The sequence below is a fragment of the Streptomyces sp. M2CJ-2 genome (genome assembly GCF_016757295.1).
Classification (GTDB): Bacteria; Actinomycetota; Actinomycetes; order Streptomycetales; family Streptomycetaceae; genus Streptomyces.
In genome coordinates, this window is the sequence record NZ_JAESIF010000007.1 from 56588 (window position 1) to 113363 (window position 56776).

General features: G+C 72.3%; 52 protein-coding genes and 2 pseudogenes (1 of these 54 only partly in view). 33 read left to right on the forward strand and 21 right to left on the reverse strand.

Annotated features, from left to right (window positions below; all coding sequences use genetic code 11):
* Positions 1-15 precede the first annotated feature (15 nt).
* The 5 genes and pseudogenes from JL475_RS08900 to JL475_RS08920 form a co-directional block, all read right to left on the reverse strand.
* A complete protein-coding gene (locus JL475_RS08900; RefSeq protein WP_202276897.1) occupies positions 16-393 on the reverse strand; it encodes a hypothetical protein in 378 nt (125 codons plus the stop codon).
* 327 nt (positions 394-720) lie between these two features.
* Entirely contained in the window at positions 721-1638 is a 918-nt protein-coding gene (locus JL475_RS08905) for a MurR/RpiR family transcriptional regulator (RefSeq protein ID WP_202276898.1), read from the reverse strand.
* A 152-nt stretch (positions 1639-1790) separates the two neighbouring features.
* Positions 1791-3384: pseudogene (locus JL475_RS08910) on the reverse strand (ArnT family glycosyltransferase).
* A 230-nt stretch (positions 3385-3614) separates the two neighbouring features.
* On the reverse strand, positions 3615-4118 hold the full coding sequence (locus tag JL475_RS08915; protein ID WP_202276899.1) for a GNAT family N-acetyltransferase: 504 nt from the start codon (positions 4116-4118) through the stop codon (positions 3615-3617).
* A 135-nt stretch (positions 4119-4253) separates the two neighbouring features.
* A complete protein-coding gene (locus JL475_RS08920) occupies positions 4254-4916 on the reverse strand; it encodes a nucleoside/nucleotide kinase family protein (protein WP_202276900.1) in 663 nt (220 codons plus the stop codon).
* Between the two features lie 60 nt (positions 4917-4976).
* Between JL475_RS08920 and JL475_RS08925 the strand changes: the two genes are divergently transcribed.
* From JL475_RS08925 to JL475_RS08935, 3 genes are all read left to right on the forward strand, one after another.
* Entirely contained in the window at positions 4977-5747 is a 771-nt protein-coding gene (locus tag JL475_RS08925; protein ID WP_202276901.1) for a beta-phosphoglucomutase family hydrolase, read from the forward strand.
* Positions 5748-5887: 140 nt separating this feature from the next.
* Entirely contained in the window at positions 5888-7399 is a 1512-nt protein-coding gene (locus tag JL475_RS08930) for a hypothetical protein (protein WP_202276902.1), read from the forward strand.
* Between the two features lie 124 nt (positions 7400-7523).
* Positions 7524-7988 carry a DUF5709 domain-containing protein gene (locus JL475_RS08935; RefSeq protein ID WP_202276903.1) on the forward strand — a complete coding sequence of 155 codons (465 nt, stop codon included), beginning with the start codon at positions 7524-7526 and terminating at the stop codon, positions 7986-7988.
* Positions 7989-8094: 106 nt separating this feature from the next.
* On the opposite strand, the gene JL475_RS08940 is transcribed toward JL475_RS08935, so the two are convergent.
* The 3 genes from JL475_RS08940 to JL475_RS08950 all read right to left on the reverse strand — a co-directional run bounded on the left by JL475_RS08940 (position 8095) and on the right by JL475_RS08950 (position 10868).
* Positions 8095-8301 (reverse strand): hypothetical protein, encoded by a 207-nt coding sequence (locus JL475_RS08940; RefSeq protein ID WP_202276904.1) that lies wholly within the window; start codon positions 8299-8301, stop codon positions 8095-8097.
* 193 nt (positions 8302-8494) lie between these two features.
* Positions 8495-9700 (reverse strand): glycoside hydrolase family 64 protein, encoded by a 1206-nt coding sequence (locus tag JL475_RS08945; protein ID WP_202276905.1) that lies wholly within the window; start codon positions 9698-9700, stop codon positions 8495-8497.
* A 265-nt stretch (positions 9701-9965) separates the two neighbouring features.
* Positions 9966-10868 carry a Gfo/Idh/MocA family protein gene (locus tag JL475_RS08950; RefSeq protein ID WP_202276906.1) on the reverse strand — a complete coding sequence of 301 codons (903 nt, stop codon included), beginning with the start codon at positions 10866-10868 and terminating at the stop codon, positions 9966-9968.
* Between the two features lie 197 nt (positions 10869-11065).
* Between JL475_RS08950 and JL475_RS08955 the strand changes: the two genes are divergently transcribed.
* Positions 11066-11326 carry a DUF5133 domain-containing protein gene (locus JL475_RS08955; protein WP_202276907.1) on the forward strand — a complete coding sequence of 87 codons (261 nt, stop codon included), beginning with the start codon at positions 11066-11068 and terminating at the stop codon, positions 11324-11326.
* Positions 11327-11384: 58 nt separating this feature from the next.
* Here JL475_RS08955 and JL475_RS08960 read toward each other — a convergent pair.
* Positions 11385-12355 (reverse strand): annotated as a pseudogene (locus JL475_RS08960) (GlxA family transcriptional regulator).
* Positions 12356-12554: 199 nt separating this feature from the next.
* On the opposite strand from JL475_RS08960, the gene JL475_RS08965 reads away from it, so the two are divergent.
* Both JL475_RS08965 and JL475_RS08970 read left to right on the forward strand, forming a co-directional pair.
* Positions 12555-13025, forward strand: a complete 471-nt coding sequence (locus tag JL475_RS08965; RefSeq protein WP_202276908.1) for a hypothetical protein — start codon at positions 12555-12557, stop codon at positions 13023-13025.
* Between the two features lie 162 nt (positions 13026-13187).
* Entirely contained in the window at positions 13188-13403 is a 216-nt protein-coding gene (locus JL475_RS08970; RefSeq protein ID WP_202276909.1) for a hypothetical protein, read from the forward strand.
* A 48-nt stretch (positions 13404-13451) separates the two neighbouring features.
* Here JL475_RS08970 and tgmB read toward each other — a convergent pair whose 3' ends face one another.
* The 4 genes from tgmB to JL475_RS08990 form a co-directional block, all read right to left on the reverse strand.
* Positions 13452-14435, reverse strand: a complete 984-nt coding sequence (tgmB, locus tag JL475_RS08975; RefSeq protein WP_202276910.1) for an ATP-grasp ribosomal peptide maturase — start codon at positions 14433-14435, stop codon at positions 13452-13454.
* 16 nt (positions 14436-14451) lie between these two features.
* A complete protein-coding gene (gene tgmA, locus JL475_RS08980) occupies positions 14452-14643 on the reverse strand; it encodes a putative ATP-grasp-modified RiPP (protein ID WP_202276911.1) in 192 nt (63 codons plus the stop codon).
* Between the two features lie 119 nt (positions 14644-14762).
* Positions 14763-15083: a YkvA family protein gene (locus JL475_RS08985; RefSeq protein ID WP_202276912.1), complete on the reverse strand. Its 321-nt coding sequence runs from the start codon at positions 15081-15083 to the stop codon at positions 14763-14765.
* 146 nt (positions 15084-15229) lie between these two features.
* On the reverse strand, positions 15230-15448 hold the full coding sequence (locus JL475_RS08990; protein WP_202276913.1) for a hypothetical protein: 219 nt from the start codon (positions 15446-15448) through the stop codon (positions 15230-15232).
* Between JL475_RS08990 and JL475_RS08995 the strand changes: the two genes are divergently transcribed.
* Positions 15414-16667: a hypothetical protein gene (locus JL475_RS08995; RefSeq protein WP_202276914.1), complete on the forward strand. Its 1254-nt coding sequence runs from the start codon at positions 15414-15416 to the stop codon at positions 16665-16667. The two genes, JL475_RS08990 and JL475_RS08995, sit on opposite strands and share 35 nt — an antisense overlap.
* 55 nt (positions 16668-16722) lie before the next feature.
* Here JL475_RS08995 and JL475_RS09000 read toward each other — a convergent pair whose 3' ends face one another.
* The gene (locus tag JL475_RS09000) at positions 16723-17940 is read right to left on the reverse strand and encodes a hypothetical protein (protein WP_202276915.1); all 1218 of its coding nucleotides are present in this window, start codon (positions 17938-17940) and stop codon (positions 16723-16725) included.
* A 447-nt stretch (positions 17941-18387) separates the two neighbouring features.
* Between JL475_RS09000 and JL475_RS09005 the strand changes: the two genes are divergently transcribed.
* From JL475_RS09005 to JL475_RS09020, 4 genes are all read left to right on the forward strand, one after another.
* Positions 18388-18801 (forward strand): hypothetical protein, encoded by a 414-nt coding sequence (locus tag JL475_RS09005; RefSeq protein ID WP_202276916.1) that lies wholly within the window; start codon positions 18388-18390, stop codon positions 18799-18801.
* The gene (locus tag JL475_RS09010) at positions 18798-19604 is read left to right on the forward strand and encodes a hypothetical protein (RefSeq protein WP_202276917.1); all 807 of its coding nucleotides are present in this window, start codon (positions 18798-18800) and stop codon (positions 19602-19604) included. Before JL475_RS09005 ends, JL475_RS09010 begins: the two co-directional genes overlap by 4 nt.
* Before the next feature lie 38 nt (positions 19605-19642).
* On the forward strand, positions 19643-20161 hold the full coding sequence (locus tag JL475_RS09015) for a roadblock/LC7 domain-containing protein (RefSeq protein WP_202276918.1): 519 nt from the start codon (positions 19643-19645) through the stop codon (positions 20159-20161).
* Positions 20162-20246: 85 nt separating this feature from the next.
* Complete coding sequence (locus JL475_RS09020; RefSeq protein WP_202276919.1) at positions 20247-20621, forward strand: hypothetical protein; 375 nt, start codon at positions 20247-20249, stop codon at positions 20619-20621.
* Positions 20622-20726: 105 nt separating this feature from the next.
* Here the strand turns inward: JL475_RS09020 and JL475_RS09025 are convergent, their stop codons facing one another.
* Positions 20727-21929: a globin domain-containing protein gene (locus JL475_RS09025; RefSeq protein ID WP_202276920.1), complete on the reverse strand. Its 1203-nt coding sequence runs from the start codon at positions 21927-21929 to the stop codon at positions 20727-20729.
* Positions 21930-22145: 216 nt separating this feature from the next.
* A complete protein-coding gene (locus tag JL475_RS09030) occupies positions 22146-22529 on the reverse strand; it encodes an STAS domain-containing protein (RefSeq protein WP_202276921.1) in 384 nt (127 codons plus the stop codon).
* Positions 22530-22974: 445 nt separating this feature from the next.
* Between JL475_RS09030 and JL475_RS09035 the strand changes: the two genes are divergently transcribed.
* The 3 genes from JL475_RS09035 to JL475_RS09045 all read left to right on the forward strand — a co-directional run bounded on the left by JL475_RS09035 (position 22975) and on the right by JL475_RS09045 (position 27963).
* On the forward strand, positions 22975-23670 hold the full coding sequence (locus JL475_RS09035; protein ID WP_202276922.1) for a response regulator transcription factor: 696 nt from the start codon (positions 22975-22977) through the stop codon (positions 23668-23670).
* Between the two features lie 103 nt (positions 23671-23773).
* On the forward strand, positions 23774-25498 hold the full coding sequence (locus JL475_RS09040; protein WP_202276923.1) for a GAF domain-containing sensor histidine kinase: 1725 nt from the start codon (positions 23774-23776) through the stop codon (positions 25496-25498).
* Positions 25499-25593: 95 nt separating this feature from the next.
* On the forward strand, positions 25594-27963 hold the full coding sequence (locus tag JL475_RS09045; RefSeq protein WP_202276924.1) for a glycoside hydrolase family 65 protein: 2370 nt from the start codon (positions 25594-25596) through the stop codon (positions 27961-27963).
* A 55-nt stretch (positions 27964-28018) separates the two neighbouring features.
* On the opposite strand, the gene JL475_RS09050 is transcribed toward JL475_RS09045, so the two are convergent.
* The 3 genes from JL475_RS09050 to JL475_RS09060 all read right to left on the reverse strand — a co-directional run bounded on the left by JL475_RS09050 (position 28019) and on the right by JL475_RS09060 (position 33029).
* Positions 28019-29383, reverse strand: a complete 1365-nt coding sequence (locus JL475_RS09050) for an FAD-dependent oxidoreductase (protein ID WP_202276925.1) — start codon at positions 29381-29383, stop codon at positions 28019-28021.
* Positions 29384-29533: 150 nt separating this feature from the next.
* On the reverse strand, positions 29534-32272 hold the full coding sequence (locus JL475_RS09055) for a SpoIIE family protein phosphatase/ATP-binding protein (protein ID WP_202276926.1): 2739 nt from the start codon (positions 32270-32272) through the stop codon (positions 29534-29536).
* A gap of 211 nt (positions 32273-32483) precedes the next feature.
* Entirely contained in the window at positions 32484-33029 is a 546-nt protein-coding gene (locus tag JL475_RS09060; protein WP_202276927.1) for a hypothetical protein, read from the reverse strand.
* 343 nt (positions 33030-33372) lie between these two features.
* Here JL475_RS09060 and JL475_RS09065 point away from each other — a divergent pair, with 343 nt between their 5' ends.
* The gene (locus JL475_RS09065; protein WP_202276928.1) at positions 33373-33633 is read left to right on the forward strand and encodes a DUF397 domain-containing protein; all 261 of its coding nucleotides are present in this window, start codon (positions 33373-33375) and stop codon (positions 33631-33633) included.
* Positions 33634-33741: 108 nt separating this feature from the next.
* Entirely contained in the window at positions 33742-34686 is a 945-nt protein-coding gene (locus JL475_RS09070; RefSeq protein WP_202276929.1) for a helix-turn-helix transcriptional regulator, read from the forward strand.
* A gap of 94 nt (positions 34687-34780) precedes the next feature.
* Here the strand turns inward: JL475_RS09070 and JL475_RS09075 are convergent, their stop codons facing one another.
* A complete protein-coding gene (locus JL475_RS09075) occupies positions 34781-35602 on the reverse strand; it encodes an SAM-dependent methyltransferase (protein ID WP_202276930.1) in 822 nt (273 codons plus the stop codon).
* 312 nt (positions 35603-35914) lie between these two features.
* Here JL475_RS09075 and JL475_RS09080 point away from each other — a divergent pair, with 312 nt between their 5' ends.
* From JL475_RS09080 to JL475_RS09140, 13 genes are all read left to right on the forward strand, one after another.
* The gene (locus tag JL475_RS09080) at positions 35915-37087 is read left to right on the forward strand and encodes a cytochrome P450 (RefSeq protein WP_202276931.1); all 1173 of its coding nucleotides are present in this window, start codon (positions 35915-35917) and stop codon (positions 37085-37087) included.
* Entirely contained in the window at positions 37084-37272 is a 189-nt protein-coding gene (locus tag JL475_RS09085) for a ferredoxin (RefSeq protein WP_202276932.1), read from the forward strand. The genes JL475_RS09080 and JL475_RS09085 overlap by 4 nt, the downstream gene beginning before the upstream one ends.
* A complete protein-coding gene (locus JL475_RS09090) occupies positions 37269-38411 on the forward strand; it encodes an NAD(P)/FAD-dependent oxidoreductase (RefSeq protein WP_202276933.1) in 1143 nt (380 codons plus the stop codon). The genes JL475_RS09085 and JL475_RS09090 overlap by 4 nt, the downstream gene beginning before the upstream one ends.
* 9 nt (positions 38412-38420) lie before the next feature.
* A complete protein-coding gene (locus JL475_RS09095; protein ID WP_202276934.1) occupies positions 38421-39338 on the forward strand; it encodes a LysR family transcriptional regulator in 918 nt (305 codons plus the stop codon).
* Positions 39339-39584: 246 nt separating this feature from the next.
* The gene (locus JL475_RS09100; protein ID WP_202276935.1) at positions 39585-40559 is read left to right on the forward strand and encodes a phosphotriesterase; all 975 of its coding nucleotides are present in this window, start codon (positions 39585-39587) and stop codon (positions 40557-40559) included.
* 49 nt (positions 40560-40608) lie between these two features.
* The gene (locus JL475_RS09105; RefSeq protein ID WP_202276936.1) at positions 40609-41568 is read left to right on the forward strand and encodes a phosphotriesterase; all 960 of its coding nucleotides are present in this window, start codon (positions 40609-40611) and stop codon (positions 41566-41568) included.
* 44 nt (positions 41569-41612) lie between these two features.
* Positions 41613-42728: an NAD(P)/FAD-dependent oxidoreductase gene (locus JL475_RS09110; protein ID WP_202276937.1), complete on the forward strand. Its 1116-nt coding sequence runs from the start codon at positions 41613-41615 to the stop codon at positions 42726-42728.
* A 4-nt stretch (positions 42729-42732) separates the two neighbouring features.
* Positions 42733-43656, forward strand: a complete 924-nt coding sequence (locus JL475_RS09115; protein WP_202276938.1) for an alpha/beta hydrolase — start codon at positions 42733-42735, stop codon at positions 43654-43656.
* 35 nt (positions 43657-43691) lie between these two features.
* Positions 43692-44633, forward strand: coding sequence for an MBL fold metallo-hydrolase (locus tag JL475_RS09120; RefSeq protein ID WP_202276939.1), 942 nt, complete (start codon positions 43692-43694; stop codon positions 44631-44633).
* A gap of 18 nt (positions 44634-44651) precedes the next feature.
* Positions 44652-46388, forward strand: coding sequence for a CocE/NonD family hydrolase (locus JL475_RS09125; RefSeq protein WP_202276940.1), 1737 nt, complete (start codon positions 44652-44654; stop codon positions 46386-46388).
* A 658-nt stretch (positions 46389-47046) separates the two neighbouring features.
* Positions 47047-47985, forward strand: a complete 939-nt coding sequence (locus JL475_RS09130; RefSeq protein ID WP_202276941.1) for a dienelactone hydrolase family protein — start codon at positions 47047-47049, stop codon at positions 47983-47985.
* A gap of 220 nt (positions 47986-48205) precedes the next feature.
* Entirely contained in the window at positions 48206-51064 is a 2859-nt protein-coding gene (locus JL475_RS09135; RefSeq protein WP_202276942.1) for a helix-turn-helix transcriptional regulator, read from the forward strand.
* A 141-nt stretch (positions 51065-51205) separates the two neighbouring features.
* Positions 51206-52513 (forward strand): helix-turn-helix domain-containing protein, encoded by a 1308-nt coding sequence (locus JL475_RS09140; protein ID WP_202276943.1) that lies wholly within the window; start codon positions 51206-51208, stop codon positions 52511-52513.
* Here the strand turns inward: JL475_RS09140 and JL475_RS09145 are convergent.
* Complete coding sequence (locus JL475_RS09145; protein ID WP_202276944.1) at positions 52488-53696, reverse strand: erythromycin esterase family protein; 1209 nt, start codon at positions 53694-53696, stop codon at positions 52488-52490. The genes JL475_RS09140 and JL475_RS09145 overlap by 26 nt on opposite strands.
* Before the next feature lie 58 nt (positions 53697-53754).
* Between JL475_RS09145 and JL475_RS09150 the strand changes: the two genes are divergently transcribed.
* The 4 genes from JL475_RS09150 to JL475_RS09165 form a co-directional block, all read left to right on the forward strand.
* Positions 53755-54489 (forward strand): TioE family transcriptional regulator, encoded by a 735-nt coding sequence (locus JL475_RS09150; RefSeq protein ID WP_202276945.1) that lies wholly within the window; start codon positions 53755-53757, stop codon positions 54487-54489.
* Between the two features lie 160 nt (positions 54490-54649).
* Complete coding sequence (locus JL475_RS09155) at positions 54650-55432, forward strand: ABC transporter ATP-binding protein (RefSeq protein ID WP_202276946.1); 783 nt, start codon at positions 54650-54652, stop codon at positions 55430-55432.
* Complete coding sequence (locus JL475_RS09160; protein ID WP_202276947.1) at positions 55429-56241, forward strand: ABC transporter ATP-binding protein; 813 nt, start codon at positions 55429-55431, stop codon at positions 56239-56241. Before JL475_RS09155 ends, JL475_RS09160 begins: the two co-directional genes overlap by 4 nt.
* Positions 56238-56776: the 5' portion of a branched-chain amino acid ABC transporter permease gene (locus tag JL475_RS09165; protein ID WP_202276948.1), read on the forward strand. Its footprint extends 358 nt past the window's final position; only the first 539 of its 897 coding nucleotides appear in the window; it begins with the start codon at positions 56238-56240; its stop codon lies off the right edge, out of view. Before JL475_RS09160 ends, JL475_RS09165 begins: the two co-directional genes overlap by 4 nt.

Sequence of the window (56776 nt, forward strand, 5' to 3'; positions counted from 1 at the left end):
CACGCCCCGTCGTGGTCAGCGACCCGATTCCAGCAGGGCCCGGGTGACCGCGCGCACGCTGCGCGCGATGTGCTGCAACTGCGTGACCTCGGCCGCGTACAGCTTGATCGTGTGCTCGATGACACCTTCGTGCAGGCCCAGCCGGGGCAGATCGGCCCGTGCGGTCTGCAGGGCGGTGCGTGCCACCCGGATCTCGTGCTCGACCTGGATCTGGGCGTGCCGGGCCAGCAGGACGGGATGCCGGATGAACGCGGGATAGCTCGCGTAGCGCGCGGGCACCAGCTCGCGCAACCACTTGGCCGCCGAGCGTTCCCAGTCGTAGCTGCCGGGTGCCTTGACCTGGCAGGGCCAGTCCGGACTGCTGAGGCGCGTGGACGTCACAGTCATGATCATCGCTTCCGGGTGTGCGGCGTCGTAGGGGTGCACGACGGGGTGGGGCGGCCCCGAGCCAGGGGAAGGCCGGGGGCTGCCGCGGGCGGCCGGGCAGGGGCTGCCCGGCGGGCCCCCTGGCCGTCGGAGCGGGTAGGGCCCTGCGGCCGCGGGCGTTCGGGGCGTGGATCGCGGTCCGGAGTGGACGCGTTGCGACCCGGGAGCAGTATTTATATATGCCATCTGCTTTGCAAGGAGTATGAAAACATTCATGCGTGCTTCAAAGGGGAGGTGCGCTTGCCGCCCGCGCACGTCCGTGGCCCGCGGTGAGGGTCGGCGACCGGCCGCCGCTCAGTCCCTGAGGAAGAACTGGTGTCGGTCGGCTACCTGTTCGTACTCCTCGAGCCGGGCCTGGGTCCGCTCCGGGTCCGCGTCCGTCATGGCCTGGAGCAGCGCCGCGCACATCACGCCCGGAGCGGCGTAGGAGTCGAACACCAGGCGTGACCCGGTGCCGGTGGCGAAGGTGACGTCGGCTTCGTCGGCGAGGGGGCCCAGCGCCAGATCGGTGATCAGCGCGACCTTCAGCCCGGCACCCCGGGCGACCCGCATCGCCGTCAGGGTCTCCTGGGCGTGCCGGGGCATGGAGAACGCCAGCACCCAGGTGCCGCCGGCCTCCCGTGACTGCAGGAGCGCGTCGTAGGCGACACTGCCGCCCCGGGTCACCAGCCGGACGTCCGGGTGGATACGGCGGGCGGCGTAGGCGAAGTACTCGGCCAGCGAGACGGAGATGCGCAGTCCGAGCACGGTCAGCGGGGCGGACGCCGACAGCGTGCGGCCGATCTCGATGACCCGGTCGGCGTCGGCGAGGTCCCGCCGCAGGTTCTCCAGGTTCTCGAGCTCGACGTCCACCGCCGCCTGCAACTCGTTGCCCCGGTGCTCCTCCGCGGGTCCGCCGGGGAGCGTGCCGAGGGCGATCGCCTGGAGCTTCTCCCGCAGCGCGGGGTACCCGCTGAACCCGACGGCCGAGGCGAAGCGGGTCACCGAGGGCTGGCTCACCCCGACCCGCTCGGCGAGGTCCGTGATCGACAGGAACGCCGCCTCGGTGATGTGCTCGATCAGGTACTGGGCGATGCGCCGCTGCCCCGGGGACAGCCGGGGCCGGTCGAACAGCGTGCGGAGTTGGGACGTCGGGGACACCTCCGTGTTCCGGACCGCCTTCCCCGAGGTGATCGCGGATGCCTGGGCGCGTGCCTGCTGCGGCGATGGCACCGGGGCGCCTCCTTCGTCTCCCACGAATGTTCAATTTAGCTCACACACGGTGGCGACCAGGCTTGAGCGATACCGGGCAACACCGAGCGGCACAGGGCGATACCGAGCGATACCGAGGGCTGCCGGGCGGCCGGTGTTCGCACGGGCCCGCGTCACCGCCGGTAGAGGGTGATGGAGTGGCCGACGTCGTCGACCGGGCGGCTGCCGTCGAGCAACTCGGCCAGTCTGCCGGTCGCCTTGGCCGCCGCCGAGTCCGACACGGCCAGCACCCCGTGCACCCGGCCCGATGGCACCCGCAGCGGATCGGCGGCCCGGATGCCGTAGTACGACGGCACCCCGCTGCCCTTGTACACCAGCCAGATCCGCTCCCCCCGGTACCGCTCGCGCAGTCGGTCGGCGAGTCGGCCGAGATCCTGGCCCCAGTCCACATTGGAGTCGTGCAGCCGCAGCCGCGTCTTCGCCGGGCCGCCGAAGGCCTCGTTGGAGTACGGCAGACAGTACGGATACGCCCGCAGCGAGCCGACCGCGACGAACACCACCAGCACCGCGGTGACCACCGGCACCCACCGCCACCGCAGGACGAGCACGCACCCCGCCGCCACCGCGAGGAACATCGGAAGGAACAGGGCGTACCGCGTGCCGAAGTCCCGGCTGCCGTACATGGCGGCGGTCAGCAGCACCGCCGGAGCCGCCGTCAGGTAGGGCGCCGCGGGCCGCAGCCGCCGTCAGGTAGGGCGCCGCGGGCCGCAGCCGCCGCACCGCCGTCACCGCGACGGTTCCGGCGGTCCACAGCGCGAGCGCGCCGAGCGGCGTTTTCACCAGCAGCGCGGCCGGCAGGTAGTACCAGAGGGAGCCGGTGTAGAGCCGGCCGAAGAGGAATCCCTTCCAGGGGCGGTTCTCGAGGGCGAACTGGATGCGCATGCCGTCCCGGTAGGGCTCGGGGAACGGCAGCAACTCCACGACCAGACCCCGCAGTCCGTGCACCACGGGCACCTGCTGCGGGTCCCAGCGCAGCCGCGGATCGACGACCAGATAAGTGGCCCAGACGACGGTGACCGCGACCAGCCCGACGACGGACGCCCCGGCGAGCGCCCGCAGCAGTCTGCGCCCCGTCGCCTCCCTGGACGCGTACCGGACCGACACCGCGGCGAGTGCGAGCAGCACCGGAACCACGGGCAGCGTGCTCATCTTCGTCGCCAGCGCCGCCCCCGATGCCGCACCGGCGAGCGGCAGATGGAGCCGGGGCCGCAGCCGGGCCCGCCACAGCAGCCACACCGAGGTCAGGACGAACCCGGCGGCCGCTACGTCGAGCGTCGCCAGTGAACCGTGGGCGATCACGTCGGAGGAGAGGCAGTACAGCGCGAGCGCGACCAACGCGCCCGCATCACCGGTGAGTTCGCGGGCGAAGGCGAACGCCACGAGCCCGAACAGCAACGTCAGCGCGATCACCGGAAGACGGGCCCACAGCATCAACCGCCATGGGTCGTTGCCCGACTCGTACAGCAGCTGCCGACCCAACTCGCCCTGGTTCCCGCGGAAGCCGGGATCGAGGTGCGGATCCGCGACCGTGACCCCGGTGGCGACCACCAGCTTCCCGAGCGGTGGATGCTCGGGGTTGTACCGCAGGCTGTGCTCCTCCAGATACACGGCGGCCGTGCCCACGTACACCGGCTCGTCGATCGTCGGAGTCTGCCGCACGGCGGCGGTCACCATCGCGGCGGCCATCTGCCCGAGCAGCAGCACCATCACCACGGCCACCGGCCACCGCCGCCCCGGGCCGACCGGGCGGACCACGGCCGGCACCGCCGGCCCGGAGCCACGCTCCCCCTCACCGGGCGACACCCGCTGCTGCCCGCGCCCCACCGGAAGACGGCTCATACCGCTCCACTCTCGCACCGCCGCACCCCGGCCGGGCGCCAAGCGGCCGGTGAGGCGCGCCGCTCCTTCGGGCAGACCCGGGGCACGCCCGGTGCGTGTCAGCCGGCGCGCCCCACGAGGACCGGCGCGTGAGCGGCGAGGTCCGCCAGCGGGGCGCCGCTCAGCCGACACACCGTCCAGTCGTTCAGGAACTCCGCCCCGAGTGACCGGTAGAAGCCGATCGCCGGCTCGTTCCAGTCCAGCACCACCCACTCGAAGCGCTCGAAACCGTTCTCCCGGCAGATCGCCGCGAGGGCGGCCAGCAGTGCCTTGCCGTGCCCGGCGCCCCGGGTGTGCGGGCGTACGAAGAGGTCCTCCAGATGCATCCCCCGGGTGCCGGTCCAGGTGGAGAAACGCGGGAACCACAGGGCGAAGCCCACGATCCGGCCATCGGCGTCGTCCTCGGCGATCAGGGCGGACGCGGCGGGGTGCGCGCCGAACAGCGCCTCGCGCAGCTGCTCCTCGGTGGCGCGGGACTGCTCGGCGGCCTTCTCGTAGGTTGCGAGTTCGTGGATCATCGCACGGATCTCGGGGACGTCGTGCTCGGTGGCGGTTCGGATCATGGACCGGAGCATGAATCACCGGACCGCGCCGTGTCCATCGGGAAAGCCCGGTGGACGGCCCGAGCCGTTCGGGCCGCCGCACGCTTCGAGGACCTCAGCCGGTCGCGTCACCGGCCGTGCCGGGCAGCAGCACACTCATGCCGCGGTGTCCGTGCGGGGCACCGCGGACGTCGGGACCACGAGGTCGGCGCGGTGCCGGGTCGGGGCGATCAGTTCGGCGTTGGGCTGGTCCGAGCGAAGGGCCCAGGCCACCGCCTCGTCATGGCGCTTGCCGAACTCCTCGTGGCGGGCCACCAGCCGGCGCAGCCGCTCCTTCTCGTCCAGCTCGCAGAACCACACCTCGTCGAGCTGCGGCCGGACCCGGGCCCAGGCACCGGTGTCCAGCAACAGGTAGTTCCCCTCCGTGACCACCAGCCGGGCCGTCGGCGGCACCGGCACGGCACCCGCGATCGGCTGCTCCAGCACCCGTTCGAAGCCGGGCGCGTACACGACGTCGTCGTACGTCTCCTCACGCAGGCGTCGCAGCAGCTCCGCGTACCCGGCGGCGTCGAAGGTGTCCGGGGCGCCCTTGCGGTGCCGGCGGCCGAGCCGGTCCAGTTCGGCGTCGGCGAGGTGGAAGCCGTCCATGGGGACGTGCGCGACCCACGGCTCCCCGGTGCCGTTCAACTCCCGCACCACGTGCCCGGCGAGCGTGGACTTGCCGGAGCCCGGGCTGCCGGCGATGCCGAGCACCGCGCGCCGGCCGACCCCGGTGAGGGCGCGGGCGCGGCTGAGGAGATCGTCGAAGGTCGGTGTCACACGGACGAGTGTGTCACCCGCGCTCCCCGTGTTCGCCGCCGAGCGGGGAAGGAGTCCGGTATGACGGATCTGGGTCTGCCCGAAAACATCCTGGCCTGCCTCTTCGACCTCGACGGCGTCATCACCAGGACGGCCGTCGTCCACGCGGCGGCCTGGAAGGAGATGTTCGACGCCTTCCTGCGCGAGCGGGACGGCGCCGGCTTCCGGCCCTTCGACGCCGGTGCCGGTGACTACGCCAAGTACGTCGACGGCCGTCCGCGGGCGGACGGCGTACGCACCTTCCTCGCCTCCCGGGCCATCGAACTGCCCGAGGGGGAACCCGGGGACCCGCCCGACGCCCCGACCGTGCACGGGCTCGGCAACCGCAAGAACGAGCTGCTCCTGGAGCGGATCCGCACCGGCGGTGTCGACGCCTACGACGGCACCCTGCGGTACATCGAGGCGGCCCGCGCCCGTCGGCTCCGCACCGCTGTCGTCTCCGCCAGCGCCAACTGCCTCGACGTGCTGCGCGCCATCGGTGCCGAGCACCTCTTCGACGTCCGCGTCGACGGCGTGGTCGCCGCCGAACGCGGCCTCCCGGGCAAGCCGCGCCCCGACACCTTCCTTGCCGCGGCCCGGGACCTCGGTGTGCCTCCCGGCCGGGCCGCCGTGTTCGAGGACGCGCTGGCCGGCATGGACGCGGGCCGCGCCGGTCGCTTCGGATACGTGGTCGGCGTGGACCGCGTCGGCCGGCCGGACGCGCTGTACGCCCACGGCGCCGACCGGGTGGTGACGGACCTCGAGGAGCTTCTCGGGGAACCGGGGGAGCGGCGGCCCCCACGGGCGGGTTGAGGCGAACGGCCGTACTCCGCTCCACCTGTCTGCCCCTTGCGGGTTAACTTGTCCGCATTCGTACGGTTCACGCGGTTCATGAGGTTCGCACGGTTCACCCGCCGGCGTCTCGCCGGAGCAAGGGATGCAAGGGACGGACGATGCCCGACGGAAGCGATCTCCTCCTCACCGGAGGACGGCGACGCGCGCACCCGTCCCCGGGCGTGTCCCGTCCGGCCGCCGGAACCGCACCGCTCGCGGTCCTGGCCGCCGTCTTCACCCTCGCCCAACTCGTCCTCGTCCGCCCGGACCTGGGACTCGGCTGGGACGAGATCGTCTACGTCAGCCAGGTCACGTCCCACCACCCGGCCGCCTTCTTCAGCGCCCCGCGCTCCCGCGGCGTCTCGCTCCTGGTGGCGCCCGTCGCGTCCTGGTCCTCGTCCACCGTCCTGCTGCGCGTCCACCTCGCCCTGCTCTCCGGCCTCGCCCTGTACCTGGCGCTGCGCGCCTGGCGCGGTCTGTTCCCCACCCGCGTCCTGGTCACCGCCGGAGCCTTCTACGCCTCCCTGTGGGTGACCCTCTTCTACGGCCCCCAGGCCATGCCCAACCACTGGGTCGCGATCGGCGCCCTGATCATGGTCGGCTCCTTCCTGCGGTACCGCGCCGACCGCTCGGCGCGCGGCGCGCTGTGGGGCGTCGTGGCGGGGGCCGCGCTGATGGCGTGGATGCGGCCCACCGACGCCGTCTGGGTGACGGCCCCCCTGTTCGTCCTCGCCCTGGCCGGCCGTCACTGGAGGCTTCTGCTCGCGTCGGCGGCGGGTCTCGCGGCGGGCGCGGTCGACTGGGTGGCGGAGGCCTACACGGGATACGGCGGCCTGGGGGAGCGGCTGGCCGAGGCCTCCCGCATCCAGGGCGGGCTCGGCTGGCACATGGCCGTCGACGATCAGCTGCGCAGCCTGGGCGGACGCGGCCTGTGCCGCCCCTGCACCGGGCCGATGCCCCATCCGGTGACCACCCTCTGGTGGTTCGCCCTGCCCCTGCTCGCCGCCGTCGGACTGGGCGTCGCCGTACGGGCCCGGCGTGTCCTGCGTACCGCGATGCCGCTGGCCTGCGCCACCACGGCAGCCCTCCCGTACCTGTTCATGATCGGGTACGCGGCACCCCGCTTCCTCCAACCCGCCTACGCCCTGCTCGCGATTCCCGTCGCCGACGGACTGTGGCACCTGGCCGGGAAACCGGCCGGGAAGTGGCGCCCGGCCGGGAAGTGGCGCCCGGTCGCGGCGGCACTGGTCGCGCTCGCCCTGGCCGGCCATCTGGCGGTGCAACTGGCCGTCCTGGTGCACACCGTCGACCGCAACACCGAAAGCCGCCGGGACTGGACCCGCGCCGCCGGCGAACTGCACCGGCTCGGCGTCCGCCCGCCCTGTCTGATCACCGGCCACGAGGCCATCCCCGTCGGCTACTACACCGGCTGCTCCTCCGGCGAGACCAGCGGGAACAACGAGAACATCACGGTGGCGGAGATCCTGCGCACCGCGGACCGCGTCCCCGTGGCCGCGCTCACCGGCCCCGGCGGCGGCCCACCCGACTACGCACGGCCCTGGCCGGTCCACCGGGTCGGCGACCTCGAGGTCCGCATCGCCCCGACACCCCGGCAGAGCGCCTCCGGCTGAGGCCCGGACCGCCGGGACGCGGCAGGGACCCGCACATCGGATCGGGGTTGGGCGGCGCACAACGGGAAACGCGGATCCGACACCTGAGAGGAACGAGTCGACACAACGTGACAGGGAGGACACCATGGGTACCGATCCGATGGCGGACGACGTGTACCAGCCCACCGGAGGCAACGAGGAGCAGGAGGACGCCGCGCCCCTCGACCGGCAGAACGCCGTCGACGAACGGACCTATGACGACATCCTGGACGAGGGCTACTCCCCGCCGGAGAAGCCGATCGGCGTGACCCGGCACGGCACCACGGCCGCCGAACAGCACGAGGGCGAGACCCTGGACGAACGGCTGGCCCGGGAGGTGCCCGACACGTCCGCGCCCGGCGGGGACGGCGTGGGCGACCTCCCCGGGGGCGAGGGCGAACCGGTCGACCCGGAGGCCGGCACCGAGCGCGCCGGACGCCTGGTCGCCCCGGACGAGGGCGTCCGTGCCGACAGCACGAAGGAGACCGTCGCCGAGGACGTCGGCATCGACGCGGGGGCCGCCGGCGCGGAAGAGGCCGCCATGCACGTCGTGGAGGACGAAACGGCTTAGCCGGAGAGCCGGGACGGGGATCGGGGGCAGAGCCGGGACAGGACCTGACCCGATCCGCCCCGGCCTGATCGGGCCCGGCCTGCTTCGTCCTGGCCGGGCCCGGGGTTCAGGGAAGCATCTTGTCCAGTGCGGCGGGTCCCTCCTCCGCCAGTTTGCGCTTGGCCCATTCGAGATTCTGCGGGGTGAGGTCCTTGCCGGAGGCAAGGACGAGGTCCTCCGGCGACACGTCGGTGCCGGTACGGGCGTGGAGCAGGCCGTCCGGGGTGGTGCGGTCCTCGGACGGCCTGGACTCCTCGGGCTGTGACGTCGACATCTTCTGGCTCCTCGGGTCCGGACGCTGTAGCGGCCCCGGTGCGGTCATCGGGTCCGATATCACCATTCAACGCGGGAGCCCGCCGTGCATCCGGAACACGCGGGGCACCGCCTCGAAGGGCCGCTTCTCACGTGCAGGGGTACCTTCCCCGGCCCGCGGAAAACACTGTGAGGACCGCCCGCCCGGACAGGCCCTAGAAGGGCGACAGCGTCAGGCGCAGGCCGGTGGGGGCCGTGTCCTGGATGTAGGAGGCGAAGTCGGCGACGTCGTCGAAGGCGAAGCCGTACGCCTTTCCGTCCTCCGTGGCCGTGTGCACGGCCTTGGAGTAGTGGTTGGTGAGCCCGGTCCGGTAGAAGACCGAGGCGTCGGCCGTCGGCTGGTCGGGGTGGCTGAGCAGCGTCGAGCGGTTGAAGCCGGCGCCGAGCACGGCGGCGACCGGGCCGGTCGTGCCGTCGTTGGGAGCGGCGAGCGCGCCGTCGCAGAAGAGCACGTCCCGCGTGGACGGCTTGCCGAAGGAGACCTGGGCGGGCCCGTCGAAGGTGAACCGGTCGCCGCGCACCCGGCCGGTGAAGGTGCCGGCGTCGGTGGTGACCTTCAAGTCCCGGCCGGTGTAGGTGCTCCACACCTCGTCGATGTACGGGGCGAGGTAGTCCTCGGCGAACAGGCCCGAGTCCAGTCCGTGTCCCGGCGCGATGATCCGGGTGTCGTCCACGACGAGCCGCGAGAACGCCTCCACCTGCCTGATGGCGTCGAACACGGCGCGGCGGCCCCCCTCGCGGAAGGTGCCCGTGGTCCGGTCCCCGGAGCCGGTGAGCCGGATGTTCAGCGGCACGCTGAACATGTCGACCATCGTGGTGTTGCAGAACATGCCCGCGGAGTTGTGGGTGAACTCGGCACAGTCGTGCAGCACACCGTAGTTGGGGTCCGAGGTGACCCAGCCCGCCGGGTACTGCAGCGCCGCGTTGCCGTTGCCGTCCGCGACGGCCTTGAACTTGAGCTTCCCGCCGAGGGCCACGTAGACGCGGCCGGACATGTACGGCAGGGACAGCCTGGTCTCGCCGCTGCCGGCCAGGCTGATCGCGTAGTCGGTGAAGCCGTCGGCGCCGTTGTCCGACAGGGCGATCGGGGCCGGCGTGCCGTCGGGGGTGACCCGTACCTGACGGCCGCCCTGGTTGCCCACGATGTAGAGGTGCACGCTCGCGTTGTCGAAGGAACCGCTGTTGTTGACGACCGTCAGCGGGAGGGAGCCCGCGGCGGCTGCGGCGGCCTTCGTGCCGGTGGGCGACTCCGCGAGGGCGTGGGGGGCGAGCGCGGCGACGGCGGGCGCGGCCACGGCTGCCCCGCCGAGGGCGAAGAGGACCTTCCGGCGGCCGGGGGAACGCTGATGACGGGGAGTCATGTGGGGGGTCTCCTGAGGTGATCGTGGGGGTTCTGGACGGCGTCGACCCGGCCTGGGACCTCGGGGGTAGAGCGCTCCAGGGGTGAGAGCGCTCTCAGGCCGTGCGTCGGCGCCGACGCACGGCCTTGATGGTACGGACCGGAACGACCCCCGCCAACGGGTCCGACTTGTCCCTCGAACCGCCCTGACCAGCGGTTACTTGAACGGCGTGGGAGAACCCCGCGATTGCTTAAGCGCTTCTTAAGCGTCGTTTAAGCCGGAGAGGTCAGAGGCCGGGCCGGCCCGTTCCGCCGTCGAGCAGGGTCTCCGCGGTGGCCAGGATCTCGGTGACGCGGAGCGCGAACGCGGCGTCACAGGGGTGCGGCCTGCCGGTGTCCGCGGCGGTGAGGAGCGCGTCGACGGCCCGTCCGAGGGCGGGGACCGCCCCGTGGGCCGTCTCCGGCAGGACGGTGACGCCGGACTTGCCACGAAGTTCCACGGTGGCGCCGGCGGCGGCCGGGGGCGCGGTCAGGCTCAGGGTGAGGGCGCTCGAAGCGTCGCTCGTGTGCTCCAGTACGAGATGGACGGTGTCGCCGGGGCCGTGCGCCGCCGCCGACACCCGCCGGGCGTCACCGAGCAGGGGCAGCAGTACGGACAGGGCGTGCGGGCCGACGTCCCACAGCGCGCCCTTCTCCCGCCGCCAGGGCGAGGCCGCGAACGGGCTGTCGCCGGAGGTGAACACCGACCCGAGCCACTCCGCCCGCGCGGTGAACCAACTGCCCACGCCCGCCTGTTCGCTGATCCACGCGGCCGGTTCGGGCTGGAAGCGGGTGGTGAAGAAGACCACGGAGGCGACCTGCGTCTCCTCGACCGCCTCCGCCACCGCCCGCCCCTGCGCCACCGTCGGGGCGAGCGGCTTGTCGAGCAGCAGATGACGCCCCGCCCGCGCCGCACGGACCGCGAGACCGGCCTGCACGTCCGGCGGCAGGGCCACGGCGACGGCGTCCACGTCGGCGATCAGTGCGTCGACGTCGTCGTACGCGCGCGTGCCGTGCCGGTCGGCCAGTTCCTCGGCGGCGTCGAAGCGGCGGCCCCACACGCCGACGAAGTCGAGGTCCTGGTGCCCGCTCAGCGCAGGGGCGTGTGCCATCTGCGCCCAGGGGCCGGTGCCGAGCAGTCCGATACGCATGCCGTCGCTTCTCCCGTGCCGTGTCCGCCGCCGGCCGGTGGTGCCCGGCCCGATGTCGGCCCGAGCGTGTCACACCGGCCGGGGTGGCGGGGCACCGGGTTCTCGCCGATTCCGACCAGTTGAGCAAATGGGGTGAATGTTTCGGTGTGATCCGGGTAGGCGCCCGTCACACTCAGAGATCAGAGAGAGGCGCTTTCGTGCTGGTACCGGATCCCAAGAGGGTCAGACAGTTGCTGACGCGTTACGCGACGCTGCGGATCGCACAGGCGGAGCGGTACTCGCCCGTCGCGGCGCGCGAGCTGGAGGACATCACGTACACGCTCTGCGTGATGACGGGAACGGCAGGCATCCGCGAGGCCGTCGCCCGCGCGGACGCGCTGCTCACCGGGGAGCGGGCCGCGGCGGACATCCGGACCACGGGCGCGGACGACGAGAGTGGCCGGACCCTGGTCGGGTGACGGCTCCCGGGCCGTATTCCGCCGTTTCGCCGTTCCGCCGAGGCAAGCAGGTCTTTCGCTACGAGCCGGTGTTCACGACGGGCCTTCGCCCGTGGAACGCCGACCGATACGCATACGGTGTGGTGCCCACCACCTTGCGGAACCGCTCACGGAACGCCGTGGGTGAGCCGAACCCCGACTGCTGTGCGATCCGTTCGACGGTGTAGTCGCTGTTCTCCAGCAGGTACTGCGCCCGCCGCACCCGCGCCCGCAGCAGCCACTGCACCGGCGTGGTGCCGGTCTGCTCACGGAACCGGCGGCCGAAGGTGCGCTCACTCATCCCGGCGCGCGCCGCCATCGCCCCGAGGGTGACCTCGTGCGCCAGATTGTCCTCGAGCCACTCCAGAAGCGGTTCCAGGGCCGACCCGCGGGGCACGGGCGGATACTGGTGCACGATGAACTGGGCCTGCCCGCCCTCCCGTTCCAGCGGCATGACGGACATCCGGGCCGTGTTCGCGGCCACGGCCGAGCCGAGGTCCCGGCGGATCATGTGCAGGCACATGTCCAGTGCGGCGGCGGCGCCGGCCGAGGTGAGGATCTGCCCGTTGTCGACGTAGAGCACGTCGGGCTGCACCTCGACGTGCGGAAAGTCACGGGCCAGCCGGTCCGCGGCCACCCAGTGCGTGGTGGCGCGCAGCCCGTCCAGCAACCCGGCCTCCGCCAGGACGAACGCGCCCACGCACACCGAGGCGATCCGGGTGCCCGCCTCGGCCGCCCGGCGCAGTGCCGCGCGGACGGCGGGGAGAGCGGCACGGCACCTTCGGCACAACCCGGGACGATGATCGTGTCGGCGTCCGCCAGGGCCTCCAGCCCGCGGTCGACGCGCAGGACCAGCCCGCCGTCCGCCACCACCTCGGGTGTCTCCGCGCACGGGCGCACCCGGTAGGCGGGCCGGCCGTCGGGCAGCTGCGTCCAGTCGAAGGTCTGCATGGGGGCCGCCATGTCGAACGGGATGACCCGGTCGAGCAACAGGATCGCCACGGAGTGCATGAACGCCACGATAGACGGATTCCCGCCACCGACAAGAGCCGGGTGGAACCAGGACGGCGGTACGGCGACGACGAGGGAGGGCAGCTCGGCGGTGTTGGCGGGAACCCGTCGGAAGCTGTCGATCCGGCCCCTGGGAGAGCGTCCCCCGGGCCCCTAACGTGGGCCCGGCACCGCTGACCACACCAAGGAAAGAACCCCGGTGACCAAGTTCCTGCTGTCCGTCCACGTCCTCGCCGCCATCATCGCCGTCGGTCCCGTGACCGTCGCGGCGAGCATGTTCCCGCCGGCCGTGCGCCGAGCCGCCGCCGAGGGCGGCGGGCCCGCGGCGACGGCGGTGACCACTGTCGGAGTGCTGCACCGCATCTGCGGGGTCTACGCCCGGATCGGGATCGCGGTGCCCGTCCTCGGGCTCGCCACGGCTCTCGCCATGGGAGTCCTGGGCGACGGCTGGCTCATCACCTCCATCGCCCTGACGGCGGCCGCCGCGGGCGTCCTGAGCGCCTTCGTCCTGCCCGGTCAGGAGGAGTTCGTCGAGCAGTTGGCGCAGGGCCGAGCCGTCGACCGGCAGGCCACGGTGCGACTGGCCATGTCCACCGGTGTGTTCAACCTGCTGTGGGCGACGGTCACGGTCCTCATGATCGTTCGCCCCGGCTCCACGACGGGAGCCTGACCGAACCGCGCCGGGCCCGGCCGGGGCTCGCGCCGGCCGCCCCTCCTGTCCCGGTCTGCGTCAAGTCGTACGGGTGAATTCCCGCTTCGTGGTGTCCGGGCGCCTACACTCGGCAGTCGCGCCCCCGCTCCGGGGGCGACGAGCAGAGAGGCGCGTTGCCGGGTGTTCCAGGATTCCCCCATCTACGACCGACTCATCGCGGAGTGCGGCGATGTGCCCGCGCAGGTCCGCAGGGAGGCCGAACGAGTGAGCAGGGAACTGGAGCTGGTCATGCGGCCCCTGCAGTCGTCCGGGTACACCCCGGGCCTCGACCGTCCGCAGTCCCCGGGCAACGGCTGGCAGCGCACCGCCCTGTTGCCCGGCCCCCGGCCGCACTGACCCGGACGAAGGGCCCGTACCACCGCGTCCAGGCGTGGTGGCGGGCCCTCAGCGCGCCGTGGTGCGTACCCCGTTGACACCCGGAGTCTCTTGGGGGGCGGGCCGGGCCAGCCACTCGGCGACGGCGCGGGCGATCGGCTGTCCCGTCTCCACCTCGACGAATCCGAACTGACCCGACTGGTTGCACTCCAGGAACCACCACGTTCCGTCCGCGTCCTCGGCGAAGTCGAAGGCTCCGTAAGCCAGTCCGGCCTCGCGCAGATAGGCGTGGACGGCGTCGGCGGTGCGCGGCGGCACGTCGACCGGCTCCCAGGGGGAGGAGGATGTGGCGAAACGCACATCGACCTCCGTCGGTTCCGCGTCCGGGGCCGTCGCCTTGCGGGCGGCCAGCAGGCGCTCGCCCACGACGGTGAGCCGGATGTCGGCCCGCTTCGCGATCCGCCGCTGGAGCAGTGTCGGTCCGAACGCCACGGCGGCGAAGTCGGTGTCCGGCGCCACCCGGCTGGTCGGCACGGCCCGCGGCGGATCCTGCGGATGCGCTCCGGAGACCGGTTTGACCACCAGGTCCGGGAAGCGCTCCGCGAACTCCCGGGCGGCGCGCGGGAAGGTCGTGATCACCGTGGCGGGCACGGGCAGGCCGCAGCGCTGGGCCAGCCGTAGCTGCCACGGCTTGTGGCGGGCCTGCCGGGCCGCGTCCGGATGGTTCATCCAGCGGGCGTCCGAGCCGCGCAGCATGCCGTAGAGGGCCTGGGCGGCCTCCTCGGTCAGCCACGGCGACGGCCGGGCCGCCCGCCCGGCCGGGGTGCCCGGCCTGCGCACCCACACGGACCGCAGCCCGCCGATGCTCACCAGCCGCCCCCCGGCGGAGAGATGGCCGCGAAAGCGGCCGTGGACGTATTCACCCGAGAGCGAGACCCCGCCGGTCAGATCTGCCGGGTCGAGGCGTACCACCGGAACCCCGGAATCGTGCAGATGCACGATCACCATGTCGGCGGTCACGTCCTCTTCGCAGGTGAGGATCAGTACGGTCATCGTCTGCGGTCCATGGTCAGTCGTCGAAGTGGGTCTTGGACCCCGCGGTGGACGTCGTGGTGCCCACCTCCCGCAACAGTGTGTGATCGCAGGCCGCCACCCGTCCGTCGACGAGTACGTTCAACTGCAGTCCAGAGTCGTACACATACGGAGTGGTTACGGCCAACTCCGGTGCCGGACGTGCGTAGTTGAGCGCGAACGGTTGCATCGTCTCTCCCTCGTCGGTACCGCGCCGACCAGCGACGGCCCACCGTGCGCCGTCGCTTGGTCCGCCGACTTGTTTTGGCTTCCAGAGACTTATACGAATCGAACGGGTGGTTGGTTTCCTTACGGAGCGTAGCCGTCGGCGGGTTCACGGTCCGGTCGCCGGGGCGTCGCCCCGAGGGAACGTGCGCCGAGGGAGCCGCGCATGGTGCGCAGGGCGAGCAGCAGGACGCCGATGTCGTCCAAATAGATCGGGTCGGGCAACAGGTCGGCCGGCAGTACCAGATAGAGGACCGCACCCCAGAACACCCAGCGGGGGCCCGTGGGCAGACCGGCGTCCCGCAGCGCCCGCCGGGTGCGGACCAGTCGCACCAGGACGGCCACGGCGCAGGCCAGCACGGCGGCCGCGACGACGGCGACGAGTACCACGGTGGTGGTGTCCACGGGGTGTCCTCCTCCAGGAGCGGCGAGGCAACGGTCTCTCTGTCTGGATGCCCGGTAACGGCCCCGGCTATGGCATCCGCCGGACGCATGGAGCAATACAGGTCATCCCCATGGCCCAGCCGAGTGGCCGTGCGGGGCGAAGGCACCTAGTAATGGTCCACGTAACGTCGCTCGTCGTACGTCCGGGGGCGAGGAGCGGCCTCAGCCTTCTTCATGGAGCCGAGCATGACCACCTGCTCTTCGTCATCCTCCTCGAACACCTCGAACACCTCGAACGAATCCGCGATACCCGCCTGGACGGACCCGGCCCTCCCGCCGGCACCGCCGACGATGCCCCCTCCGTCCGCCGCGACGGTCTCCGCCACCGGCACCGTCCTGCTGGACCCGGCCCCGATCGGCACCGGGGACGCTGTCGGCGGCCTGATGTGCGCGGCGGTGTCGGACCGCCCCCTGGAGGAGGTCGCCGACCTCATCACGTCGCTGGCACGCTCGCCCGAGCACACGCCGGCCGTGGTCGACGCCCTGCGCGCCGTCGGGGTGGGCCGGTCCGTGGAGGACGTCGCCCGTCTGGTCGCCCTGCTGACCCGGCCGCCCCGCGACGCCGACAGCGCCGACGAGGTGATCCGGGCCGCGGCGGCGCACCGTCCCGTGGCGGACGTGACCCGGCTGGTGACGCTGCTGCAGAACGAGGAACTGGCACCCCACTGCCGTGAGGAGGCGCTGCGGGCCGCAGCCTCCGGCCGCTCCGTCGAGGAACTGATCGAGCTGATAGACCGGCTCGCCGCGCAGGAGCCACCGGAACGCCCCGGCAGCCCGACAGCGGTCCCGTCGGCCCCGCCTCGCTCCGAGGACGACCACGGCGACGAGGGCGACGACGTGTACGGAGACCGGCACCGAGCCCCGTACCGAGCCGGAAGCAGCGGCCGGGACGGGGGTGGGGAGCGGAGAGGCACCCGGGACGACGAGGTGGTCGGGGGCGGGCGCGGAACGACGCCGGAGGCCGGGCACCGAACCGTCCGCCGCGGCGCCCGGGGCGCGGCGGCCCTGCGCTCGAGACGGCGGATCAGGCACCACCGGCCCCGCGCGCGAACGGGGCAGGGCACGGGGCCCGGCCGGAGACCCGACGGCACCGCCCTCGAGTACCCGCCCGAACAGGTGGACCGGTCCCTGACCTGGTCCAGTTGGCTCGCCGCGGTGGCCCTCGCCCTGTGCGCGGTGGCCCACTTCCCCCTGCACTGTGACGGTTCCGCACTGGGCCTGCACGCCTTCACCGTCGGCCTGTCGGTGCTCTGCACGGCGCTGGCCCTGATCCTGGTGGTGCGCCCCGGCGCGCTGGTGCTCGCGCCGGCGGTCGTCGTACCCGCGGCCCTGGTCGGGGCGCACGCCTGCGGTCCGTCCTTCCCGTCCGTCTTCCTGTCCCGGGCCGTCCGCCTCGCGCTCGCCCCGCAGTGGCTGGCCAGTGCGGCGGCCGTCACCGCCGCGCTGCTGGCGCTGACGGCCCTGGTCGTCCGGGTGGCGTCACCGTTCCCCGGCAGGCACTGGGCGGTGTGGCCGGCACCCGGGACACACCGGATGCCGGACTGAGCGCGCACCGACCGAGGAGGGGCGCCGGGATCACCGGGCACGGACCGGGAAGGCCCTACGGGCCCGAAGCCGCCGACTGCCTGTCGGTGGCGGGCGGGGCCCCGCGCTCCTCGCGCTCCTCCTCGTCGGCCGACGGGCGACGCGCCGCCCTGGGACCGAACTTCAGACGCTCCAGCGTGCGCGTCAGCTGCCGCACGGGCGACGGAGCCGGCGTACCACCGGGCGGCAGGGCACGGGGCCCGGAGGCCGCGGCGGACTCCCGGTAGGCGGCCAGCGCCTCGTGCGCGCTCTCGGCCGCCTCGCGGTACAGGTCGCGGGACTTCGTCATGGCCTCCAGCGCGTCGGCGTACATGGCGACCAGCCGGCGCTCGCGGGCGAGCTCCTCCTCCAGGGTCAGCAGACGCCAGTCCTCCCGCAGCGCGGTCAGAGCGGCCTCGGCGCCGTCCGGCAGCGGACGCGGCAGCGCCGCGAACCGGCTCACCGCGTCGACCAGGTCGACGGGGCGGGTGCCGTCCAGGAACACCGCGCGCACCGAGAACTCCCCGGCGTCGTAGCCGTCCGGGACCGGTCCGCCGGGCAGCACCACGGCACCGCCGCGCGGCACCTCGACACCGGAGTCCCGCAGCGCCCAGTTCACGACCCGCAGCTGATGCGGCGCGGCCCGGTGCTCCACCACGCGGTGCCGCAGCCCCGACGGCAGCCAGTGGGCGAGCGGCAGCCGGCCGCGGTCGTCGGTGGTCATCGCCTCGTGGACGACGACATGGATGTTCCACCCGTTCCCGCCGGCGCTCCGCGCGCAGTCGCGCAGCAGCCGCCGTACGGCCTTGTCGTCCTCGGGGAGCGGATTGATCTCTCCCAGCCGCAGTCCCGTGGCCGCGTCGTGGTTCCAGTCCGGGGCCGGGTCGTCCAGGGGCCAGAACATACCTGCGGGGGACGGCCACGTGTGGTCCCAGGGCTGCTCGGCCTCGGCGACCAGGATCCAATGTTGCCCGTCCCCGTCGGCGGGGCCGACGCTCAGCCGGGCGCGCACGGTCACCTCCCCGGCGACCCGGACACGGGCCTGGAACACCCGGTCCGGCGTGTCGTGCCGCGTCTCGTGCCCGGCTTCGGGCACGTCGTCGGGCAATTCCAGGAAGGCGTCGACGCCCCCGCTGCCCTCCAGCCGGGGCAGGGTGCGCCGGAGCACGTCCAGCGCTGAGGCACCGGTGTGCCGGCCGGCGGTCAGCCAGACGGACGGAGGGATCGTGGGGCGGGCTGTGCGTGAGGTAGGCATGGGTCCAGGGGTGAACGGGGGCACGTGCTCCTGCCATTGTCGTCGCTGTCGGACGGCGAACTGACGAGGGCTCCGCCGGGAGGCGGTCCTCGTCCGCGGCTACCCGCGCTGTGGGGCTCTCATGTGCCACGTGTCGCCCCGTACGCGGGTCCCGCGCACGGGGTGTGCGGGGCGCACACATGGCGGAAGGCTTTCACTCGTGGTCGCGACAGTACCCGGTCCCCACAATGGAATCCGGTGAGCAGGGCCGACCCGCCATCCGCACAGGGGAAGGTCCTGCTCGTCCCCCGGTCCACCGGACCGGGAAAATCGCTGACGTTATCAGCACCGAAGCTTCCTTGTCGCATATTCCAAGGGAAAACACCAAAGCCCCCACCTCGGTCGAGCACACACCGTAGCGTCGACGTCACGTTCGCGGTACAGCCGTGCGATGAGGGGGGATCCGGCGTGCCCGGAATCGACGAGAGCCTGCTGGAAGCCATGCGACTGCCCGGTGCGCGGGGTGCACTGGTGGTCGACTGGATCAGTGGACTCGCGCTGGGCGCGGTGGGCGACGCGCCGGGCGACGACCCGGAGGCGACAGCGGCGGAGACCGCCGAGCTCGCCCGCCTCGCCATGGAGAGCGGCACACTCGCACCGGCCGACGGCGGCCTGTCCGTCGGGTCCGTCGCCTCCGGCAAGGAACCCCCCGTCCAGGACCTCATCCTCACCACCGTCGACGCGTACCACCTGCTCCGGTTCGTCATCACGGCCTTCGACAGCACCGTGTTCCTGTACCTGTGGCTCGACCGCCGTGACGGCAACCTGGCCCTGGCCCGCATCCGGCTGGCCGAGATGGCGGACCGGCTGGTGCTCGGATGACCACGGCGGCACCCATCGAGGGATCGGCGCCCACCGGCGGATCGGTGCCGGCCGCGCTCGGCAGCCTCGCGGCGGACCGTGCCACCGGGGCCCTCTCCACCGAGTCCGGGGTCTTCTACCTGGCGGCGGGGCACGTCGTCCATGTCGAATCCGTGTACAGCCCCGACCTCGGCGATCTGCTCACCCGCAGCGGTGCCCTCCCGGCCGACGGCTGGTGGGAGGCGGTCGAGCGGGCCGGGGCCCGCCACCGCGTCGGCCGCCAGCTGGTCGACAGCGGCCGTCTCACCGAGGGCGCGCTGGAACTGTGCCACACGGGCGCGCTGTTCGACGCGGCGTACTTCGCGCTGGCCCAGGACACCGCCGCGCTCCGCTTCCGCCCGGAAGCAGCGCACTGGCTCGGCGCGGTCCGCCCGGTTCCGGTGCACAGCGTGCTGCGCGAGTCGCGGCGTCGCCGCGATCTGCTGCACCGCATCTGGCCCGACCCCACCGTCGACACCGCCCCCCTCACCCGCGCGTCCGGCGCCGACCCGGCGGACCTGCCGCCCCGCCGCGGCCGGACCCTCGCCCGGGTCGACGGGGCCAGCACCGCCGCGCAGATCGCCTCGGCCCTGGCCTGCCGCACCTTCCACACCCTCGTCGAACTGCGCCGCCTGGCCGCCGCCGGACTGATCACCCCCGCACCACCGCCCCCACCCCCGCCCGTCGCCACCGTCCCCCACGGCACCGGCGAAGCCGGCTCCACATGGGACGAGCCCGACACAGCGCTGCTGCGACGGCTCCTGGACGCCTTGGAGGCCCTGTGATCCGCGCGCGTCGACAGCGTGCCGAAAGGAGACTGCTCATGGCCGTCGAGACCGACGTGCTGGACGAACTGCGTCGGCTCCGTACCCGGGTCCCCAGGCTGGCGGGATCACTCGCGGCCACCGTCGACGGGCTCGTCCTCGCCCACGACGTGCCCGACACCGAACCGGAGGGGCTGGCCGCGCTCACCGCCGCCGCGCTCGGTGTCGCGTACCGAGTGACGGACGCCACCGCCCGCGGCGAGTTCCGCGAACTGCTGGTGCGCGGGACGCGGGGATACGTGGCGACCTACGCCGCAGGAAGCACCGCCGTGCTCACCCTGCTCGCCGACGACCGGGTCAACGTGGGCCGGCTGCATCTGGAGGGCCGGCGCAGCGGGGCCCGCATCGCGGACCTGGTCGCCACCGGCGCCGGCCCCGGCGTGGGCCGGCACGCCGACCGCACGGCACCCGAACAAGGCCCCGTACCCGCACTGGACACGGACCGCCGGATCGGCACCCTCCCGGTGCGCGCTCCGCAGCGGCCCGCACACCGGCCCCGGCCCCAGGCCGGCGGCTGAATCCGGGCTCTTCCTCCCGGCCCGCCGCCGCGGCACGACCCGGCGACCGGCCAGAACAACGATCACGACCGAAAGGAAACCTCTCATGGCCAACACCGAGACCGCGCTCAAGGACTGCCTCAGCTCCATCGACGGCGCGACGGCCGCCGCACTCGTCGACTACACCAGCGGCATGGCGCTCGGCACGATCGGCGGTGGCAAGGACTTCAACCTGGAGGTCGCCGCCGCGGGCAACACCGACGTCATGCGCTCGAAACTGCGCACCATGGAACTCCTGGGGCTGAAGGACGAGATCGACGACATCCTGATCACCCTGGGCACCCAGTACCACCTGATCCGCCCGCTCACGGGGCGCGGCGGCAACGGTCTGTTCCTGTACCTGGTCCTGGACAAGGTGCGCGCCAACCTGGCGATGGCGCGCCACCAGCTGCGCCGGATCGAGACCGACCTGGAGGTCTGAGCAGGGACCGGACCGGAGCGGTTCGGAACGCCGCAACGGGCGTGTGCCCTCCGCGAGCACCACTCGCGAAGGGCACACGCCCGTTGCGGCGTCAGCCGGCCTCGGTCAGGCCGCGTCGGGGAGCCACAGGTCGGGACCGAAGACCTCATAGCTGATCTGCCGGGCGGGGACGCCGGCACCCAGGAGCCCGCCACGCACCGTGCGCATGAACGGCAGCGGGCCGCACAGGTACACCGACGCGTCCGCAGCGACGTCGATCCCGGTGAGATCCATCAGGCCGTCGCGCGCGTCGGGCTCCTCGGCGCCCGGCCGCTCGTACCAGAAGACCGCGCGGGCGTTCGGCAGTCGCTCCACCAGGGACCGCACCTCGGCGCGCAGGGCGTGCTCGTCGGGCGAGGTGTCGGCGTGCAGCACCAGGACCCGGCGGGCCGAGCCCGTCGCGGCGAGCCGGGCGAGCATGCCCACCATGGGGGTGCAGCCGATACCGGCCGAGACCAGCACCAGCGGGGTGTCGGCCTCGTCCAGGGCCACGTCGCCGGCCGGCACGGACAGCGCGAGTTCGTCCCCCACACCGATCTGCGCGTGCAGCAGGTCGGACACCTCGCCGTCCGGTGCCTCCGCCTCGCCGGTGACGCGTTTGACGGTGATGCGGCGCAGGTCGCCCCCGGGGTCCGAGGACAGGCTGTACTGGCGCAGCTGGTGCACCCCGTCGGGCATCCGCAGCCGCACGCTCACGTACTGCCCGGCCCGTGCGGGCGGGGCGGGCTCGCCGTCGGCCGGACGCAGCAGGAACGACACCACGTCGGGGGTCTCCTCGTGCCGTTCGACGACCGTCCACTGCCGCCATATCGAGCCCGGCTCGACCCCCGCCTGCTGGTAGAGGCGGGCCTCCTGCCCGATGAGGGCACCGGCCATCAGCCAGTACACCTCGTCCCAGGCGGCGGCCACCTCCGGGGTGACGGCCTCGCCGAGCACCTCCGCGATCGCGCCGAACAGGTATTTGTGCACGATCGTGTACTGGTCGTCGGTGACCCCGACCGCGATGTGCTTGTGCGCGATCCGTGCCAGCAGGGCGTCCGGCCGGGTGTCCGGGTCGGCGAGCAGCGCCTGCGCGAAACCGGCGATGGAACCGGCCAGCGCCCGGCGCTGGGCACCACTGGCCTGGTTGCCCCGGTTGAACATGCCGTCCAGCAGTTCGGGGCGGTCGCGGAACATCGCACCGTAGAAACGTGCGGTGATCTCGTCGAGCGCTCCGGCCACGGCGGGAAGGGTGGCCCGGACCACTGCGGCAGATTCTTCGGACAGCATGAGGTCTCCCAACAGCGTGACGGAGTAAGGGCGTTGGGCCGCCGTTCCGGACCGGCGGCACCACCTGTATAGCAATCCGGCATGAGGGTTTCCGTCGGTAACCGGTGTTGGCGGGGAACTGCGGGCCCATCGGCCCGGGAGAAGGGGACCTTCGGTCCCGGGCGCCGCGCACCGGCAGGGCCGATCGGCTCGGCCACGGGGGACCCACGGCGCTGTTCAGTGGCTTTCGCGCACCGTGGGGGCGGCCGCGTCGAGCTCCGCGGGCGGCCGGGAAAGCAGTTCGAAGACGCCGGTGAGCCGGACGTGGTGGAGGACGCGCAGGAAGGAGGGCCTGTCCGTGATCAGCCGCAGCCGCCCGCCGCGGGCCAGCACCCGGTTGCGGGCGCGGCACAGCACGCCCAGCCCCGAGCAGTCGATGAAGGACACGGCGCGCAGATCGAGCACCAGGTCGGGGAAGGCGCGGTCGGTCAGCGCGTCCAGGCGCCGCGACAGAACGGGCACGGTGCGCAGGTCGAGTTCACCGCGCGGGGTGACGACTGTCGTTCCGGCGACGGTCCGTTCGGACGGCTCCGCCACGGACCGGCTGGGGTTCTGGGGCATACCGTCCAGGCAACCCGGAGCGGCGGGCCCGCCGGTAGGGCCGGCCGGCCCCAGCCGCAGCGGTCCACCGGGGCCGACCGGCACTGACCGGTGAGTACGGCACTCGGGGAGGACGAGGACGGGGCGGGCACCGGAACCGTCGGTATCGTGAGCGGAGCGACACCGCGGGGGATCGGCGCCGCTCCTGTCCTCGAGGATGGCCCGGCCGCGCGCCGTGGCACAGGTGCCGATGGTCCCGGCGTCCCGGACCGACCGGCCTCGGCCGCGTCGCACAGGACGGCGGGTGGCCCGGGGCGAAACGGGTCACCCGAGGAAAGCAAGGCCGGTCGGCCCTGGCCGTCCGGCCCGTGATCGAGAAGGATCTCCCTGTAGAGGACCGGCCGGCCGACAGCCGGCGGCCGGCATACGAGGTCATTCAAGGACATTCGAGGACAAGGAGCGTCAGATGGCGGACAGTGAGCAGCCCGGACCGGACCGGCCCATCCGGGTCTTTCTGCTGGACGACCACGAGGTGGTCCGCCGCGGAGTGCACGACCTGCTCAACGACGAACCGGACATCACCGTGGTCGGCGAGGCCGCCACCGTCGAGCAGGCCCTGGTCCGCGTCCCCGCGCTCCGCCCCGACGTGGCGGTCCTCGACGTCCGCCTGCCCGACGGCGACGGTGTGACCGTCTGCCGCGAGCTGCGCTCGAAGATGCCCGACCTGGCCTGTCTGATGCTCACCTCGTTCGACGACGAGGAGGCCCTGCTGGACTCGATCATGGCGGGTGCCTCCGGCTATGTGCTGAAGCAGATCCAGGGCTCGGACCTGGTCGCGGCCGTGCGGACGGTCGCCTCGGGACAGTCCCTGCTCGACCCGAGCGCCACCACCCGCCTGATGGCCCGGCTGCGGCAGGAACAGGAGGAGCCGGAGGAGGAGCCGGACGCCCTGCCGGGACTGACCGAACGCGAGCGGGAGATCCTCGCGCTGATCGGTGAAGGACTGACCAACCGGCAGATCGGCCAGCGGCTGTATCTCGCGGAGAAGACGGTGAAGAACCACATCTCCCGGCTGCTGGCCAAGCTCGGGGTGGAGCGCCGTATCCAGGCCGCCGTGATCGCCACCCAGGCCCAGGACCGGCTGCGGCGCACGGACCGCTGACGCCGGGTACGGCATTCGGTGGGACGTGACCGTGCCGGGCCCGTTACCGTGGCACCTGCCGGGGGCACGCTCCCGGTGGGGCGAGCGAACGGGAGGACCACGGGTGGAGAGCTCCGAGCGGGACGGGGACGCCCGTCTTCGGCTGCCGCAGCTGAGGCTGGACGAGTTGCTGGAGGAGCTCCAGGCCCGGACCGACGCGGCCCGCGGTACGCGTGACCGGGTGCACAGCCTGCTGGAGGCCGTTCTCGAGGTGGGGCGCGAGCTCGACCTGAAGCAGGTCCTGCACAGCATCGTCGACGCCGCGGCGGTGCTGGTGGACGCGGAGTACGCCGCCCTCGGCGTGATCGGCCCCGACGGCAAACGGCTGTCGGCCTTCCACACCGTCGGCGTCAGCGAGGAAGTGATCGCCCGCATCGGCCACTTCCCCGAGGGGCACGGCATCCTCGGGGAACTGATCCGCCACCCCGAGCCGCTGCGGCTGGCCAAGCTCTCCGACCACCCCTCCTCCTACGGGTTCCCGCCCCACCACCCGCCGATGAACAGCTTTCTCGGCGTCCCCATCCGGGTCCGTGACCAGATCTTCGGCAACCTGTACCTCACCGAGAAGCGCGCCGGGGCGAAGTTCGACGAGGAGGACGAGTCGGTCCTGTCGACCCTGGCCGTCGCCGCGGGCGTGGCCATCGACAACGCCCGGCTCTACGAGGAGTCCCGACTGCGGGAGCGGTGGCTGCAGGCGAACACGGAGATCACCCACGCCCTGATGTCCGGCAGCGGCGGCAGCGAGGCCCTCCTGCTGATCGCCGAGCGCGCCAGGGAGATCACCGGCGCCGCGCTCGCCGAGGTGGCGGTGCCGATGGAGGGCACCGGATCACTGACCGTGGAACTCGCCATCGGCCAGGAGGCGGACGCCCACCGCGGGCTCGTCGTCCCCGTCGACGACAGTCTGCTGGGCCGGGCGTTCACCAGCGCCGCTCCCGTCACCAGCCCGGACGTCTCCAGCGACGAGCGGGTCTCGTCCGGACCACCGCGCTTCGCCGGACTCGGCCCGGCGGTGGCGGTGCCCGTCGGATCGGACGACGGTGTCCGGGGCATCGTCCTGCTGGTGCGCGCCACCGGCGCCGGCGAGTTCTCCGAGAAGGAGATCGAACCACTGCAGGGCTTCGCCGCGCAGGCGGCCGTGGCGATGGAACTGGCGGAGCGGCGCCGCGACGCCGAGCAGATCGCCGTGCTCGAGGACCGGGACCGGATCGCCCGGGACCTGCACGACCTGGCGATCCAGCGGCTGTTCGCCACCGGGATGACGCTGCAGAGCGCCGGCCGCTTCATCGAGCACAAGGAGGCCTCGGAGCGGGTCGCCCGGGCGGTGGACGACCTGGACGAGACCATAAAGATCATCAGGTCGACCATCTTCGGTCTGCGCGCGCACGACACCGCGTCCGGGACCGGTCTGCGGGCCCGCGTGGTGCGGGTGGCCGGCGAGGCGGCCCCCCTGCTCGGCTTCGCCCCCAGCGTGCGGATGGAGGGCCTGGTCGACACCCATGTGTCGAAGGAGACCGCCGACCATGTGGTGGCCGTCCTGTCCGAGTCCCTGACCAACATCGCCCGGCACGCGCGCGCCGACCGCGCCCAGGTGGCCCTCGAGACCGACGGCCGCGAGGTGCGGCTGACGGTCTCCGACAACGGTGTGGGCATCCCGGCCGGCGGCCGCCGCAGCGGACTGCGCAACATGGCCGAGCGCGCCGCGCAACTCGGGGGCGAACTGGAGATCGACAGCTCCGCGGACCGGGGCACCACCCTGGTGTGGCGCGCGCCCGTACGGGAGGGTTAGGACCCGTCCGGCCGCGTGTGGTCGGCCCGGGGCTGGGTACCCCGTGCCGAACCACCGGGGCTCTCCGCTGGGCCGACCGCGGAAGGAGCGTCGTCGTGACGGGCTGGACCTGGGAGTACGAGGGGTACGACGCCGCCGAGGCGCGCCTGCGGGAGTCGCTGTGCACGCTCGGCAACGGCTACTTCGCCACCCGGGGAGCGCTGCCGGAGTGCACCGCCGACGAGGTGCACTACCCGGGCACCTACAAGGCCGGCTGCTACGACCGGCTCACCTCGGAGGTCGCCGGGCGGCAGGTGGAGAACGAGGACCTTGTCAACCTCCCCAACTGGCTGCCGCTGCGCTTCCGGCTGCCCGGCGGCACCTGGCTCACCCCCGACACCGCGACCGTGCTCGACCACCACGAGACCCTGCGGATGGCCTCCGGGCTGCTGGAGCGGCTGACCCGGTACGACCTGGGCGACGGCCGGGTGCTGAGGATCCGCCAGGAACGGATGGTGCACATGGCCGACCCCCATCTGGCCGCGCTGCGCACCGAGTTCACGGGGGAGCAGCACTCCGGCGCCCTCGAGGTCGAGGCGGCGCTCGACGGCGACGTCACCAACGCGGGAGTGACACGCTACCGAGACCTGGACGGCCGGCATCTGACCCATGTGCACAGCGGCAGCTCGGCGCCGGACACGGTGTGGCTGTCCTGCCGCACCCGTACCTCGGACATCCTGATCGCCTTCGCCTCCCGGCTGCTGTCCGAGGCGCCCACCGCGATCCGCAGGGAGGACCGACGTGCCGTCCAGTCGACCCGTCTGCACCTGGCCCCGGGCCACACGGCGACCGTGGACAAGATCGTCGCCCTCCACACCTCGCGCGACCCGGCCATCAGCGACCCCTTGCACGCCGCCGTCGACCGGGTGGACCGTGTCCCCGCCTACGACGAACTGCTGGAGTCCCACCGGACGGCCTGGGGCCAGCTGTGGCGCCGGGGCGAACTGGACGTCCCCGGCGAGGCCGGCAGCATTCTGCGTCTGCATCTCTTCCATGTGCTCCAGACGCTCTCCCCGCACACCGCCGACCTGGACGTCGGGGTGCCGGCCAGGGGACTGCACGGCGAGGCCTACCGCGGACACGTCTTCTGGGACGAGCTGTTCGTGCTGCCCTACCTCAACCTGCACTTCCCCGAGGTCTCCCACGCCCTGCTGCACTACCGGCACCGCCGGCTGGGCCGGGCCCTCAACGCTGCCCGGGACGTCGGACGCAGAGGGGCGATGTTCCCCTGGCAGAGCGGCAGCGACGGCCGGGAGGAGGCCCAACAGCTCCACCTCAACCCGCGGTCGGGCCGCTGGGTGCCCGACCACTCCCACCTCCAGCACCATGTGGGCTCGGCGATCGCGTACAACGTGTGGCAGTACTGCGAGGCCAGCGGCGACACGGAGTTCCTGCACACCAAGGGCGCCGAACTACTGCTGCAGATCTCCCGCTTCTGGGCGGACGCCGCCGCCTGGGACCCGCTGCTGGGCCGGCACCGGATCAAGGGTGTGGTCGGCCCCGACGAGTACCACGACGCCTATCCCGACGCGGCCGAGCCCGGACTGGACGACAACGCGTACACGAACGTGACCGCTGCCTGGGTGCTCGCCCACACCCTCGACGTGCTGCGCGACCTGCCCGAGCCGCGACGGCGGGAACTCGACGAGCGCACGGGACTGGACGAAAGCGAACTCGAGAAGTGGGAGGAGGTCTCCCGCACCCTGCACGTGCCCTTCCACGACGGGGTCATCAGCCAGTTCGAGGGGTACGGAAAGCTCGCCGAGCTCGACTGGCAGGACTACCGGCGGCGTTACGACGACATCCGGCGGCTGGACCGGATCCTGGAGGCCGAGGGCGACAGCGTCAACCGCTACCGGGCCTCGAAGCAGGCGGACGTCCTGATGCTCGGCTATCTGTTCGCCCCGGCCGAACTACAGGGCCTGTTCAGCCGGTTGGGGCATGAGTTGGACGAGGCGACCTGGCGGCTCACGGTGGACCACTACCTGCACCGCACCAGCCACGGCTCCACCCTCAGCGGCCTCGTCCACGGCTGGGTGCTGGCCCGGGAGCGGCGCGCCGAGGCTTGGACGTTCTGCCAGGAGGCACTGCGCGGGGACATCGCCGACATCCAGGGCGGCACCACCGGTGAGGGCATTCACCTCGGTGCCATGGCCGGCACCCTCGACCTGGTCCAGCGCGGGCTGCCCGGGCTGGAGACCCGGGGCGGCGACCTGCGGCTGGACCCGGTGCCCCTGCCGGAGCTGTCCTCCTACGGTTTCACCCTGCGCTACCACGGCCACTGGGGTGTCCGGCTGAGGCTGGAACGCGGCCTGCTGGAGATCGCCGTACCGGCCTCCGGCCCCGCCCCGATCGACGTGCGCCTCCCGGACCGCACGGCCCGCCTCCACCCGGGGGAGACGGGCCGCCTGCCGCTCACGGAATGACGGTCCGGCGGGGGCCCGGGGCCGGCCGCAGGTCGTCGGCCGCCCGGCTCTCAGTTCACGCGCCGCTCTCCCGCAGCATGTCCTCACGCTCCACGAGCTTCACCCGATCGCGTCCCTGCGGCTCACCCAGCGCCTTCTCCGCGGCGTCCAGCCGGTACCAGCCGTCCCAGGTGGTGTAGCGGACGGCGCGCTCGGCGAGGAACGCGTCCACGGCCTCCGGGGCGGGCGAGACCGGAGCCGACAGCCGGCCGTTGGCGAAGTCGTCCAGCAGGTTCGCCACCGTCTCGTTGGCGTCGCCCTTGGTGTGGCCGATCAGGCCCACCGGGCCGCGGCGGATCCACCCGGTGACGTATGTGGACGTCAGGTGCTCGCCGTTCTCCTGCATGACCCGGCCGCCCTTGTCCGGAACGGTGCCGGAGTCGAGGTCCCAGGGCAGCTTGGGAAGCTTGTCGGACAGGTAGCCCACCGCGCGGTAGACCGCGCTGACGTCCCAGTCCTTGAACTCGCCGGTGCCCTTGACGTTGCCGGTGCCGTCCAGCTCCGTGCGCTCGGTGCGCAGGCCGACCACCTTGCCGTCCTCACCGAGGATCTCGGACGGCGACTCGAAGAAGTGCAGGAACAGCTTGTGCGGACGGTCGCCGACATCGCGGATCGCCCACTTCTCCAGGGTCTTGGCGACCATGTCGGCCTGCTTGTTGCCGCGCCGGGTCGCGATCGAGCCCTCGTCGTAGTCGATGTCCTCGGGGTCGACGATCACCTCGATGCTGGGGGAGTGGTCCAGCTCCCTCAGCTCCATCGGGCTGAACTTCGCCTGCGCCGGGCCGCGGCGGCCGAAGACGTGGATCTCCCGCGCCCGGTTGGCCTTCAGCCCCTCGTGGACGTTCGGCGGGATCTCCGTCGGCAGCAGTTCGTCCGCCGTCTTGGCCAGGATGCGGGCGACGTCGAGGGCGACGTTGCCGACGCCGAGCACGGCGACCTTCTCCGCCTCGAGCGGCCAGGTGCGCGGCACGTCCGGGTGACCGTCGTACCAGGAGACGAAGTCGGCCGCGCCGTACGAGCCGTCGAGGTCGATCCCCGGGACGGACATCGCCCGGTCGGCGGTCGCGCCGGTGGCGAAGATCACAGCGTCGTAGAACGCGCGCAGGTCGTCGAGATGGATGTCCGCGCCGTAGTCCACATTGCCGAACAGCCGGATCTGCGGCTTGTCGAGCACCTGGTGCAGGGCCGTGATGATGCCCTTGATCCGCGGGTGGTCGGGAGCGACGCCGTACCGGATCAGACCGAACGGCGCCGGCATGCGCTCGAAGATGTCGATGGAGACGCCCGGTTCGGCGGCCACGTCGGACTTGAGCAGGGCGTCGGCGGCGTAGATCCCGGCGGGGCCGGATCCTACGACGGCTACCCGCAGGGGGCGGGGCATGGGCAGGTTCCCTTCGAGCGATGACAAGAGCCTCACTCGATCCTAAACAAAGGCTTGCCTTACCTGGTACGCGGGTCCGGTCTATGGGCACATAAGCGGCCCTTATGGCTCCTCAAGGCTTCTCGCATGCTCTCGGCGTGAACCCCGTGGTCACGGGAGGGACTGCTCCGCCCAGATGACCTTACCGGCCGGTAGGTAGCGGGTGCCCCAGCGCTCCGCCAGCTGCGCCACCAGGAACAGGCCGCGCCCGCCCTCGTCGGTCATGGTCGCGTACCGCAGGTGCGGCGAGGTGCTGCTGCTGTCGAAGACCTCGCAGATCAGATGGCGGTCCCGCAGCATCCGCACCTCGATGGGACCGCCGCCGTACCGGATCGCGTTGGTGACCAGCTCGCTCAGGATCAGCTCCGTGCTGAAGGAGAGGTCCTCCAGTCCCCACTCGGTCAGCTTCCGGGTGACCGCGGCGCGCACCTCGGCGACGGCCGCCGGTTCGGAGGGCACCGGCCACTGGGCGATCCGGTCCGCGGCGAGCGCCCGGGTACGGGCCACCAGCAGGGCGATGTCGTCCCGTGCCCTGACCGGACTCCGGGAGTCCAGCACGGCCCGGCAGGTGTCCTCGGGGGAGTCCCCGGCCCGCGACAGCGCCTCGCGCAGCAGTTCCAGACCGACGTCGATGTCGTGCTCCCGGTCCTCGACCAGCCCGTCGGTGTACAGGACGAGACGGCTGCCCTCCGCCGGCTCCAGCTCGACCGTCTCGAACGGCAGCCCGCCCAGCCCCAGGGGCGGGCCGGCGGGCACGTCCACGAATTCCACGGTGCCGTCCGGGTGGATCAGCGCGGGCGGCGGATGGCCCGCGCGGGCGACCTCGCACGTCCGGGTGACCGGGTCGTAGACGGCGTACAGACAGGTCGCCCCGGTCACCGGGGCGCTGTGCTCGTCCTCCGTCTCGTCCGAGTCGATGCGGCCGACCAACTCGTCCAGCAGGCCCAGCAGCTCGTCGGGCGGCAGGTCGAGCGCGGAGAAGTTGTGCACCGCCGTGCGCAGTCGCCCCATGGTGGCCGCGGCGTGCAGCCCGTGCCCGACGACATCTCCGACCACCAGTGCGACCCGCGCCCCGGACAGCGGCAGGACATCGAACCAGTCACCGCCCACCCCGGCCTGGGCGGGCAGATAGCGGTAGGCGATGTCCAGGGCGCTCTGCTCGGGCAGACTGCGGGGCAGCAGGCTGCGCTGGAGCGTGACCGCCATGCTGTGCTCGCGCGTGTAGCGGCGGGCGTTGTCGATGGACACCGCGGCCCGTGAGACCAGTTCCTCCGCCAGAGCCAGCTCGTCCTCGTCGAACGGCTCGGGCTTCTCGGAACGCCAGAAGCCGACCACGCCCAGCAGCAGGGAACCGGCCCGCAGCGGCACGGTGATCAGCGAGTGGATGCCGTACTCCACGATCTGCCCGGAGCGCTCCACGTCCTGCGCCCGCCATCCCGGGGCCTCACTCAGCCGGGGCTCGACGAGCGGTCGGCCGAGGGCGAGGCTGCGGCCCTGCGGGGACGACTCGACGAACCGGGTCCGGGTGCCCACCGGGTACAGCGGGGCGTCCTCGCGGACGCCGGCCATCGCCGTGCGGCGCACCGAGCCCGCCCCGTCCGGCTGACCGCCGGCCAGCACCGTCTCGAACAGGTCCACCGTGGTGAAGTCCGCGAACCGCGGTACGGCGAGTTCCGTCAGCTCCTCGGCCGTGCGGGTGATGTCCAGGCTGGTCCCGATGCCCACACCGGCGTCGTAGAGCATGTCGAGCCGCTCCCGCGCGGCCTCGGCCCGGCCGGACAGGGCACGCAGTTCGGTGGAGTCGCGGACCGTGGCGACGCTGCCGGGCGGGCCCCCGGCGCGGTCGGTGGACCGCTGGTTGACGGCCAGCAGCCGGCCGCCGACCCGATGCACCTCGTCCGTGGCGACGCGCCCCGAGGACAGCAGGTCGGCGGTGCCGGGGTCGAGGGGGAGGTCGAGCACATGACGGCCCTCCGCGTCCTCGGGCAGACCGAGCAGCCGGTGCGCCTCGTCGTTGGCGAGCAGCAGGGTGCCGTCGTCGGCGAGGATGACCACGCCTTCCCGCACCGCGTGCAGCACCGCGTCGTGATGTTCGTACATCCGGCTCATCTCGTGCGGACCCAGTCCGTGGGTCTGCAGCAGCAGGCGTCTGCTGATCAGGGCCGCGCCCACGGTGGCCAGCGCGAGTGCGGCGCCCCCGGTGGCCAGCACCAGCGGCAACTGGTCGTCGACGGCGCCCCCGACGTGCTCGGTCGTGATCCCTGCCGAGACCAGGCCCACGACGACGCCGTCGGGGTTGTTCACCGGCACCACCGCCTGGACGAGGGGGCCGAGGGTGCCCGTGATCTCCTCGGTGACCGGCCGTCCGGCCAGCGCGGGTTGCAGGGTGCCGACGAACTTCTTGCCGATACGGTCCGTCCTGGGGTGCGTGTAGCGGATGCCCTCGGTGTTCATGACGACGACGAAGTCGACCTTCGCCTGCCTGCGGATGGTTTCCGCGCGCGGCTGGAGCAGGACAGTGGGATCGGGGGATCCGAGTGCGTCGACGATGCCGGGCGCGTGGGCGAGCGTCTCCGCGACGGCGAGCGAACGGCTGCGGGCCTCCTGAGTGCTGTCGTGCCGTACCTGCAGCACCAGCGCGATCACGGCCGACACGACCAGCAGCAGCACGATCACGACATGCAGGATGAACACCTGCCCTGCGACGCTGCGTACGCTCAGCACCGGCCGGAGCCACGCCGGTGGGTACCACCGCGAACCATCGCCGCCCTGCCGTTTCCGGCGTATGGAGGCCGTGGTGCTGGGCCGCTGGGGCGACCGGGCCTGGGATCGACCCATCAGTCGGACCATGTGCCGAGTTTAACTACAGGCCCCGATGGCCTGTCTTCGACGGGCGACGGCCGTTCGCGGCGGGGCCCCGGGCCGGTCAGGGGCGTCGGCGGTCCCGCCACCGGATGTGCTCGAGGGCCGCGCGACCGGCGGTGCGTTTCCGGTCACGCGGCCCTCCCCCCTCCCGTGCCACTGGCCCCTCGGCGCTCGTCCCCCAGGCGCTCGGAAGGGCTCATTCGGCCAGCGCGCGGGCCAGCTCGGTCGTGGCACGGGCGATCTTGGTGTCCTGGTCGGCCATCAGGCGGTTCAGGTCGCCCCGCCGGGCGCGTACCGCCTGCCGGGCGGCCCGCTCCCACACCACCGGGTTCTCGCGGTGGTTGAGCAGCTTGGGGTACGCGGCGGCGGTGCTCTCCCACTGCCGGGCGTCGGCGATCGCCTTGAGCAGCCGGATGATCTCGGCGCGACAGGTGACGTGCGGCAGCTGCGCCAGCTCCCAGAGGAAGGGGACGGTGGCGGCCGTCGCCTGCTCCACCACGAAGCCGTACTGGCAGATCCGTTTCCGCAGATCGGCCAGAGCGGACCGGGCCGTGTCGGCGTCCCCCCAGGCGATGCCGTTGAGCAGCAGGGGGATGGCCGCCGCCGACCCGGTGGAGTCCTGGATGTCGCGCCACGGCACCCGGGACAGTGACATGAGGGGTGCCGTACGTGCCATTCCGGTCGGGGGCGTGTGGCGCACAGGGCGCTCGCTGCCCGGGTGTTCCGTCGAAGCGCTGCGCATCGCGTGGGTGCCTTTCCGCGGCGGTTGTGTCGAGTGGGGGGGCTGGTCAGAGGGGCGACCGGGCCGGCAACCGGGCCCGGGCCGCGATCCCGGCGCTCGACCAGATCACTTGATGCACGGGTGATGACACGCCATCTCCCTGATGCGACGTCAGGACAGGGCGTCACCAAGGGGGTTGACGCCACAGCTATTATCCACGCTGAGAGTGATCGTGTGCAATTGCACGAGAAATTGCGTGAAGTTTTTCGCGGCGTGGCGGATCGGGCGGTGACCGGGCTCGGTCCCTCCCGCGTGAACGGTCGGACCCCGTCCGGCGACACCCGTGAACAACAAGGAGGCTGCGGTGCCAGGAGTGCGGAACGGAGTGCGGGCGAGTTCCTTGGACGCCTGCTGGATCAAAAGCCGGCACAGCAACGCCGAGGGCAACTGCGTCGAGGTGGCCCCGCTGAGCGACGGCGGTGTCGCGATGCGCAACTCCCGCGACCCCGACGGGCCCGCGCTGGTCTACACGGCCGCGGAGCTGGCGGCATTCCTGGCCGGGGCGAGGGACGGCGAGTTCGACCACCTGGTCCGAGTGCTTCGGAGCCCGGCGCCGGGGCAGTGAAGCGGAGCCCAACTTCCCACTTCCGCAGGGCTTCTTCGAGTGGACGCGCTGGGTAGAGTTAGGTGCGATAGTGTGAATCGCCCTTGTGTCGGTCTGCTGGGAGTCAGGATGTCCGCCGCCTCGCATCGCGTCTCCCGCCTGGAACCCTACCTGGACCGCCCCGAGCCGGCTCCGACCCTGCTGAAGATGCTGGTCGGTGTGCAGTTGGCGGGCTTCCGCGAGGACGCCGGGCTGGCCCAGGACCAGGCGGCGCGCTCCGTCGGTTTCAGTGCGGCGAAGCTGTCCCGCATCGAGTCCGGCAAGGGGCGCCGCCCACCCACCGAGGGCGATGTCCGGGCGCTGCTGGAGCTGTACGGCACCGACGACTACGAGATCTCGGTGCTCCTCAAACTGCTCCGGCGGGCCGGGGATCCGGGCTGGTGGCAGCGGTACGACAAGCGGCTGATGCCCGAGTGGTTCGACCGGCTGGTCGGGCTGCAGGAGGCCGCCGCCACCATCCGCACCTTCGAGATCCAGTACGTTCCCGGTCTGTTGCAGACGGCCGCCTACACCCGCGCGGTGGTGGAGCGCGGTCTGCCCAACGCCCCGGCCGAGGAGGTGCGGCGCCGCGTGGAACTACGCATGCGGCGGGCGGAGTTGCTGCTGCGCGAGGGAGCTCCGCAGCTGTGGGCGGTCATCGACGAGTCGGTTCTGCTGCGTGTGCTGGGCAGCGTCGAGGTGATGCGCGAGCAGCTCGAACACCTCGCGCGGATGGCGGAACGCCCCAACGTCACGGTGCAGATCGTGCCGTTGGACGTGACCAACGCGTCGGCCCCCGCCATCCCGGTGACGTATCTGCGCTTCGACGGTCTCGATCTGCCCGACGTGGTCTACCTGGAACACATCAAGAGCGCCAACTTCCTCGAGGACCTCGACGAGACGGAGGAGTACCGGATCGCGCTGGACCGCCTCGCCGACGAGGCCCTGAAGCCCCGTGACTCCCTGGACCTGCTGCGCACCACGATGGAGAGCCGCTACCCCTCGCCCCGTTCCGCCCCGCACTCCGAGGCGTAGCGGTCCCGTGAGGCGCGGCCGGCGCGGAACGCACGCCGCCCCTCGCACGATCCGGTGATCCGGGTTCGCGCGAGGGGCGGCGGCGTGCCGGGGCCTACAGCGGGATCCGGCCCACGCCCCCGAACTCGATCCACTCCTGGGTGAGCTGACGGGGAGCCACCTCCGTGTCCGGGCGCCACGTGGAGACCTCCACCAGGCCCGGCTCCAGGACCTCCAGGCCTTCGAAGTACGACTCGACGTCGCTCTCCTGCCGCACCCGGCCCCAGTGTCCCTGGGTCGCCTGGTCCATGAACTCCGTGACGGACTTGCGGACTTCGGCGTCCTCGCTGACCAGCTGGCACATCACCAGGAAGCTGCCCGGTGCGAGCCGTTCACGGACCCGGCGGGCCACGGCGAGCGGGCCGTCGGTGTCGCTGTCCGGGATGCAGTGGAACACGGAGTTGAACAGCACGCAGGCCGGCTGCGAGAAGTCGATCAGGCGCTGTGTCTCGGCGTGACCGAAGATCTCGTCGGTCTCCCGCATGTCGGCCTGTATGACCACGGTGCGCTCGTCCTGCTCCAGCAGGGCGCGCCCGTGCACCAGCACCATCGGGTCGTTGTCGACGTACACCACGTGGGTGGTCGGGTCGATGCGCTGGGCGACCTGGTGGACGTTGTCCTGGGTGGGCAGACCGGAGCCGTGGTCGAGGTACTGCCGAATCCCGTACTCCTGGGTGAGGACCCGGACGACGCGCTGGAGGAAGCGCCGGTTGTTCAGGGCCAGGCGGCGCGTGCTGGGCACCACCTTGTCGAGCTCTTCCACGGCGGCACGGTCGGCCGAGTAGTTGTCCTTGCCGCCCAGGTAGTAGTCGTACATGCGCGCGGCCGTGGGCACGGTTGCGTCGATCTCGGTGGACAACTGCTTACCGGTGTGCATCGTTCCCCCTGCGGAGTGCCAACTGGGCTGGCTGGACAGGGAGTACATCCTAGGGAGCGCCGCGCGGCTCGGACCAGTCCATGGGCGAACAAGCCCCCGAAGGAATGGTGGAGTTGTCCTTGCCGGTGCCAGCAGTCACCGTGTGCGTGCCGGTATCACATGTTTCCTCCCGCCGCCGTGGCGCGGGGGAGGCCGCCGACCGTCCCGGTGCGGGCCTGCCGGAGTACCGCAGGGGAAGCATGAATTGCGTGCATGTTACGGCATGTAAAACATTCACTTGATGGATGTGAAGATCACCACTTCACTGGGGGCATGGTCACTCCACCCACCTCCGGTATCGACCTCTTCGCCGACGAGGTCGTGCTCGACCCCTACCCCGTTTACGCCGAACTGCGGGAGCAGGGCCCGGTCGTTCACCTTCGGGAGAACGACGTCTACGCGCTGACACGGTACGACGTCATCCGTGACGCACTCGCGGACTGGGAGTCGTTCTCCTCGACCTCGATCGCGTTCAACCCGATGGCCAACGAGGCGCTCACCGGCACCTCGCTCGCGTCCGACCCGCCGGTGCACACCCAGCTGCGCGCCACGCTCACCGAGAACCTCTCCCCGCGGGCGCTGCGTGGTCTCAAGGGCGGGATCGAGAAGAAGGCGGACGCTCTCGTCGCCGAGCTCGTCGAGACGGGTTCCTTCGAGGCGATCGACGCCCTCGCCCGCGCCTTCCCGCTGGAGGTCGTCGCGGACCTGATCGGCTTCACCGGCCACGTGCGCGACAACATGCTGCGCTGGGGGCAGGCCGCCATGCAGGTCCTCGGCCCGATGAACCAGCGCACGGCCGAGAACTTCCCCATCGCCGGCGAGCTCTACGGATGGTGCTCCGAGGTCAAGGCCGACGACCTGGCCGAGGACTCCGTGGGCCGCGGCATCTTCGAGGCCGAGGCGCGCGGCGCCATTCCGCCGGACACGGCCGGCCACATCATCCACCAGTACCTCGGCGCCGGTGTCGACAGCACCATCGCGGCGATCGGCAACATCGTCGCCCTCTTCGCCGAGCACCCCGACCAGCTCGCCCTGGTCCGCGCGAACCCGTCGCTGATACCGGCGGCGTTCAACGAGGTACTGCGCTTCTGGCCGCCCATCAACGCCTGGGGCCGGCGTGCCACCAAGGACGTCGACATCGACGGGACCGTCATCCCCGAGGGCGCGCAGATCGCCGTCCTGCTCGGCGCCGGCAACCGCGACCCCCGGCACTACGAGAACCCGGACGCCTTCCTCGTCGAGCGCAACCCGGTCGACCACCTGGCGTTCGGCTACGGCCCGCACGGCTGCGCGGGCCAGGGACTCGCCCGCCTGGAGGCCCACGCGGTGATCGACGCGCTGTCCCGGCGCGTCGAGCGCCTCGTCGTCGGACCCGAGGTCCGCGTTCCCAGCAACACCACCCGGAGCATCGAGGAGCTCCCCGTCCTGGAGGTGATCCCCGCATGAGGATCGTTCTTGACCGCCCCCGTTGCGAGGGCCACGGCCTGTGCGAGGAGGCCGCCCCGCAGCTCATGCACCTCGACGACGAGGGCGAGCTCGTGCTCGACCGCGAGGAGGTCGACGGGGCCGACGTGGCCCTGGCGAACGCCGCCGCCCGCGTGTGCCCGGTCGCCGCGCTGAGGGTCATATGAGCACCGGCTCCCTGAACCGCGTCGTCGTGGTCGGCAACGGGATCGCCGGGCTCACCGCGGCCGACACGCTCCGTGAAGCCGGCTTCGACGGCGAGCTGACCATCGTCGGCGACGAACCGCGCCCGGCGTACAGCCGCCCGGCCCTGTCGAAGGCACTTCTGCTCGACAGTGACGACATGTCGTCGCACGAGCTTCCACCGGCCGGTCACGGAGCGACCGAACTGCTCGGCGTACGCGCGACCGGACTCGACCTCGACCGTCGGCGCGTCGCACTCGACGACGGTACGGAACTGCCGTACGACCGCGTGGTCCTGGCCACCGGCTCCCGGGCGCGGCGGCTGTCCGACCTGCCCGAAGAGCTCACTCTGCGCGGGCTCGACGACGCGCTGTCCCTGCGCGAGCGGCTGGCGGGCAAGCCGTCGGTCGTCGTGGTCGGCGGCGGCCCGCTCGGAATGGAGATCGCCTCCGGGTGCCTGGCCGCCGGCTGCCGGGTCACCGTCGTCTCCCAGGGCGTACCCCTCATCCTCCAGCTCGGCCCCTACCTCGCCGACGTCTTCGTCAAGGCCGCGCTGGACCGGGGACTCACCGTCGTCGAGACCGCGGCGGCACGGCTCGAACGGCGGGACGGAAGCACTCGGGTCGTCCTCGAGGAGGGCGCGGTCCTCGACGCGGAGCTGATCATCACCGCCGCCGGCGACGTGCCCAACACGGAGTGGCTCGCGGACTCGGGACTCACGGCGAAGGGGCCCATCCCGGTCGACCGGCGCGGGCTCGTCCGCCCCGACGTGGCGGCCGTCGGTGACCTCGCGGCCTTCCCCACTCGGCACGGCCTGCGCCGCGTCCCCCTGTGGAGCAGCGCGATCGAGCAGGCGAAGGTCGCCGCCACGGCGCTCGTCCGCGGCGACGAGTCGCCGCCGCTCCGGTTCCAGCCGTACTTCTGGACCGAGCAGTTCGGACTGAGTCTGAAGGCGATGGGCCACCTTCCGGTGGAAGGGGAACCGACGTACGTCGACGGGCAGCCCGGGGGCGGGCCGGCGTTGATGCGCTGGCCGCACGAGGACGGCACCGGCGACGTCGTGGCGCTCGACTACCGGATCCCGATCCCCCGGCTGCGCCGCATGACCCAGGCAGCCGCGTAAGGTCGACACATGGGCGAAGAGGGCACCACGGGTTCGGGGCTGGACCGACTGGCATCGGTCAACCTCAACCTGTTGGTGCCCCTCCTCGCGCTCCTCGAGGAACGTTCGGTGACCAGGGCCGCGGAGCGGGTCGGTCTGTCACAGCCGGCGATGAGCCACGCGCTCACGAGAATGCGGCGGCTGCTGGGTGACGACCTCGTCGTCCGGCAGGGCACGAGCCTCACGCTGACCCCGCGCGCGCTGGAGCTGATCGCGCCGCTGCGCAGTGCCCTGGAACAGACGGCACACATCGTGAACTTCCCCTGCTTCGATCCCGCCACGGATCGGCGCGTCATCACGATCGCCATGACGAACAGCACGGCGTTCGTCGTCGGTCCCCGACTGGCGAGGCTCGTCGCCGAGCGTGCGCCCCACGCCACGTTGCGTCTGCGCACGATCACGGTGCCGACGGAGGCCACCTTCACCGACAAGGGCGTCGACGTCGTGCTGCTCTCCGAGGGGCACTTCTCGCCGTACCCGCGCGAGCGGCTGTACAACGACCGCTGCGTGGTGGTGGCCTCACCGGACACGCCACCGGAAGCGAGCGCGCTCGACCTCCTGACCACTCAGCCGCACGTCGTCGTCGACACCGAGCAGCGCGTCTTCCCGTATTCGGTGCTCGACGAGAAGGGAATCACCTACCGCGTCGGCCAGTTGAGCTCCGACTTCCTGCTGGTGCCCTTCCTGGTGGCGCGCGCAGGCGGCGTCGCTCTCCTCCGTCACCGGGTCGCCGCCGCCATGCAGGCGCTCGCCGATCTGCGGATCGAGGAGTTCCCGTTCCCGCTTCCCGGGCTCGGGATAGACATGGTCTGGAACCCCCGGCTGGCCGATCAGTACTTCATGGAATGGCTCCGGGCGCTGCTGTTCGACGTCGCGACCAACCTCTGACGCCGACAACGCTATCCGCCGTATCCGCCGTATCCGCCGCATTCGCCACATCCGCGCCGCGAGGCCGTCGCCTCCTGGGGCGGCCTTGACGTGCAGCGCCGGACGGAAAGTTCCGGTTTGTCCGCACCCGTTCCCCGCGCATCGTTTTACGTGTCGTTCATTTCATTGACGCTATGTAAACCGAATCGATACTGTGCCAGCAGCCACAGGGTGCTGGGCACCCCACCTGAACACGTGAGGGCAGGCATGAGCGTCAAGAGCAACACCGTCAACACCGTTCTGGGCCCGGTGCCGACCGAGCAGTTGGGCGTCGTCGCGGTCCACGAGGCCCTGCTCTCCGTGGTCCCGGGTGCCGAGCACGCGTACGACATCACCATCGACCGCGCCGAGGTCTTCGAGACCCTCGCCGCGAAGCTGAAGGACTTCCAAGCCCACGGCGGCGGCACGATCGTCGACAGCACCGGCATGTTCCACGGCCGGGACGTCCGGCTGTACGAGGCCCTCTCCCGCACGACCGGCGTGCACATCGTCGCCTCGACGGGGCAGGGCCCGGAGGAACTGCTCGGCGGCTACTTCCTCACGCCGCAGACCAACCCGCCGACGCCGTGGCCGGCCGAGAAGTTCGCCGACCTCTTCGCCAGGGAGGTCACCGAGGGCATGGTGGTCCCCCGCGTGGAGCGCCGCGGCGCCGCCGGCCTGGTGGCCACCACCGCGACCCTCGAGGGCATGACCGCGACCGACGAGAGCCTGTTCCGCGGCGCGGCCCGGGCCGCCCTGAGCACCGGCGTCGCGGTCTCCGTCCGCTACGGGAGCGACGCCGTCCACGACCTCGACGTCGTCCTGGACGAGAAGCTGCCGGCCGACCGCGTGGCCGTCGGCGGACTCGACCGCAAGGACGCCGTCGCCGCCGGCGCCCCCCTCGAGATCGCCCGCCGCGGCGCCTACGTCGCGTTCGACCACGTCGGTGTGGAGGACGAGGCCCACATCACCGACGCCGAGCGCGCCGACCTGGTCGCCGACCTGGTGCGGGCCGGCTTCGGCAACCGGATCCTGCTCTCGAGCAACGCGACCGGCGTGGCGAAGGGCCACCCCGGCAACGACCTCCCGTACAGCTACGTCCTGACCACCTTCGTCCCGCTCCTGAAGACACGGGCTCTCAGCGACGAGGACACGCGGCGGATCCTCGTGGAGAACCCGCGCGACCTGCTGTCGACGCGCTGAGCGCGCCGGCACGAACGACCATCGAGTTTCTTCAGCAAAGGTGAGTGTTGTGTCGAGAGTGAACACCGTCCTGGGGCCGATCCCGGCCGAGGAGCTGGGCCTCGTGGCCATCCACGAGCACATTGGCTACGGCATGCCCGGCTCCGAGCTGGACACGAAGTGGTGGAAGACCCCCGAGCAGCGGTACGAGGAGACCGTCCCGAAGCTGCGCAGGTTCCACGAACTGGGCGGCGGCACCTTCGTCGACGCCACCGGGATCTGCAACGGCCGCGACGTCGACTACTACAAGTCACTGTCCGCGAAGACCGGCGTCCACATCGTCGCCTGCACCGGCTTCGTCGGCGGTGACACCGCCCTACCGCACTTCGCCCGGGCCGACGTGGACTACCTGACCCGGCAGTTCGTCCACGAGATCACCGTCGGTATCGGCGACACCGGCAGCCTCGCCGGTGTCATCAAGGTCGGGGTGAGCCGCGGCGGCCGCATGACGGACCTGGACAAGCGCATCTACCGGGCCGCGGCCCGCGCCTCGCTCACCACGGGCGTGCCGATCCTCACCCACCTCGCGATCGACGCCGAGAACGCGATCGCGATCTTCAACGAAGAGGGCCTCCCCCTGGACCGCGTCCTGTTCGGGCACGTCGACGACGGCGTGAACGCCGACAAGACGCGCGACGTCTGGATCGCGGAGCAGGGCGGGCGCATCGGCTTCGACACCTTCGGCTACGAGACCGAGCTGCCGGACCCGCCGTTCTGGGCCCGCCCCCGCCAGGAGCGGCTGGACCACTTCCTCCGGTTCATCGGCGACGGCCGGCTGCACCAGGTCCTCGCCTCCGCCGACGCCAACTGCAGCCCCCTGGGCTGGCCGGGCGTGAAGGGCCACACCGTCAACTACATCTTCGAGGACCTCATCCCGGACCTCCGCGCCGCCGGTCTCGACGAGGCCGCGATCAAGACGATCTTCGTCGACAACCCGGCCGACTTCCTCACCCTCCGGAAGTCCTCCTGATCCTCCAGAGCTTTTCTGACCCTCCAGAATCAGAGAGAACCACCATGCAGACCTCAGAACTGAAGAACCTGAAGATCGCCATCGTCGGAGCGGGTTACGGCGGTGCGGCGGCGGCCAAGGCCCTCAGCCTGCTGGGCGCCGAGGTCGACGTCTACGAGCAGGCGACCCAGATCCGGGAGGTCGGCGCCGGCATCGGTCTGCGTCCCTCCACCATGAACCGTTTCCGCGAGTGGGGGATCTTCGACGCGATCGCGAAGGTGAGCTCGCCGAGCGAGTACTTCGAGATCCTCACGGCCACCGGTGACCCGATCATGAAAGAGACCTGGCCGGTCTCCGGGGAGCAGACCCACACCCACCTGATCCACCGCGGTGACTTCATCGACGCCCTCCTGGGCGTGCTCCCCGAGGGCATGGTGCACCTCGGTCACAAGCTGGAGACCGTCCAGGACAACGGCGACCGCTCCGTCCTCACCTTCGCGAACGGCAAGACCGTCGAGGCCGACCTGGTCGTCGGCGCCGACGGCATCAAGTCGGTGGTGCGCCACCAGCTGTTCAGCGACAAGGGCCCGGTGTTCTCGGGCGAGCACGCCTACCGCGCCGTCATCTCCGTCGACGACGCCCACGGGATGGTCACCGACGACAACCTGCGGATGTACATCGGCAAGGGCACGAAGATCTACCTGCTGCCGCTGCGCCACCGCGGCCAGGTGTCGTTCGACATCACCGCCCTGTGCCCGGACAGCACCTGGAACCCGCAGAACACGAAGGAGGACATGCTGGCGACGGTGGAGGGCTTCGACGAGCGCCTCGTCAGCATCACGCGTGACCTCGACATGGCGACCGTGAACATCCGCGCGGTCTACGACATCGACCCGGTCGACAGGTGGCACTCGGACTCCGTCGTCCTGGTGGGCGACGCCGCCCACTCGATGCTGCACCACCAGGGTCAGGGCGCGAACTCCGCCATCGAGGACGCCGGCGCGCTCGCCGACGCCCTGCGGGACGCTGACTCCCTGAAGGAGGCGCTGGCCCAGTACCAGGCCACCCGCAAGCCGGAGACCGACAAGCTGCAGGCCATCTCGCGCCAGGGCTGGTCCGAAGAAGAGATCGAAGACGTCTTCCCCGGCCAGAAGCCCGCCGACGCCGCGCCGAAGGAGTAACGGAATGCCCCTGCACCCTGAGATCGCCAAGTTCCTCGCCGGTCTGCCGACCCCGCCCGAGGGCCCGCTCGACCCGGTCGCCATGCGCGCCGGGGACGAGGCGCACGTCGCTCCCCCCGAGGAGCGCCTGCCGCTCCACGCGGTCGAGGACGTGACCGCGAAGACGGCGTCGGGCGAGGTACCGGTGCGGATCTACACACCGGCCGAGGCCGACCGCCACGGCGTGCTGGTCTACTTCCACGGCGGTGCCTTCTTCCTCGGCAGCCTGAACACGCACGACCACGTCGCGCGCTCGCTGGCGAAGGAGACCGGGCTCAAGGTCGTCTCCGTCGGCTTCCGGCTGGCGCCCGAGGCCGCCTTCCCCGCCGGTCTCGACGACTGCTACGCGGTCGTGCGGTGGGTCGCCGAGGAGGGGGAGAGCCTGGCCTGGGACGGCACGACGCTCGCCATCGCCGGCGACAGCTCCGGCGGCAACCTCGTCGCCGCGGTCGCGGCCAAGGCACACGACGACGGCTTCGACCGGATCACGCACCAGATCCTCTACTACCCCTCGCTGGACCTGGACTTCGACGTCGACCGCTATGCCTCGCTGCGGGAGAACGCCGTGGGCTACGGCCTGGAGACGGCGGGGCTGAAGCCCTTCAACGCCTTCTACATCGACAGCGGCGCCGATCCCGCGGACCCGCTCGTCTCGCCGATCAAGCGGGCGGACCTCACCGGGCTGCCGCCGGCCCTCGTGGTCACCGCGGAGTACGACCCGATGCGCGACGAGGGCGAGCTCTACGGCCGGCGGCTGCAGGAGGCCGGCGTGGAGGCGACGGTGAGCCGGTACGAGGGCGCGGGCCACGGGTTCGTGCAGCACTTCTCCTGGATCCCGGAGTACCACGAGGTCTTCGCCGAGACGCGCGACTTCCTCGGTCGGCGCTGACCCGGCCGACCGCGTACCAGCACAGAAAGAGGGCCATGACGCACGCAGTTCCCGTCCACCCCCTGGTCTCGCCGTGGGGCCGGTTCGGTCTCTACAGCTTCTTCATCGACGCACCCGAGCCGGCCGTCGTCGACACCGGGATCGCCTCCTCGCCCGCCGAGGGGATGGTTCCCGCGCTCGAGGCGATCGGCCGCCGCATCGAGGACGTGCGCTGGATCCTGCTGACCCACGGTCACATCGACCACGTCGGCGGGGCGCACGCCCTGTGGGAGCTCACCGGCCGGCGCGCACAGGTGGTGATCCACGAGGCCGACGCCCCGATGCTCCGCTCGCGGCGGGCCCACGTGGAGGAGTACCTCGCGGGACGGGGCCGGTACCTGGGCGACCCGGAGGGAGAGGCGAAGGTGACGGCCGCCGCGCAGGCCGTCATCTCCGGCGAGATGGAGCCCACCCTGCTCCTCAAGGGCGGCGAGACCCTCTCGCTGGGCGGCGGCGTCACCGTCTCGGCGCACTCGATACCGGGCCACACGCCCGGATCGGTCGCCTACGTCGTCGACGGACAGCGCTCGGTGTTCGTCGGCGACTCCGTGCAGGTCCACGGGGCCGCCAACGGCTTCCCGGGCTACACGGACCCGGCCGCCTACCGCACCGGTCTGGAGTACCTGCGGGACGAGATCCGTCCGCAGCGGCTGTACCTCGGACACCCGTACCGCCGCGCCGACGGCACGCCGTACGGCGTCGAGCTCGACGCCGTACAGGCCCGGGAGGCCATCGACCAGAGCCTCGCCGTCGAGGGCCGGGTCGCCTCGGCCGCCTGCGGCTGCCTGCGGGCCGGCCTGGAGGAGACGGATTCGCCGTACTCCCCGTTCGCCCGCGCCGCCGAGGAACTCGGCTACACCGGCGACCCCACGCTCGAGCCGTCGCCGTTCTTCACCTCGATGCACGGCTACCGCACGCAGCACGACCAGAACTCGTAGTACAGGAGCTTCGCACTCATGACTGACTTCCAGACGATCCAGGCGGGCGAGCAGGAGATCGCCGTCCGCAAGGATCTCCGGATCCCGATGCGCGACGGTGTCATGCTGGCGGCCGACACCTACAGCGGCGTCGACGACAAGCCGCGTCCGGCGCTCGTGGCGCTCAGCCCGTACGGCAAGGAGCTGCAGGCCCTCGCGCTCACCACGCCGCCGCAGCGGCGTCCCAGCCCGATGTGGGACGGCTGCATCGAGGCCGGTGACATCGCGCGCGTCGTGAAGGAGGACTACGTCCACGTCATCGGCGACCTGCGTGGCTCCGGCGACTCCGAGGGCGAGCACATCGGCAACTACAACGCCGGTGGCGTCCCGCTCGGCCAGGACGCGTACGACTTCATCGAGTGGGTCGCCGAGCAGCCGTGGTGCGACGGCAACGTCGGCATGATCGGCATCTCCTACTTCGGCTCGATGCAGGTGCTGGCGGCGGCCGAGCGGCCGCCGAGCCTCAAGGCGATCTTCGTCAGCGGCGGCCACTACGACTTCTACGAGACCACCTACCACGGCGGCGTCATGTGGTTCATGCCGCGCGCCGCCCGCGAGGGGCGCGGTGGCGACTCCGGCTGGGCCTTCACCGACGGCGTCAAGTCCCGCATGCTGGAGACCTTCTCCCCCGAGGAGATCAAGGAGCGCGTCGCCGAGCGCCTGAAGGACCCGGACGTGGCCGCCTGGCCGAACCTGGTCCACGTGCTGAACTACCCGAAGAACCACGAGGCCTGGTTCGACATCGTGATGAACGAGGTCGACGGCGAGTGGTACGAGGAGCGCAACCCCGTCACGCTCGCGCCCGACATCGACATCCCGGTCTGGCTCCAGATCGACCAGGGCCGCGGCTGGACGCTGGACGGCACCATCGAGGTCTTCAACCGTCTCAAGGGCCCCAAGAAGCTGGACATCGGCCCCTACCCGCCCATGCAGTCGCGCCCCTTCATCGAAGAGCACGACAAGATGTTCCGCTGGTACGACTACTGGATCAAGGGCATCGACAACGGCGTCATGGACGAGCCCGCCGTCACCGTCCACGTCGAGGGCTCGCGCGAGTACGTCACCGGTGCGCAGTGGCCGCCGAAGGCGGTGGAGCACAAGGCGCTCTACCTCCGCCCGCGCCGCAAGCTCTCCTTCGAGCCCGAGCCGATGGGCGCCGAGTACGCCGCCCCCGACGGCTTCTACCAGGCGCCGCTGACGGTGACCGACAAGGTGGAGATGCTCAGCTGGAGCACCGAGCCGTTCACCGAGCCCACCGAGATGATCGGTCAGGGCGCGGCGCACCTCTTCGCGGAGATCGACCAGCCTGACACGAACTTCATCCTGCGCATGTGGGACGAGGCTCCCGGCGGCAAGCGTCAGCTCCTCACGACCGCCTACCTCAAGGCATCGCACCGCGAACTCGACGAGGAGCGCACCACGGAGGGCGACCCCTACCACCCGCACATGCGTGCGGTGCCGGTCGAGCCGGGGAAGATCGAGGAGTACGTGCTGCGCGTCTACCCGTTCGCGGCGACGTTCCTGCCCGGCCACAAGCTGGTCGTTGAGCTCTCCAACGCCGAACCGCTGGCCGACGAGCACAACGCCCTGCTGCCGCCGGACGCCTTCCACCTGCCGGTGGGCCGCCCCGTCACCCACAAGATCTACCGTGACGCCGCGCACCCCTCCCGGCTCCTGCTGCCGTTCACGACGGCCACGGCGGCAGACGCGCGCTGATCCCGCCCGCGCGGGTGCGCGCACCACCGATCTGCTCCCGGCACGGCCGGCGCCGGCGCCCGCCGTGCCGGGAGCAGAGGTTCCTCACCGGAACGGCGGGCGGTTTCAGCGGGCTTCCACGACCTCCTGGAACGACTGCATGCAGGGAAAGCAGTGGCGGTCCGTCGCGTGGCGCCGACGGGACTCCTCCTCCTTCTCCACCCCGCACAACGTGGTCCTCTTGTCCGTGGTAAGGACATGCCACACAGGCTCCCCCGAAGTGTCTGCACCGCACCACATCTCGTGCATTCCCAGCTCCCTCCGGGTAGGCAGGCCGCTTCCATCCGAGCACGGAGCGGGCCGAATCGACTTCCGGAGAGGGCCATGCGGGTGACGCGCGGGCAAGTGCGCTCGAGTTCGCGCACGGCGGTCACCTCCGCCCGGCGGGCCGCCGGCACAGGGGACTGACGGGCCCGGGGGAGCGGGGCGACGAGGCGGCGGAAGGAGACCGGTGAGATTGCCGGTCCGCGCCGGCCCCTTCCACGCCGACAGTGGCAACCGCCAGCCCCAGAGGCGGCGCCCACGGCCGGAGCACGGTCACTCCCACGTTCCATGTCGTACCTCGTACCCCGTGCACCGGCCGCCGGGCGGCTCGCCGCGACAGAGAGGACCACTCGTCGTGCAGCAGCACCCCCACAGCAGCACCTCGGCCGTGACCGTGCGCCCGGCCCGCACCCGGCGGGGCAGAACCGGACGGTTCGCCGGCCTGGCCGCGGCCGTGGCCGCCGTCGTCAGCCTCACCACCCTCACCGGTCCCGGCGCCCACGCCGCGGACAACCCCTACGAGCGCGGTCCGGCGCCGACCGAATCCAGCATCGAGGCGCTGCGCGGCCCGTACTCCGTCTCCGACATCTCCGTCTCCTCGCTCTCCGTGAGGGGCTTCGGCGGAGGCACCATCTACTATCCGACCAGCACCGCCGACGGAACGTTCGGCGCGATCGCCGTCTCGCCCGGCTACACCGCCTACCAGTCCTCCATCGCCTGGCTGGGCCCGCGCCTGGCCTCGCAGGGTTTCGTGGTGTTCACCATCGACACGAACACCACGCTCGACCAGCCCGCCTCCCGCGGTGACCAGCTGCTGGCCGCGCTGGACTACCTGACCCGAAGCAGTGCGGTCCGCAGCCGCATCGACAGCAGCCGCCTCGGCGTCATGGGCCACTCGATGGGCGGCGGCGGCACCCTCGAAGCCGCGAAGGACCGCCCCTCACTGCAGGCGGCGATCCCGCTGACGCCCTGGAACCTCGACAAGACCTGGCCCGAAGTCCGCACCCCGACCCTGATCTTCGGGGCCGACGGCGACACGATCGCCCCGGTCTCCACCCACGCCGAGCCCCTCTACACCGGTCTGCCGTCCTCCCTCGACCGGGCCTACCTGGAACTGAACAACGCCACCCACTTCACGCCCAACTCGAACAACACCACGATCGCGAAGTACAGCGTCTCGTGGCTGAAGCGGTTCATCGACAACGACACCCGCTACGAGCGGTTCCTGTGCCCGCTGCCGCAGCGGAGTCTGACGATCGAGGAGGCGCGGGGCAACTGCCCGCACACGTCCTGAGGTTCCGCCGGACCTCGACCCGGTGGCGGCCCGCACGCGGTGCGCGGGCCGCCACCGGCGTTGTGCGGGTGCACCACCGGGGGCTGCTCAACTTGGTCCCCAGCACACTCCATTCCCTGCTTCTGTGACGAAAAGTCGCTGGTAGAGCGGTGGTTGGGCTGGTTCGTGCGCGCGGACGGAAACCTTCCGCCGTTTCTTACGCGTGAGTAACGTCACGGAGATGACCGGACAGACGACCCCCGGACCCGCTCCGCTCCAGTACCGCCCGGGCCCCCGCCGGCAGGCGCTCGCCGCGCTGCTGGACGGTCTGCGCACCCACGGCGGCGCCCATGTCGTGACCGGTGAACCAGGTGGCGGACGTACGGCCTTCCTGGAGTTCGCCGCACGCTCCTTCCGCGCCGGACCGGTGTGGCACGTCCGAGCCGATCCGGCCCGGGCCCCGCGGCCGCACAGCGGTCTGCGCACCCTGCTGCGTGCCGCCGGCCGCTCCGTGCGCCTGTCCGACGACGGTACGGCGGACAAGGTGTTCCTGGACGTCCTGTGCGAGGCGTCGGCCCGTTCGGCCCTGCTGGTGTGCGTGGACGACGCGCACCTGTGGGACCCCGCCTCGCGCGCCGTGCTGGGCAGGGCGGCGGCACGCGTGCACGCGGCGGACGGCGCCCACCGGGTCGGGCTGCTCCTCACCGTCCCGGGGCACCGGCCCGTGGACCCGGAGTTGGCCGGGCTGCCGGTGCTGGAGCTCGCCCCGCTCACGCCCGGGGACGCAGTGGGACTCCTGCACGACCTGACGGACGGTGCCGTCGACCCCGCGGTCCGCGACGAACTGGTGATCGAGGCACAGGGCAATCCCGCACTGCTGGTGGCCCTGACCCACCGCCTCTCGCCCGACCGACTCCGCGGTCGGCGCGCGCTGCCCCGCCCACCGGCCGACGCCGGGACACTGGCCGCCGTCGCCGGCGGGTGCCTGACCGGTGTGCGGCCCGACCACGCCGACCTGCTGTTGTCGGTCGCGGCGGCGACACGTGTCACGGGTGAGCCGGATGCGGACGCGTCGCTCGTACGGCGGGCGGCGGCCGTGCTCGGAGGGCGGGGGGAGGTGCCGGGCGCGGGAGCGGCTGCCACCGCCGTACCGGTGCCGCACGCCGAACCACCCCTTGACGAAGAGGAGTTGCCCGAGCTGCTCGTGCTCCTCGAGGGCCGGATCCGGTTCCGCAGCGTGCTGCTCGGCAGGGCGGTGTACGCCGGTGCGCCGCCCGAACGCCGCCGCTCCGCGCACCGGGCGCTGGCCGGGGCGCTCCCGGTACCGCACGGCGTGCCCGCCCTGCTGCACCGCTCGTGGACCGTCCCGGGCCCCCACGCCGGCCTTGCTGCGGAACTGGCCGCTGCCGCGGCCGACGTGACGTCCGGGCTGCCGCCCGGTGTGCGCCGCACGGCCCAGGTGCGTGCCGCCGAACTGACACCGGACGGCGCGGAGCGCGCACACCGGTACACGGCCGCCGCGGAACAGGCCCTGCTCGCCGGGCATCCGTCCGAGGCCCTGCGGCTGCTCGACGCCGCCGCGACCTGCCCGGCGCCGGCCCCGGTGCGGGGCCGTGCCGAACTGCTCCGTGCCCGGGTGCTCCTGGCCGACGGCCCGGTGGACGACGCCCGCGAGTCCTTCCTGCTGGCCGCCTCCCTCCTCGCGGACCCGAGCCCCGCGGAGTCCGGCGCGGCAGTCCTCGGCGCGGCGGACGCGGCGTGGGCCGCGGGCGACCCGGCGGCCTGCCTCCGCGCCCTCGCCCACGAGGCCCCGCCCGGGTCCGGAGAGACGACCGCCCCGCCCGGGACCGAGAACCACGGCGCGGTCGCCCTGCTCCGCGACCACCGGGACGGTATGCGGGCGGTCCTCCAGGGGCGGTTCGACCTTGCCGCCGCCCCGTTGACCCGGGTGGTGGAGCGGGGCCGTCCCGCCACCGAGCCCGAGCGGCTGCTGCGTTCGGCCGCCGCGGCACTCATGCTCGGCGACGTGACCGCCGCCCGGCGGGCCGGGGCGCGGGCGCTGGCCGCGGCACGCACCCCGAGGGCCGCCGCCCTCGAACCGAGGGCCCTGGAATACCTGGCCTACGCCGAACTGCGCGCCGGCCGCCACCAACTCGCCCGGACCCACGCGGAGGAGGGGCTGCGCGCCGCGCGCCGGACCGGGCAGCGGAACACGGCCGCCCATCACCACGCGGTGCTGGCCCTTGCGGCATCGATCGAAGGGGCGCAGGAACGCGTCGCCGAGCACACGGCGACCGCGCTCGCCACGGCCCGGCGGCACGGACTGGCGCAGGCCGCCATGCTCGCCCAGTCGGCGGCGGCCCGCGCCGCCCTGGGTGCGGGCCGCCCCCGCGAGGCCGCCGACCGGCTCGGCCCCCTGGTGCGCCCCGGTGCGCGGCGCGGGCACTTCGCGGTGTGGATGCTTGCCGTCCCCTGCTTCGTGGAGGCCGCCGCACTGGCCGGGCAGCCCGAGAGCGCCCGCGCGGTGGTCGAGGACTTCGCGCTGTGGTCCGAGTGCGGCGCGGACCCGCAGGCTCCCGCCCAACTCCTGCGCTGCCGCGCCCTGCTTGCCGCCCCGGAGGCGGCCGACGAGCTGTACCTGCGGGCCCTGGACCGGCACGACGAGACGTCCGGCGACTTCGAACGGGCCCGCACCGAACTGCTGCACGGCAAGTGGCTGCGTCGCCGTCGCCGGCTGCGTGAGGCACGGGCGCGGCTCGGGGAGGCGCTGGTGGACTTCGAGCGCTGCGGCGCGTACCTGTGGGCGCGTCAGGCGGGCGCGGAACTGCGCGCGGGCGGCGCGGTGCCGGCCGGGGCCGGTACCGGCGAGCCGCCCCGGCGCGACGGGCGGGACCTGTCCCGGCTGACCCCGCAGCAACTGCGGATCGCACGGTGTGTCGCCGAGGGCGCCACCAACCGGGAAGTGGCCCTGAGCCTGTCCGTCAGCACCCGCACCGTCGACTACCACCTGCGCAACGTCTTCGCGACGCTCGGCGTCCGCTCCCGGGTCGAGCTCGTCCGGCTGGTCGAACAGGCGGAAAAGGCCAGTGCACACCTCTAGGGACCGACCGGACGGTATGCGATCCTTCGGGGCAGGACGAGTCAGGTGGCGGCCGCCCACGGGCTCCGCGGCCGGCCGGTGGCCGGTACGCGGACCGCCACGCGGGTGCCGCCGGGAAGCCGACCCTGGGGGAGATGCGCGATGCGACACGCTGTACGGCCACGTGGCCTGCCCCGCCCCGGACCCGTGCCCGCACCCGCACCCGCACCCGCACCGCGGCCACGGACCCCGCGCGTGCGGTCACTGATCGACGCCGACGCGCTCCGCGTGCTGCACCGCGCCGCCCGGGTCCTGCTGGACGACCTGCCCCGGCTCACCGACCAACTGGTCGCCGTGCTCCAGGACCAGGAGCCCGCCTACCGATCGGCGATCGAGCACGATGCCGCCGAGATCTGGCAGGAGGTGCACCGCTCACTGCGGCACAGCATCTCCTCGCTGCTGGACCCGCGCGGCGCCCGCGACGCCGCGCGCCACTGTTCCTGGAAGATCGGCACCACACGCGCCGAGCAGGGGCTGCCGCTGGACGCGGTGCTGCACGCCTTCCGCCTCGGTGGCTCCCTGGTGTGGCAGGGCCTGGTCGACGAGACCTCCCGGACGGCCCCCGAGGACGTGCGGCTGCTGGTGCACGTGGCGTCGGACGTGTGGCACTTCGTCGACGAGCACTGCACCGTCGTGGCGGACGCCTACCGGCAGACCGAGCGGCAACTGGCCTGGCGGCGGGAGAACAGGGTGCGGCTGCTGACCGCGGCGCTGCTGGACGGAACCAGCAGGATCGCCGACCTGCCCGAGGCCGCGCTCGCGCTGGAGCTTCCGGAGCAGGGCCGGTACGTGGTCGTCGCGGTCGGCGGTGGCGGCCTCACCGCCTGTCCCGGTGCCCAAGCGGTCCTCGCTCCGGGTGTGCGCGTGCACTGGCACACGGGGGTGGACGCGGACCACGGCATCGTGCGGGTCGGCGACGACACGGAGCCGGTGGTGGCGGACGAGCAGCCGCCGGGCGTACGGGTGGGGGTCAGCAGCGTCGTGGAAGGGCTCGCGGCGGTGGGAGAGGCGCGCAGGCTGGCGGACACCGCGCTGAGCCTGTGTCCGGAGACCGGCGGCACGGTCCGGCTGACGGAACACCTGCCGGCGGCGCTGGTGGTGTCGTCCCCCGACCTCGGTACCGCTCTGGCCGACCGGCTGTTCGGTCCGCTGGCGCACCTCGAGCCCGCCGACGCGGAGATCCTGCTGGACACCCTGGCCACCTGGCTGGCCTGCGACGGATCGGCCCAGCGGGCGAGCAGACGGCTGTACTGCCACCGCAACACCGTCCTCAACCGCCTGCGCCGTTACGAACAACTGACAGGGCGTTCCCTCTCCCGCCCCTTCGACCTGGTCGAGGTCACCCTCGCCCTGACCGCCCGCAGACTCCTCCCGCGCCGAGCGCTCACCGGACCTGTGGGACGTCCTTGACGAACACCACCCCGTCGATCCCGGTCAGGTGGGCCGGGTCGAGCGGCATGTAGCCGAACCAGGGGGACTCCCTGGGAGCGGGCGGCCGGTCGCCGAGGAGGCCGGCCAGCAGGGTGCCGTCGACGACGCAGCGGTCCTCCGGAAGCGCGTACAGGAGTCCTTCGAGGCTGTCCGCCGGCGGGGTGTCCACTCCCCGGTGGCGGATGGTGCCCAGGGCCGTGGCCAGGAAGGCGTACTCCTCGCCCAGGCGGGCGTTCACGAGCGCACCGGCGCTCCACCACTCCAGCAGCGGCTGGTCCCACATGCGCATCGTGCTCTTCTCCCGCTGGAGATGGGCGTTGTGCGCGAAGACCAGGGTCGGGCCCCGTTCGGCGAGGGCGAGGAGGTTGTCGGCCATCATCCGGTCCCGCTGACCCAGCAGCCGGGTCATGCGGCCCGGTGAGGTGTCGGCCAGCCAGTAGTGGTAGCGCAGCAGGCCGGTGGCGGTGCGCCCGTGCAGGCGCGCCCTCTCCCAGTCGTCCCGCGAGGTCGCCGCGATCAGGTGCGGTGTCTCGGCCTCGAGCAGCGCCACCAGGTCGTCGGCGAGCAGCAGCAGCTCCCCGGCCTCGGCCGACCGCCCCACGGACCGGGCCGGGTCCGTCATGACGGCGGGATGGGTCCACCGGTCGTCGGCGCCGAGCAGACGGTCCAGGGTTTCCGCGGTACAGGGGAGCAGGGCCGGGGCGAGTCGGGCGGCGAGGAAGCCGTGGAGTGCGGTGAGGGCCTGCCGGGGGCTCGCGGCGCCGGTGATCTCCAGCGGGCCGTCGAAACCGGCGAAGCGGAGCCGCTCGGACGCCGGTCGGCCGTCGTTGTACTCCCGCATCCAGCACACGAGTTCGCGGTTGGCCGCGGACGCGCCGAACCCGTGGCTGAATCCGCGCTCCATGACCTCGTCGAGGGTGCCCGTGCCCGAGGTGACGTACTCGTCCACCACCAGGCCCATCAGACAGTCGCTCTCGATCGCCACGGTCCGGTAGCCCTCCCGCTCGACGAGCTGCCGGAAGACGTCGTTGCGCAGCTCGAGCAGCGTGTCCTCACCGTGGGTGGGCTCGCCGAGGGCGAGCACCCGCGGCCGGGCCCCGAGCAGCTCCGTGACGGCCGCGGCCGTCACGGCACGGGTGATGTCCTTGATGCCAGTAGTCATGCCCTCAACGCTATCGTTGAACTCACGGTGGAGACTTTCCCGCGATACCATCGGACCCGTGGGACGAAACCTTCAAAACGGGGAACGGCTCAGGCCGATCGACCTGGCACGCGGGCACGGTCTGTCCACGCAGGCCGTCCGGAACTACGAGGAGGCCGGCATCCTCCCGCCCGCCGACCGCACCCCCCACGGCTACCGCGCCTACACCCCGCTGCACGCGCGTGCCCTGCGCACCTTCCTCGCCCTGGTGCCCGGCCACGGCCACGCGGTGGCGACGTCGATCATGCGGGCCGTGAACCGGGGCGCGGTCGACGAGGCCCTGCGGACCGTCGACGAGAGCCACGCCCAACTGCTCGACGACCGGCGGACCCTGCAGGCGGTGGAACGAGCCCTCGGCGACCTGGCCCCCACCACGGCGCCCGGACCCGGCCCGGCGGTGTCCGGGACCGGCGGACGGTTCATCGGGCCGCTGGCGGGAGAGCTCGGCATCCGGCCCGCGACACTGCGCAAGTGGGAGCGCGCCGGGCTGGTGAGCCCGCGCCGCGACCCGGTGACCGGTTACCGCGTCTACGAGGAGGCCGACGTACGGGACGCCCGGCTGACCCACCAACTCAGGCGGGGCGGCTACCTGTTGGAGCAGATCGCCCCGATCGTCGCGCAGGTGCGGTCGGCCGGCGGGCCGGAACCGCTGGAAGCGACACTGCACGACTGGCACGGCCGGCTGTCCGCCCGCGGGCGGACCATGCTGACCGGGGCGGCCGAACTGGAGGCCTACCTCCGCGCCCGCGGCTGAACCCGGTCCTGGGCAGCCGCACAACCCGCGGCAGCCCCTGTTGGGACGGCGCAGCGAGCGGGGCCCGGAGCCTGTACCGGCCGTTCGCGCCCGTGGTGTCGTGAGCTCCCCTTGCCGTCCACGCCGTCGCCGCCGTGCGGCACGGCCCCGAGGAGCCGTGATGCCCCAAGCACCACCGGACGACCGGCCCGCGCTGTGCGTCGAGAACGTCGACGTGACGTACGGGCGAGCCCTGTCCGCCCTCCGCTCCGTCTCCCTGACCGTGCCGCACGGCGGCGTCGTCACCCTGCTCGGCGCCAACGGCGCGGGCAAGACGACCCTGCTGCGCGCCGTCTCCGGCACGCTGCGCCTGCACCGTGGCACGATCACGGCCGGCCGCATCCGCTACGGCGACACCGTGCTCGACGGCAGGGACCCGGTGACGGCGGTACGCGCCGGCGTCGTCCAAGTCCCCGAGGGGCGTCGGGTGTTCGCCGGGCTCACGGTCGACGAGAACCTCCGCAGCGGCGGCCTGGGACTCGGCCGGCGCGGCCGGGACCAGGTCCACGAGGCGCGGGAGCGCGTGTTCGCGCTCTTCCCCCGGCTCGCCGAACGCACCCACCAGGCCGCGGGCCTGCTGTCCGGGGGCGAGCAGCAGATGCTCGCCATCGGCCGCGCCCTGATGGCCGCCCCCCGACTGCTGCTCCTCGACGAGCCCTCCCTCGGCCTCGCGCCGCAGATGGTGCAGCGGATCGCCGAGGTGATCCGCGAGATCAACACCCAGGGCACCGCAGTGCTCCTGGTCGAGCAGAACGCGGGCATGGCACTCTCCCTCGCCGATCACGCCCATGTCCTCGAGGTCGGCGAGACCCGCCTGTCCGGCCCCGCCGACGAACTCGCCCGCACCGACGCCGTACGCCGCCTCTACCTGGGCGAGGCCGCCGAGGACCAGGGGGCCGCGTGAACGACCGCACCGCCACCGCACCGCCCGCGCCCCCCGTGCTCGACGTACGGGGCGTCACCGTGCGCTTCGCCGGAATCACCGCGCTCGACGACGTCTCCTTCACCGTCGCCCCGGGCTCGGTGCACGCGCTCATCGGCCCCAACGGCGCCGGCAAGTCGACCTGCTTCAACGTACTGTCCGGGCTGTGCCGTCCGTCGGCCGGCACGGTGGCACTCGGCGACACCGAGCTGACCCGGCTCGCCCCGCACCGCATCGCCGCGCTCGGCGTGGCCCGCACCTTCCAGAACATCGTCACCACCCAGGGCACGGTCGCCGACAACCTGATGCTCGGCCGCCACGCCCTGTCCCGATCCGGCTTCGCCGCCGGTGCGCTGCGTCTGCCACGAGCCGTGCGGGAACAGCGCGAGCACCTCGCCCGGGTCCGCGAGATCGCCGAACTGACCGGTCTCGGCGCCCACTTCGACAGCCCCGTGGCGCTGCTGCCGTACGGCGACCGCAAGCGCGTGGAACTCGCCCGCGCCCTCTGCCTGGAACCGCGCGTGCTGCTGCTCGACGAACCGGTGGCGGGCATGAACTCCGCCGAACGCACCCGCACGGCCGAGGTCGTGGGCGAACTGCGGTCCGAACTCGGCCTGTCCGTCCTCCTGGTGGAGCACGACATGGGACTGGTCATGCGCCTCGCCGACGACGTCACCGTGCTCGACTTCGGCCGCCCCATCGCCCACGGCACCCCCGACGAGGTCCGCCAGGACCCCGAGGTGCTGCGCGCCTACCTCGGCACCGACACCCAGAGGAAGGACGCGGCATGACCGGCTTCCTGGACAACGTCCTCGGCGGCATCGCGCTCGGCGCGGTCTACGCGCTGGTCGCCCTCGGCTTCGTCGTCATCTTCAAGGCGTCCGGCGTCCTCAACTTCGCCCACGGCTCCCTGCTCCTGTTCGGCGGATACCTCACCGCCGTCCTGCACGACGACCTCGGCTTCGCCGGCGCGCTGGCGCTGGCGGTCCTCACCACCGCGGCCCTCGCGGGCGCGCTCGACCGGTTCCTGCTGCAACGCGGCGGACAGGACGCGCACTCCGCCCATGTGCAGACCATCGTCACCATCGGCGTCGACATCGTCCTGCTGACCGACCTGGCCCGGCGCATCGGCGGCGACCTGCTGTCCCTGGGCGACCCGTGGGGCGACGCGGTGACCGAACTGGGGCCGGTGACCGTCGCCGACAGCCGGCTCGCGGCGATCGTGGTGTCCGCGGTGGTCATCGGCGCCGTGTTCGCGCTCTTCCGGTTCACCTCGTGGGGGCTGTCCCTGCGTGCGGCGACGGAGGACCTGGAGGCCGCCGCCCT

Bases quoted from the DNA above. Each gene is read 5' to 3' on its own strand.
- JL475_RS09035 (WP_202276922.1), top strand. From the start codon at position 22,975: ATGGCGGACAGTGAGCAGCCCGGACCGGACCGGCCCATCCGGGTCTTT.
- tgmA (WP_202276911.1), bottom strand. From the start codon at position 14,643: ATGCAACCGTTCGCGCTCAACTACGCACGTCCGGCACCGGAGTTGGCC.
- JL475_RS09100 (WP_202276935.1), top strand. From the start codon at position 39,585: ATGAGCGTCAAGAGCAACACCGTCAACACCGTTCTGGGCCCGGTGCCG.
- JL475_RS09010 (WP_202276917.1), top strand. From the start codon at position 18,798: ATGACCACGGCGGCACCCATCGAGGGATCGGCGCCCACCGGCGGATCG.
- JL475_RS09015 (WP_202276918.1), top strand. From the start codon at position 19,643: ATGGCCGTCGAGACCGACGTGCTGGACGAACTGCGTCGGCTCCGTACC.
- JL475_RS08900 (WP_202276897.1), bottom strand. From the start codon at position 393: ATGATCATGACTGTGACGTCCACGCGCCTCAGCAGTCCGGACTGGCCC.
- JL475_RS09000 (WP_202276915.1), bottom strand. From the start codon at position 17,940: ATGCCTACCTCACGCACAGCCCGCCCCACGATCCCTCCGTCCGTCTGG.
- JL475_RS08940 (WP_202276904.1), bottom strand. From the start codon at position 8,301: ATGTCGACGTCACAGCCCGAGGAGTCCAGGCCGTCCGAGGACCGCACC.
- JL475_RS08945 (WP_202276905.1), bottom strand. From the start codon at position 9,700: ATGACTCCCCGTCATCAGCGTTCCCCCGGCCGCCGGAAGGTCCTCTTC.
- JL475_RS08915 (WP_202276899.1), bottom strand. From the start codon at position 4,118: ATGATCCGAACCGCCACCGAGCACGACGTCCCCGAGATCCGTGCGATG.
- JL475_RS08950 (WP_202276906.1), bottom strand. From the start codon at position 10,868: ATGCGTATCGGACTGCTCGGCACCGGCCCCTGGGCGCAGATGGCACAC.
- JL475_RS09025 (WP_202276920.1), bottom strand. From the start codon at position 21,929: ATGCTGTCCGAAGAATCTGCCGCAGTGGTCCGGGCCACCCTTCCCGCC.
- JL475_RS08925 (WP_202276901.1), top strand. From the start codon at position 4,977: ATGACGGATCTGGGTCTGCCCGAAAACATCCTGGCCTGCCTCTTCGAC.
- JL475_RS09125 (WP_202276940.1), top strand. From the start codon at position 44,652: ATGACTGACTTCCAGACGATCCAGGCGGGCGAGCAGGAGATCGCCGTC.
- JL475_RS09070 (WP_202276929.1), top strand. From the start codon at position 33,742: ATGTCCGCCGCCTCGCATCGCGTCTCCCGCCTGGAACCCTACCTGGAC.
- JL475_RS09075 (WP_202276930.1), bottom strand. From the start codon at position 35,602: ATGCACACCGGTAAGCAGTTGTCCACCGAGATCGACGCAACCGTGCCC.
- JL475_RS09055 (WP_202276926.1), bottom strand. From the start codon at position 32,272: ATGGTCCGACTGATGGGTCGATCCCAGGCCCGGTCGCCCCAGCGGCCC.
- JL475_RS09145 (WP_202276944.1), bottom strand. From the start codon at position 53,696: ATGACTACTGGCATCAAGGACATCACCCGTGCCGTGACGGCCGCGGCC.
- JL475_RS09110 (WP_202276937.1), top strand. From the start codon at position 41,613: ATGCAGACCTCAGAACTGAAGAACCTGAAGATCGCCATCGTCGGAGCG.
- tgmB (WP_202276910.1), bottom strand. From the start codon at position 14,435: ATGACCGTACTGATCCTCACCTGCGAAGAGGACGTGACCGCCGACATG.
- JL475_RS09060 (WP_202276927.1), bottom strand. From the start codon at position 33,029: ATGCGCAGCGCTTCGACGGAACACCCGGGCAGCGAGCGCCCTGTGCGC.
- JL475_RS09095 (WP_202276934.1), top strand. From the start codon at position 38,421: ATGGGCGAAGAGGGCACCACGGGTTCGGGGCTGGACCGACTGGCATCG.
- JL475_RS08935 (WP_202276903.1), top strand. From the start codon at position 7,524: ATGGGTACCGATCCGATGGCGGACGACGTGTACCAGCCCACCGGAGGC.
- JL475_RS09020 (WP_202276919.1), top strand. From the start codon at position 20,247: ATGGCCAACACCGAGACCGCGCTCAAGGACTGCCTCAGCTCCATCGAC.
- JL475_RS09140 (WP_202276943.1), top strand. From the start codon at position 51,206: ATGCGACACGCTGTACGGCCACGTGGCCTGCCCCGCCCCGGACCCGTG.
- JL475_RS09090 (WP_202276933.1), top strand. From the start codon at position 37,269: ATGAGCACCGGCTCCCTGAACCGCGTCGTCGTGGTCGGCAACGGGATC.
- JL475_RS08995 (WP_202276914.1), top strand. From the start codon at position 15,414: ATGCCCCCTCCGTCCGCCGCGACGGTCTCCGCCACCGGCACCGTCCTG.
- JL475_RS09080 (WP_202276931.1), top strand. From the start codon at position 35,915: ATGGTCACTCCACCCACCTCCGGTATCGACCTCTTCGCCGACGAGGTC.
- JL475_RS09085 (WP_202276932.1), top strand. From the start codon at position 37,084: ATGAGGATCGTTCTTGACCGCCCCCGTTGCGAGGGCCACGGCCTGTGC.
- JL475_RS08930 (WP_202276902.1), top strand. From the start codon at position 5,888: ATGCCCGACGGAAGCGATCTCCTCCTCACCGGAGGACGGCGACGCGCG.
- JL475_RS09050 (WP_202276925.1), bottom strand. From the start codon at position 29,383: ATGCCCCGCCCCCTGCGGGTAGCCGTCGTAGGATCCGGCCCCGCCGGG.
- JL475_RS09120 (WP_202276939.1), top strand. From the start codon at position 43,692: ATGACGCACGCAGTTCCCGTCCACCCCCTGGTCTCGCCGTGGGGCCGG.
- JL475_RS09135 (WP_202276942.1), top strand. From the start codon at position 48,206: ATGACCGGACAGACGACCCCCGGACCCGCTCCGCTCCAGTACCGCCCG.
- JL475_RS09030 (WP_202276921.1), bottom strand. From the start codon at position 22,529: ATGCCCCAGAACCCCAGCCGGTCCGTGGCGGAGCCGTCCGAACGGACC.
- JL475_RS09155 (WP_202276946.1), top strand. From the start codon at position 54,650: ATGCCCCAAGCACCACCGGACGACCGGCCCGCGCTGTGCGTCGAGAAC.
- JL475_RS09115 (WP_202276938.1), top strand. From the start codon at position 42,733: ATGCCCCTGCACCCTGAGATCGCCAAGTTCCTCGCCGGTCTGCCGACC.